36 protein-coding genes (2 of these 36 cut by a window edge) are annotated in these 57,671 nt (G+C 53.6%); 19 read left to right on the top strand and 17 right to left on the bottom strand.

Annotated features, from left to right (window positions below; all coding sequences use genetic code 11):
* Positions 1-636: the 3' portion of a hypothetical protein gene (locus BW956_RS18670; protein ID WP_076465225.1), read on the top strand. It extends 663 nt beyond the left edge of the window; only the last 636 of its 1,299 coding nucleotides appear in the window; its start codon lies beyond the left edge, outside the window; it ends in the stop codon at positions 634-636.
* Here the strand turns inward: BW956_RS18670 and BW956_RS18675 are convergent.
* A complete protein-coding gene (locus BW956_RS18675) occupies positions 633-1,472 on the bottom strand; it encodes a LysR family transcriptional regulator (protein WP_076465228.1) in 840 nt (279 codons plus the stop codon). The genes BW956_RS18670 and BW956_RS18675 overlap by 4 nt on opposite strands.
* Before the next feature lie 118 nt (positions 1,473-1,590).
* On the opposite strand from BW956_RS18675, the gene BW956_RS18680 reads away from it, so the two are divergent.
* Positions 1,591-2,637 (top strand): YeiH family protein, encoded by a 1,047-nt coding sequence (locus BW956_RS18680; protein ID WP_076465230.1) that lies wholly within the window; start codon positions 1,591-1,593, stop codon positions 2,635-2,637.
* Positions 2,638-2,715: 78 nt separating this feature from the next.
* Here the strand turns inward: BW956_RS18680 and can are convergent, their stop codons facing one another.
* Positions 2,716-3,378: a carbonate dehydratase gene (can, locus tag BW956_RS18685; RefSeq protein ID WP_010323478.1), complete on the bottom strand. Its 663-nt coding sequence runs from the start codon at positions 3,376-3,378 to the stop codon at positions 2,716-2,718.
* A gap of 233 nt (positions 3,379-3,611) precedes the next feature.
* Positions 3,612-4,676: a uroporphyrinogen decarboxylase gene (gene hemE / locus BW956_RS18690; protein ID WP_010323479.1), complete on the bottom strand. Its 1,065-nt coding sequence runs from the start codon at positions 4,674-4,676 to the stop codon at positions 3,612-3,614.
* Between the two features lie 155 nt (positions 4,677-4,831).
* On the opposite strand from hemE, the gene BW956_RS18695 reads away from it, so the two are divergent.
* The 3 genes from BW956_RS18695 (at position 4,832) to BW956_RS18705 (ending at position 9,920) form a co-directional block, all read left to right on the top strand.
* A complete protein-coding gene (locus BW956_RS18695) occupies positions 4,832-5,626 on the top strand; it encodes a helix-turn-helix domain-containing protein (protein ID WP_076465233.1) in 795 nt (264 codons plus the stop codon).
* 326 nt (positions 5,627-5,952) lie between these two features.
* A complete protein-coding gene (gene putP / locus BW956_RS18700) occupies positions 5,953-7,443 on the top strand; it encodes a sodium/proline symporter PutP (RefSeq protein WP_076465235.1) in 1,491 nt (496 codons plus the stop codon).
* A 125-nt stretch (positions 7,444-7,568) separates the two neighbouring features.
* The gene (locus BW956_RS18705) at positions 7,569-9,920 is read left to right on the top strand and encodes a DUF4214 domain-containing protein (protein ID WP_076465237.1); all 2,352 of its coding nucleotides are present in this window, start codon (positions 7,569-7,571) and stop codon (positions 9,918-9,920) included.
* Between the two features lie 66 nt (positions 9,921-9,986).
* On the opposite strand, the gene BW956_RS18710 is transcribed toward BW956_RS18705, so the two are convergent.
* The 7 genes from BW956_RS18710 to BW956_RS18740 form a co-directional block, all read right to left on the bottom strand.
* Positions 9,987-11,057, bottom strand: a complete 1,071-nt coding sequence (locus tag BW956_RS18710) for a DUF4214 domain-containing protein (protein ID WP_076465239.1) — start codon at positions 11,055-11,057, stop codon at positions 9,987-9,989.
* 183 nt (positions 11,058-11,240) lie between these two features.
* Entirely contained in the window at positions 11,241-12,311 is a 1,071-nt protein-coding gene (locus tag BW956_RS18715; RefSeq protein ID WP_076465242.1) for a DUF4214 domain-containing protein, read from the bottom strand.
* A gap of 116 nt (positions 12,312-12,427) precedes the next feature.
* Entirely contained in the window at positions 12,428-12,703 is a 276-nt protein-coding gene (locus tag BW956_RS18720) for a hypothetical protein (RefSeq protein ID WP_076465244.1), read from the bottom strand.
* Positions 12,703-13,773, bottom strand: a complete 1,071-nt coding sequence (locus BW956_RS18725) for a glycosyltransferase (protein WP_175612041.1) — start codon at positions 13,771-13,773, stop codon at positions 12,703-12,705. Before BW956_RS18725 ends, BW956_RS18720 begins: the two co-directional genes overlap by 1 nt.
* 56 nt (positions 13,774-13,829) lie before the next feature.
* Complete coding sequence (locus BW956_RS18730; protein ID WP_175612042.1) at positions 13,830-15,173, bottom strand: TolC family outer membrane protein; 1,344 nt, start codon at positions 15,171-15,173, stop codon at positions 13,830-13,832.
* Positions 15,174-15,214: 41 nt separating this feature from the next.
* Positions 15,215-16,540: an HlyD family type I secretion periplasmic adaptor subunit gene (locus BW956_RS18735; RefSeq protein ID WP_076465252.1), complete on the bottom strand. Its 1,326-nt coding sequence runs from the start codon at positions 16,538-16,540 to the stop codon at positions 15,215-15,217.
* A gap of 11 nt (positions 16,541-16,551) precedes the next feature.
* Positions 16,552-18,261, bottom strand: a complete 1,710-nt coding sequence (locus tag BW956_RS18740; protein ID WP_076465255.1) for a type I secretion system permease/ATPase — start codon at positions 18,259-18,261, stop codon at positions 16,552-16,554.
* Between the two features lie 230 nt (positions 18,262-18,491).
* On the opposite strand from BW956_RS18740, the gene BW956_RS18745 reads away from it, so the two are divergent.
* The 14 genes from BW956_RS18745 to BW956_RS18810 all read left to right on the top strand — a co-directional run bounded on the left by BW956_RS18745 (position 18,492) and on the right by BW956_RS18810 (position 46,858).
* Positions 18,492-19,913: a mannose-1-phosphate guanylyltransferase/mannose-6-phosphate isomerase gene (locus BW956_RS18745; protein WP_076465258.1), complete on the top strand. Its 1,422-nt coding sequence runs from the start codon at positions 18,492-18,494 to the stop codon at positions 19,911-19,913.
* Complete coding sequence (locus tag BW956_RS18750) at positions 19,910-21,073, top strand: glycosyltransferase family 4 protein (protein WP_076465261.1); 1,164 nt, start codon at positions 19,910-19,912, stop codon at positions 21,071-21,073. Before BW956_RS18745 ends, BW956_RS18750 begins: the two co-directional genes overlap by 4 nt.
* Complete coding sequence (locus tag BW956_RS18755; protein ID WP_076465264.1) at positions 21,070-21,846, top strand: ABC transporter permease; 777 nt, start codon at positions 21,070-21,072, stop codon at positions 21,844-21,846. The genes BW956_RS18750 and BW956_RS18755 overlap by 4 nt, the downstream gene beginning before the upstream one ends.
* 9 nt (positions 21,847-21,855) lie before the next feature.
* Positions 21,856-23,082 (top strand): ABC transporter ATP-binding protein, encoded by a 1,227-nt coding sequence (locus BW956_RS18760; RefSeq protein WP_076465267.1) that lies wholly within the window; start codon positions 21,856-21,858, stop codon positions 23,080-23,082.
* Positions 23,079-24,527: a methyltransferase domain-containing protein gene (locus tag BW956_RS18765; protein WP_076465269.1), complete on the top strand. Its 1,449-nt coding sequence runs from the start codon at positions 23,079-23,081 to the stop codon at positions 24,525-24,527. Before BW956_RS18760 ends, BW956_RS18765 begins: the two co-directional genes overlap by 4 nt.
* Positions 24,524-25,555, top strand: a complete 1,032-nt coding sequence (locus BW956_RS18770; protein WP_076465272.1) for a glycosyltransferase family 4 protein — start codon at positions 24,524-24,526, stop codon at positions 25,553-25,555. The genes BW956_RS18765 and BW956_RS18770 overlap by 4 nt, the downstream gene beginning before the upstream one ends.
* 11 nt (positions 25,556-25,566) lie before the next feature.
* Positions 25,567-27,948 (top strand): glycosyltransferase family 4 protein, encoded by a 2,382-nt coding sequence (locus tag BW956_RS18775; protein ID WP_076465275.1) that lies wholly within the window; start codon positions 25,567-25,569, stop codon positions 27,946-27,948.
* Positions 27,949-27,959: 11 nt separating this feature from the next.
* Positions 27,960-29,597: a DUF4214 domain-containing protein gene (locus BW956_RS18780; RefSeq protein WP_083703145.1), complete on the top strand. Its 1,638-nt coding sequence runs from the start codon at positions 27,960-27,962 to the stop codon at positions 29,595-29,597.
* 14 nt (positions 29,598-29,611) lie between these two features.
* On the top strand, positions 29,612-31,819 hold the full coding sequence (locus tag BW956_RS18785) for a FecR family protein (protein ID WP_076465281.1): 2,208 nt from the start codon (positions 29,612-29,614) through the stop codon (positions 31,817-31,819).
* On the top strand, positions 31,819-33,666 hold the full coding sequence (locus tag BW956_RS18790; protein ID WP_076465284.1) for a CHASE2 domain-containing protein: 1,848 nt from the start codon (positions 31,819-31,821) through the stop codon (positions 33,664-33,666). Before BW956_RS18785 ends, BW956_RS18790 begins: the two co-directional genes overlap by 1 nt.
* The gene (locus BW956_RS18795) at positions 33,663-34,841 is read left to right on the top strand and encodes a hypothetical protein (protein ID WP_076465287.1); all 1,179 of its coding nucleotides are present in this window, start codon (positions 33,663-33,665) and stop codon (positions 34,839-34,841) included. Before BW956_RS18790 ends, BW956_RS18795 begins: the two co-directional genes overlap by 4 nt.
* Before the next feature lie 318 nt (positions 34,842-35,159).
* Complete coding sequence (locus BW956_RS18800) at positions 35,160-38,792, top strand: DUF4214 domain-containing protein (protein WP_076465290.1); 3,633 nt, start codon at positions 35,160-35,162, stop codon at positions 38,790-38,792.
* A gap of 156 nt (positions 38,793-38,948) precedes the next feature.
* The gene (locus BW956_RS18805) at positions 38,949-39,761 is read left to right on the top strand and encodes a SapC family protein (protein ID WP_076465293.1); all 813 of its coding nucleotides are present in this window, start codon (positions 38,949-38,951) and stop codon (positions 39,759-39,761) included.
* A gap of 185 nt (positions 39,762-39,946) precedes the next feature.
* Entirely contained in the window at positions 39,947-46,858 is a 6,912-nt protein-coding gene (locus BW956_RS18810) for a DUF4347 domain-containing protein (protein WP_076465296.1), read from the top strand.
* Between the two features lie 207 nt (positions 46,859-47,065).
* Here the strand turns inward: BW956_RS18810 and BW956_RS18815 are convergent, their stop codons facing one another.
* The 7 genes from BW956_RS18815 to BW956_RS22320 form a co-directional block, all read right to left on the bottom strand.
* Positions 47,066-48,145, bottom strand: coding sequence for an acyltransferase family protein (locus BW956_RS18815; RefSeq protein ID WP_076465299.1), 1,080 nt, complete (start codon positions 48,143-48,145; stop codon positions 47,066-47,068).
* A gap of 59 nt (positions 48,146-48,204) precedes the next feature.
* Entirely contained in the window at positions 48,205-48,906 is a 702-nt protein-coding gene (locus BW956_RS18820; protein WP_076465301.1) for a Crp/Fnr family transcriptional regulator, read from the bottom strand.
* Between the two features lie 11 nt (positions 48,907-48,917).
* Complete coding sequence (locus tag BW956_RS18825) at positions 48,918-49,490, bottom strand: hypothetical protein (protein WP_076465302.1); 573 nt, start codon at positions 49,488-49,490, stop codon at positions 48,918-48,920.
* Positions 49,491-49,509: 19 nt separating this feature from the next.
* Positions 49,510-50,487 (bottom strand): SapC family protein, encoded by a 978-nt coding sequence (locus tag BW956_RS18830; protein ID WP_083703149.1) that lies wholly within the window; start codon positions 50,485-50,487, stop codon positions 49,510-49,512.
* A gap of 205 nt (positions 50,488-50,692) precedes the next feature.
* A complete protein-coding gene (locus tag BW956_RS18835) occupies positions 50,693-56,602 on the bottom strand; it encodes a retention module-containing protein (protein WP_076465306.1) in 5,910 nt (1,969 codons plus the stop codon).
* A gap of 213 nt (positions 56,603-56,815) precedes the next feature.
* Complete coding sequence (locus tag BW956_RS18840; protein WP_175612044.1) at positions 56,816-57,439, bottom strand: prolyl hydroxylase family protein; 624 nt, start codon at positions 57,437-57,439, stop codon at positions 56,816-56,818.
* Between the two features lie 181 nt (positions 57,440-57,620).
* Positions 57,621-57,671 carry the 3' end of a retention module-containing protein gene (locus BW956_RS22320; protein WP_076465311.1) on the bottom strand. 2,955 nt of this gene lie beyond the right edge of the window, so the window shows 51 of its 3,006 coding nt (coding positions 2,956-3,006); its start codon lies beyond the right edge, outside the window; the stop codon is at positions 57,621-57,623.

A 57,671-nucleotide genomic window follows, 5' to 3' on the forward strand; every position in this document is an offset into this window, starting at 1 on the left:
CAGATAGACGTCTTAAATGCTCTGCAACAGCGGTTTGAGCTCCCTCCTGCCCCCCCAATTTTACCGCTCACAGTACCTGAAAAAAGTCTCAGGCTTCCCTTGGCAAGAGAGCTGACGATGATTACAAACCTTTACCAGGAAATGGACTCCGAACCGGAATTATTTGACCCGGATTTACCCATTCCTCCTTGGCTTGCACGGCTGCTATTCAAACCTGCAATCAGCACCAACGCCATGCTCCCCATATATGAATATGTCATCACGGGTTCTGAAATAGATCCTGTGGATTTTATTTCACATGTCCAGCCACACAACATGCCTGTGATCAAAACCAACTGGATTCGTAACCCCGTAGGTACCATCCTTAACCGTGTTGCACTCCCTGATTTACACGTTTATGCCATCGACATGCAGGACTTGGATGTCAAAATTGGCCTTTTTAACGCTTTCAATCAATCCCCATCACATTCAACGCAAAGCGTGTTAAACACGTTCACCAACCCCTACTATCCCGATGGCTCCCCCATGAAGGCCTCGATCGAATCGCACAGAATTTGCGTTCCAGGCCCTGCGAAACGAAATGAGCTCCGTTGCCTTCATGGCTTTTTCAACGATACGAGTGGTAGCCCGAATTAGTCTTGCGCCGGACAGCATTCAAGAAAACGCGCTACTGCGTCGGTATCAGGCCGCTGGCGGTGGCGCAGCAGATACAGTTGGCGTCGGATACTGAGTTCCGGCGCCAGCACCTGTAACTCGCCGCTCTGCAGTGACTGTTGGACTACATGTCGTGACAGACAGCTGACGCCTACCCCCGCCCTGACAGCATTGTGAATCGCTTCAGAGCTACCCAGTTCCAACACTGGCTGTAACGCACCTAATGCCTCGAACAATTCCTGCTCCACCACACTGCGCGTACCCGACCCTCGCTCACGCATGATCCAGGGCAGCTCTTCCAGTCGGGAGTTTTCATAACCGGAAGCCGCAACGATCACCATCTCATCCTGACGCCAGGGTGTCATGACCAGGTCAGGGTGCAACGCCCGCCCCTCGATCAAGCCAAGGTCCAACTCGAACCGGAGCATTCGTTCGGCGATCTCATCGGTGTTGGCGATTTCTACACGCTCACACGGCAGAGCATGACCTGATGCTCCCAACAGACGCGGTAACAGGTAGTTGCCAATTGTGGTGCTGGCTCCAACCTTCAACTGACTGCTTCCCGTGGTGAATAGTGCTTCGGCATCCCGTGCCTGTACCAATAGTGCACGCGCCCTCGGCTGCAAGGCTCTGCCACTGGCGTTTAACACCAATCGCTTGCCGACACGATCAAACAGCTTTTGCCCCAGCCTTGATTCAAGCTCGCTCAATGCATTACTGGCAGCAGACTGGGATAGCGCAACGGCGTCTGCTGCACGGGTCGTGGAGCCGGTTTCAATCACCGCCAGAAAAACTTCCAATTGACGCAGGGACAGCATACGCACCTCGAACCGATTCAAACCTACCTGAAAAACTGGTCAATAATACCAAATCAATCCGTTTTAAACTTATAACCAATCGATTTAAAGTGCACACCTGTTCACGAGGAGGTGCACCATGCCATTACAGCAACGTCTACAAACAGCCAACAGGCTTGCCCAGCTGCTGCCCGGCCTGCTGCTGACATTGAGCCTTAGTCTTGGCGCCTTGCTGCTGGTCCAGCTCCCCCTTCCCTTTGTGGGCATGGTCGGCCCCCTGACACTGGCGATGCTGCTGGCTATTCTGGCAGGTCATCTGGTCGGTGCACGCATCGAAAAACGCAGTGAGGCCGGGCTCCAGTTCAGCCGGCATTTCTTGTTACGTGCCGGCATTATTCTCTACGGCCTGCGTATCAGTTTTGCAGACCTGCAAAGTGCCGGCCTGAATGCGCTTTTGATCGACATGGTGGTTGTAATCGGTATTCTGGCCACTGCTGCTTGGGTCGGTATTCGCTGGCTCAAGCTGGATGCACGCACCGCCGTGTTAATTGGTGCCGGCAGTGCGATTTGTGGTGCGGCGGCAGTGCTGGCAAGCGCGCCGACCATTCGTGCGCGTCAACAGGCGGTTCCTGTCGCCATCGCCACGGTTGTGCTTTTTGGCAGTGCAGCCATGCTACTTTACCCCTGGTTGTTCGCACAGGAGTGGGTTCAGGCCCTGTTTCACAACGGAGATACGGCTTTCGGACGCCTGGTTGGCGCTACCACTCATGAAGTCGCTCAGGTCACCGCAGTTGCCGCCGCTCTGCCCACAGAAGCCGCTCACACCGCAGTTGTTACCAAACTGATGCGCGTCATGCTCCTGGTACCGGTTTTACTGGTCCTGAGCCACCTGTTCAACAAGGGACAAAGCGATAGCAATACACCGGCAAAACTGCCAGCTCCCTGGTTTGCATTGGTGTTTATGCTGCTGCCACTGGTCAACAGTCTGGACCTGTTACCGGAACAACTACTGGCGCTGCTGCATCAGCTGGATCAGCTGTTTCTGGCCATGGCGATGGCAGCACTGGGGTTCGCCACACGACTGAGCGCTATCCGAGCGGCTGGCTGGAAGCCCATGATATTGGGTGCTTTGCTGTTTGCTCTGCTGCTGGTCGGCGGAACAGGCATGACGCTTTTGCTCAGCTAAACGCTCTGCCAAGGCACAAAAAAGCCCCTCTCCTTGCGGATGGGGCTTCTTCAGTGCCAAACCATGGCTCAACTTTTGTTAAGCGTTGTTACGCGTAGACTCCACCCGGGCTATCGCCTGGTTCAGTTCACTTTCGGCGGAGGTGCCTGAATCCGCGCAGAACTCCAGATCAGTCAGGCGACCATTCTCCAAGCTGTACACCCAGCCATGCACACTCAGGTCCTGTCCACGCTTCCAGGCATCCTGCACAATGGTGGTATTACAGACATTGTAAGCCTGCTGCACCGCATTCAGTTCGCACATCATATCTACCTGGGCCGGCGTATCCTGCCAGGGGCCAACCAGCTCACGGTGCTGGAAATAGACATCACGAATATTACGCAGCCAGTTGTCGATGAGACCGTGAGGCTGCTCCTGCAAAGCGGCACGGACACCGCCACAACCGTAGTGTCCAACTACCATCACATGCTTCACTTTGAGCACTTCCACTGCGTACTGCAGTACCGACAGACAGTTCATATCGGTATGCACAACAATGTTGGAGACATTGCGGTGGACAAACAGCTCACCGGGCAGCAAGTCGACAATCTCATTGGCTGGTACACGGCTATCGGAACAGCCGATCCACAGATATTCCGGAGCCTGCTGGGACGCCAGGGTGGGGAAAAATTCCGGGTCCTGCTCATGGATTCGGTCAGACCAGCTACGGTTGTTGTCAAAAAGGTTCGACAGTTTCTTCATGGTTATTCATTCCCCAAATACAACTCAGGCAGCGATGGATCACACCGCTGCCTGGTAGACACTTTCAATCGATGCACTGATGTCGTTGTGTATGGTTTTATGCGGGGCGGTCTTTCGCGCACGGAGTGCGCTCCCACAGTGAGCACCACAACGCGACGACAGGTTTGGAACCTGTAACATCTGTGGGAGCTCGCTCCGCGAGCGAATACTCCTCACAGCAGCTCTGCCCCTAATTACCGGTGGTACTGAGCACTCAGCTCGTGCACCGCATCTACAAATACTTTAGCACTTTCCGGATCGACAAACTGATGGATACCATGGCCCAGGTTGAACACATGACCGTTGCCGGTACCGAACCGGGCCAGAATATCGGCCACTTCGGCACGGATACGTTCCGCCGGTGCGTAGAGCACGCTCGGGTCCATATTACCCTGCAGGGCTACTCGATCACCGACACGACGGCGAGCATCATCAATATTGGTCGTCCAGTCCAGGCCCAGTGCATCAGCACCTGCCTCAGCCATGACTTCCAGCCACTGACCACCATTCTTGGTGAACATGATCACCGGCACACGACGGCCGTCATATTCACGAATCAGTCCTGACACGATTTGCTGCATGTATTTGAGCGAGAACTCCTGATACATCGGGCCGCTCAGCGCACCGCCCCAGGTATCAAAGATCTGCACCGCCTGAGCGCCGCTACGGATCTGCTCGTTCAGGTAATGCGTGACTGACTGCGCCAGCTTGTCCAGCAGTGCGTGCATCACCTCAGGCGTGGCGTACATCATCTTCTTGATGTGGCGGAAATCCTTGCTGGAGCCACCTTCAACCATGTAGGTCGCCAGGGTCCAGGGGCTGCCGGAGAAACCAATCAAGGGTACACGACCAGACAGGGCACCACGGATTTCACTGACCGCCGCCATGACGTAGTCCAGATCACTGGCCGCATCAGGCACCGGCAGCTCGTCTACATCCTTCTCGGTACGCACTACTTTTTCGAATTTCGGGCCTTCGCCCTGTTCGAAATACAGCCCCAAGCCCATGGCATCAGGGATGGTCAGAATATCGGAGAACAGGATGGCGGCATCCAGATCGTAGCGTTCCAGCGGCTGCAAGGTCACTTCGCAGGCCAGTTCACGGTTTTTGCACAGACTCAGAAAGTCACCCGCCTGGGCACGAGTTGCGCGGTATTCCGGCAGGTAGCGTCCTGCCTGACGCATCATCCAGACCGGGGTTACATCCACCGGTTCACGCAGCAGCGCACGCAGAAAGCGATCGTTTTTCAGTTCAGCCATGTCGCCATCTTATCCTGTAGCTAAGTTTGAGATGGCGACATTGTAACCGCTAACGCATTCAATTGCTTTCTACAGGAGTACAGTCTGCACCTTGAACTGTATAATTACTGGGCTAAGGTTAACCCTAACAATGTTTAGCCGGTGATTTGTTCATCATGACACGCAGTACCAAAGTCCTCAGCCTGCCGACCCGCTCCGATAAGCACGATCATGCACATCATCAGCTGGTGTTTGGTCTGGAAGGTGATACCGCATTCGAGCTGGTCGGTCGCAGCCGCGAGGTCCGCATCGGGCATGGCTGTCTGGTGCCTTGCGCCACCGACCATATTTTCAGCGGCCTGGGCGACAACCGTATCGTCGTGATGGACCTGCCCACCGAAAGTCATGACCGTCTGCAGCAGGAAAAAATCGACCGGCTCTTCGATCAGGCCAGCTACTTTCAATGCCCGCCCGATCTTCAGCTGCTGCTGCGCTCGCTCAGCCGGGAGCTTAGACACAATCCTGCCGATACCCTGTTACAGGAAGCCTGCAGCAATACATTGCTCTGCGCCCTGCAACGCCAATTTGACCAGAGCCCGATGGCGCGCCCACAAGGTCGTCTGAATCTGGAATTGCTCGACGACTACATTGACCTCCACATTGACCGTCGTCTGCCAGTGGAAGAGTTGGCAGGCCTTTTCTGCCTCGCCAGCAGCCAGTTCTATGCCCGCTTCCGTGACCAGACCGGTATGACACCCAACCAGTATGTCAGCGAACGTCGACTTCAGGCTGTACGTCAGGCGCTAATGCACGCCCCTGACCCTATTGCTCAGCTGGCATCTCGTTTCGGTTTTTGCAATCAAAGCGCCCTGACTCGGGCCTTCCGTCAACGTTTCGATCTCTCTCCGGCGCAGTTCCGTCGCCAGCGCAACGGTTACGCACCGGAAGATACTGCAAAAGATTCGGAGTAACTGACAAGACCGCTCCACAGTCGCTGTTATTAAATGCTGTTTCTGTGGGCAATTCAGCTCTGTGAATCGGCCATTACCAGCGCCAGGCATGAAAAACGGGTCCCTTTTTTCTGCCGCCGGTAATGGAGAAAACGCGCTCGCTTACTAAAACTGCAGTCGGCGGTATTGGCGCCCGGCTTGAGCTGGGCAGTTCTACCGTCTAACGTAAACATGGGGCGGAAGGGATTCTTCCGCGTCGTTGTCGACCTGTCTCAGCTTCTCTGATTCCACGCATGAGACAGGCGCACAATAAACACCCTTATAAGGGATTGCAGAGAGGCTTTTGCATGATTGAAAATAACTACGCGGTGTACGGCACCTTCATCGTATATCTGATAATGATGCTTGCCATCGGCGTCATTGCCTACCAACGCACATCCAGCTCCTCCGACTACTTCCTGGGCGGCCGCTCCCTTGGCCCCTGGCCCGCTGCTCTGTCAGCCGGTGCTTCCGATATGAGTGGCTGGTTGCTGCTCGGTCTTCCCGGTTATGCGTACGGTTCCGGCATGGAAGCGATCTGGCTGGCCGGCGGCCTGTTGCTGGGTACCTGGGCCAACTGGCGTTTCACTGCCAAACGCCTGCGCACCTACAGCATTGAAGCCGGTGACGCCCTGACACTGCCCGAATATTTTGCCAACCGCTTCCGTGACAATTCGCGCATGCTGCAGGTAATCTCGGCCTTCTTCATTCTGCTGTTCTTCCTGTTCTACACCAGCTCCGGTCTGGTTGCAGGCGGCAAGCTGTTTGAGACCGTATTCGGCCTTGAGTACACCACTGCACTGATTGTCGGCACCATCTGCATCGTCTCTTATACCCTCTTCGGTGGCTTCCTGGCAGTATCCTGGACCGACCTGGTACAGGGCTTGCTGATGGCCGCAGCACTGCTGATCGTTCCGATCGCAGCGATTCAGGCTGACGGCGGCTTCGGCGCCATGTGGAGCGCGATTGAAGCCAAGAACCCTGAACTGCTGACCATCTTCAATGACACCTCTGGTGAGCCGCTGACGTTCATCGCCATCGTGTCTTTGGCGGCCTGGGGTCTGGGTTACTTCGGTCAGCCGCACATCCTGGCGCGTTTTGCTGCTTGCCGCAGCAACGAAGAGATCGGCACCGCACGCCGTATCGCTGTTGGCTGGAGCGGCCTGTCCATGGCCGGCGCCATGCTGGTCGGCCTGGCTGGTATGCTGTTTGTGGAAAACCAGATGGGCGGCGAACTGGGCGATGGTGAAACCATCTTCATGCTGCTGGTTAATGCCATCTTCCACCCGATCATTGCCGGTATCCTGCTGGCCGCGATCCTGGCCGCCATCATGAGTACGGCTGACTCCCAGCTGCTGGTTTCCTCCTCTGCTCTGGCAGAAGACTTCTACAAGCAGCTGTTCCGCAAAGATGCGTCTCAGAAAGAGATCGTCATGGTTGGCCGTCTGGCAGTTATTGGCCTGTCACTCGTCGCCATGTTCCTGGCCTTTGACCCTGACAGCACCGTACTGGGGCTGGTGTCTTATGCCTGGGCCGGTTTCGGCGCAGCCTTCGGTCCGGCACTGCTGATCAGCCTGTACTGGAAGCAGATGACACGTAATGGCGCGCTGGCTGGCATCATTGTCGGTGCAGTGACCGTGGTTATCTGGAAGCAGCTGTCCGGCGGTCTGTTCGACATGTACGAAATCGTACCGGGCATCATCTTCGCGACCATCGCTATTCTGGTTGTGTCCAAAATGGGTGGTGAGCCTGACGCTGAAGTTCAGGCCCAGCATGACCGTATGCTGAGCAAGCTCTAAACTTCCCTCCAAGACCCGGCCCTGCGCCGGGTCTTCATTTTGTCTTCAAGCTGTAACCCCGCTTTAAAATCTCCATCGGATTATGGATGGCTATCCCAAGCCCCCAAACCCGAGGAGTGGTTACAATGGCAAACTACACGCTTCAGATTCTGCATGCAGCCGACATGGAAGGTGGTGGCGGCGATCTGCTCAACGCCCCCGCATTTGTCTCCATCGTTGACTACCTCGAAGATCAGGCCGAAAACTCCCTGTTTCTTTCCAGTGGCGACCTGATCCTGCCCGGACCCTATATGTCCGCCGCCGGTGACAGCAGCCTGCGCACCGCGATTCAACAAGCCAACGAAGCCATGCTGGGCCTGGAAGCTGGCACGCTGAGCAATCTGCGTGAAGGTGCTGGCCGTGTTGACCTGACGCTGGCCAACCTCCTGGAAGCCAGCGCAATCACGCTCGGTAATCATGAGTTCGACCAGGGCACCAACGCACTGGCCGACCTGATCGGTACCGATATCCGCTCCTCTGAACTGGATGGCGTTCGCTGGCTGGGTGCCCAGTTCCCCTACCTGAGTGCTAATCTGGATTTCTCCGGCGACGACAGCCTGTCCGGCCTGTTTACCGACCAGATTCTGAGCAACACCGCTTTCACGTCCACCATTGATGATCTCGACACTGCCGCAGCTGCACCCAAAATCGCTCCGGCCACCATCATCGAGGAAGGTGGCGAGCAGATCGGTATCGTTGCCGCCACCACCCAGATTCTGGAAAGCATCTCCAGCACCGGCGGTGTCCAGGTTGAAGGTACTGACAGCAATGACATGGCACTGCTGGCTCAGCAGCTGCAGGTCCACATTGATGAACTGCGCGACCAGGGCATCAACAAGATCGTACTCATGTCTCACCTGCAGCAGATCGCACTGGAAGAAGAACTGGCTGGCCTTCTGGACGGTGTGGATATCATCATGGCCGGTGGTTCCAACGCCCTGCTGGCCGATGCAGATGAAGCACTCTTCCCGGGGACCGGCCAGGAGCCTTACGACGCCTATCCGATCCTGACCAAGGATGCGTCCGACAATGATGTGGTCCTGATCAACACCGATGGCGGTTGGCGCTATGTCGGCCAGCTGACGGTTGAGTTTGATAAAGACGGCAATATCCTGACCGACTCCATCAACGATGACACCTCAACCATTTACACGTCCACAGATGCCACTGCAGCCGAGCTGTGGGGCAGCGAAGAAGCCGCCTATGCTGAAGGCAGCAAGGGTGAGATTGCCCAGGACCTGGTCGACGCCGTTGCCGGCCTGGTCACTGAAAAAGATGGCATCACCTTCGGCAGCACCGATGTATACCTGCAGGGTGAACGTGCCTTTGTCCGTACCGAAGAGACTAACCTGGGCAACCTGACTGCCGATGCCAACCTCTGGTATGCACGCCAGGTCGATGATGCCGTCATGGTATCGATCAAGAACGGTGGCGGTATTCGTGAACCTATCGGCACAACCTACGCGGTCGGCTCCGAAGGTGATTATGAACTGCGTCCGCCCCAGGCCAATGAAGACGCTGGCAAGGCAGAAGGTGAAGTTTCCCAGCTGGATATCGAATCTTCTTTGCGCTTCAACAACGACCTGAGCATTCTTACCCTGACCCGCGCCCAGTTGCTGGCCGTCATCGAACACGCAGTCTCTGCTTCTGACGAAAGCTCAACTCCGGGCCAGTTTGCTCAGGTGGCCGGCATCCAGTACAGCTTCGACTGGACACAGGAAGCCGGTGATCGTATCCAGAGCGCCGCCATTGTGGACAACAACGGTGACGTACAGGATGTACTGGTGGTAAATGGTGAGCTGGTGGGCGATATGAATGCCAGCGTTAAGATCGTCACGCTCGGTTTCATGGCTGACGGTGGCGATGGCTACCCGTTCGGTGACTTCCTGGAACTGGATGAAGCCGCCGTCGACCGTATCGACCTCATGGATGCCGGTATGGATGCCGGTGCTGCCACCGAAGCTGATGCCGGTACCGAACAGGATGCGTTTGCCGAGTACATGCTGAGCCAGTTCGCCGATTCAGCCTTTGCCGAAGTGGATACGGACAAGAGTGAAGATCTGCGCATTCAGAACCTGGCTTTCAAGGAAGATGAAGTCCTGGCAAACAACACTGATGGTGTCGTGCGTCTATATGACACCCTGTTTGACCGTGGACCGGACCAGGCAGGCCTCAGCTTCTGGCATGGCCAACTGCAGCAGGGCGGCAGCCTGGAGCAGATCGCAGCGTCATTCATGGCCTCTGACGAATATCAGCAGACACTGGGCGGTGACACCAGCAACGAAGAGCTGATTGAGCAGCTTTACCAGAATGCTTTGGGTCGTGAGGCTGAAGCTGCTGGCGTTGAGTACTGGACCGAGCAGCTTGAACAGGGCCCAGCCGTAAACGTCATTCTGGGTATCTCTGAATCCCAGGAGCATATGAACATACTGCTTTAAGCTTTTCAGGGCACAAAAAAACCGGTCAGTTCAGCTGGCCGGTTTTCACTTTTCCCTACATACCGCTTACAAAAACAGCATATCGGCTACAGCCACATAGGTTTTTTGAACGTACTCATCTGACTGCGTCATCGCAACGAGCGCTTCTGACTGGGAATAACGCCCAGAGTCGAGTTCACCTACCCAGTAGTCAAAACCGGCCTGATCTGGTGCACGTTCGAAAACACCTTCGTACATGTGTGTAACGAACTCGGCATTGCTCACTACACCGTCATCATTAGCATCTGAAAGCCCTTTAAACTCATCAGAGCCAACAAAGCCCGCAGCCATGGAGTTCAGATCCCGACGGCCGGCCTCAATTTCGCCCAGCCACCAGTTATAGCCATCTTCATCCGGCAGGCGGCCCATGGCACCAGAATAGGCCCGATACAGCTGTGCCTCTTCCGCTTCAATAACGTCACCGTCCGCACGTTTGATCTGTGCATCCCAGAGTGCGCCATCATCGTCCCACAACTGCACATCATCGCTGTCCAGGTAGTCGGCAAAGATAAAGTCATTGTAGCCGATGGAACCCTCTGCCAGACCTTTGTCATACACGGCTTTCCACTTATCGAACCAGCTGGTGCTTTCCATGCTGTCGATAAAGCTCTGAATATTGCTCGGGCTGGAGAAGTGGCTTTCCAGCGTGTATATCTCGGACTCATCAACCCCATCCAGGATATTCACACCGGTGGTCTGCAGGTAATCTGCCACCCAGTTGTATAGCTGATCGGCCAGCGCCCCGGTCACAGGTACATTGGCATCATCGATGTAGGACTGAATCAGGTTATCCGAGCCCAGCAGGTCGTCATCCCAATCATCGTCCCAGTCATCCCAGTTATCGAACAGCTCCATATATTCGGCATACCAGTCGGATGCCAAAACGGCATTCCAGTAGGTATCGAAATTGGCTGGGTCTGAGAAATAGCTGTTCAAACGCGCGTCTTCAGCGGCAGTCATATCATCTGCCAGCTCAACGCCCACATGGTCGCGCGCATAATTCACAAACCAATTATGCACCCGTTCTGCGAGCTCCCAGGAAATTCCATCGTACTCACCCACGAAGTCATTCCAAAAGGAATCATCATATCCAGACATATTTACAAAACTCCCTTGTACTAGATGGCTGAAATTTCGATACCGTCCTCGATATCAAGCGCATTATTCTAGTGCAGGGTGGAGGGCACGCAAGAGATTTGAGCAGATTTTAAACAGAGTTTTAGAAGGAGATGGCCGGCCAGCAAAGCCGGCCGATTTGTGTAACTAATTTCAGACGAGACGTTATATAAACAGCATATCCGCAACCGTTAGATAGGTTTTCTGTACATATTCATCAGACTGGGTCATATCGATAAAGACCTGCGACTGTGACCGCTGACCACTGTCCAATTCACCTACCCAGTAGTCAAAGCCGGCCTGGTCAGGCGCACGTTCGAAAACCCCTTCATACATGTGCGTTACAAACTCGGCATTATCTATAATGTCATTTCCATTGGTATCAGCCAGCCCCTTGAACTCACTGGAATGGATAAAACCGCCCGCCATTGAGTTCAAGTCGTGACGGCCTGCCTCAATTTCACCTAGCCACCACAGATATCCAGCCTCATCAGGTGTACGCCCCATAGCGCCCGCATAGGCGCGATACAACTGGGCTTCTTCTGCTGCAACTACTTCACCATCAGCACGTTTAATCTGCGAATCCCACAGGTTGCCATCGTCATCCAGAATTTCTACGTCATCGTCATCCAGGTAGTCACCGAAGATAAAAGCATCACTATCAACACTACCCTCGGCAGCCGCTTTGTTATACACAGCTTCCCACTTAACAAACCAGTCGGTCGCCATCAACGCGTCAGCGAAGGTCTGAATATTGGCACCATTACTGAAGTAATTACTTAGCTCAACCGCTTCAGTGTTATCCACACCATCGAATACATTCACACCGGCATTGGCTTGTAAATAATCACCGACCCAGGCATATATTTGCTCAGCCAGCGCCGTCGAAACCGGCAAGTCATCGCCGATGATAGACGGAAAAGTATCACTATCGTCCTCAATACCGCTGTCTTCGTCATCCACATTGCCATCCCAGTCAGCCAACCAGGCTTCATATTCTGCATACCAGTCAGACGCCATCATGGCTGCTACATACGCCTGAACATTTGAATAATCACTGAAATAGCTGTTTAGGAGGCCATCATCCACTTCACTGGTATCACTGCCCAGGTCGACACCGACATACTGGTTGATATAACTGACAAACCAGGCATGAATCCGATCAGCCAGCTCATAGGGGATCCCTTCGTAACCACCCAAGTATCCACTCAGGTAACTATCATCTACATCAGACATATCAAGCACCCTCACACTTGATTACCGAATGCTCACATGCATGAGCACAAACAAATCAAGTGTAGGACGCAGAGACGAAATCGTAAAAGGAAGTGGGCTGATGGCGCGATGAGGAATTAAAGAATGGCAGCAAAGAGCCATACGCACGGCAGAGCGACCAGAATTCCCAGTACATTGGCCGCCATGTCGACCCAGCAGAAGCCACTGCCCCAGTAATGATCCCAGATCTCTTTGACCAGGCCTATCAGTAGCACCAGGGACGCGGCACTCCAGAGGTTCAGCCATAGCGCTGCCAGCAACAAGAGTACAAAGCTGTAGCCGAAATGCTGACGCTTGTCCTCTTCGTGGTAGTGCTGAAGAAGACGTTCCGAGATTTGGCTAAGAGACTGCATCAGACTGCGCCAGAGACCAGATGGCGATAGATGCCAAGATAGCTTTCCGACATACGCTCAGCAGTAAACAGCGCCTGGAAGCGGGCATAGGACGCCTCTGCCATTTGCTCTCGACGTGCCGGATTTTCGTATAGTTTCAACATCGCACTCGCCAAGGCATCTGCACTGGCTGGAGGGATCACCAATCCTGTCTCATCCGCTTTATTCACATAGCTGGTGCCTGTGCCTATTTCACAAGTAATCAATGGCAAGCGCATCATCTGCGCTTCCAGCAAACTGATTCCAAAAGCTTCTGAGCGCAAGTGTGAGGGGAATACAAAAGCACTGGCCAATGACAGCAGGGCAATCTTGTCCTCTTCACTGACTTCGCCGGCAAAGTGTATATTTTCAGCACCGGCAGCCTGAGTTTTCAGCTCATCTGCCAATTGCCCACCACCGGCAATCACCACTGGCAAACCGGTTTTAATCGCCGCTTCAACAAGCCAGTGCAGACCTTTGTAGTAACGCAAAGCCCCCAAAAACAGGAAAAAACCTTCACCAAAGCGATCGCGGAAGTGCGCTTGTCTCACAGTGGACAGTGACGGATATAGCGTCTCTGAAATACCTAATGGCACCATACCGGGGTCATTCAGTTGACGCAGGGTCGCGCTGCTTTCCAGGTAACCTGGAGACGTGGCCACAACCTTATCCACCGAGCGCAGGAAGCGCAGTGCCAGCGGTGAATAAAGCTTGCCGAACAGCTTCTGTCGAACCACATCGCTATGATAGGTCACCAGTGCAGGCGGCATTTTGCGCAGGCATTTGCCGGCCAAGTAAAGCAGATCCTGAATCGGGAAAGGATAGTGAAAGTGCAGCAGGTCAGCCCAGTCAAGCAGCTGCTTGAACTGCTTTACATATGCAGGCCCAATCGGCATGGAAGCGAAATGAAACCACATCGGACAGAAATATATTTCTGCCCCACAGTCCCAGCGTTCAACCCTGAACTCTGACTCTCGAGTAAAGACCAGCACCCTGTGCATTGCACCTGCTGGTGACGTACCGCGTGCGATGTTTTCAATAAAAACACCCACCCCCCCGATTTCCTCGGAGGGGGCGGATTTGTACAAATGAAGAATGTTCAAGCAAGTTAACCGGCAGTTCCTACAGCAGCGTACTTCACTGTGTGATTATCCAAAAGGGTATTGATCTGCTGCAGGTCGCCATCTTCCAGCGATCCGCTCCAGCGCTTAAGCACCACGTAGCTCAACAGAAAACTGTACTGAGCCTCCAGCAAGTCCCGTTCGGCACTGTACTGTTCACTGGCACGATCCAGTACATCAACAGCATTATTAATGCCGTAGGTAAAGCTTTTTTCTGCCGCTTCGCGCGCCTTGGTGGCTGACTGCAGAGCTACTTGGCTAGCTTGTACCTTTGCCAGCGCGGAGGAGGCATTCATGTAGGCCGTACGGACTTCCTTAAAGACTTGTCGGCGCGCCGACTCCAGTTCATGACGGGCTATCATCATACTTTCATAGGCAGCATCACTGCGCGCACTGGTAGAGCCGCCTGAGTAGATGGGAATACGGATATTCAAGGCTGCCACACTGGATTCATTCGGCGTTGAAGGCGCGTTTTCACTGCCAATATTGGTTTTCTGACTGGATAGCTGAAGATTGACAGACGGCATATGGCCGCCAAACGCTTCTTTGCGTGCAGCCCTTTGGGCGTCAACCGAAGCCTGCTTGGACAAAATCAGCGGATTTGCTCCCAGTGCCAGATCACGCCAATACTCGTAGCTTTTCAGATCAAAGGTATCTTTCAGCTTTGGCTGAGCGACAAGACGCTCAAGCTTTTCATAGACAGGCCTGCCAATCACCTCCGCCAGCGCTTCTCGACTCACCCAGATATTGTTTTGCGCCTCAATTTCGTCAGAACGCAACCGATCCAGACGCGCTTCAACCTCCAACTTATCCGTAATAGGTGCCAACTGCCGCTCATAAAGCGAATTGATACGTTCCAGATTCCGCTCCACGGAGCGCTTCTCTGCCTGAATAAGCTCCAGATTATCCTGGGCTCCAAGAACAGCAAAATAGCGCTGAATCAAATCAGCAACAGCCCCCTGAATATCATGCTCCCCCTGCTCAGTATATTGGTCACTCAGAGCACGGGAGCGTTGATATGCTTGCCAGGTAGGCGAATCATAAATCACCTGAGACATGGACACGGAGTAACGCTCACCGTTGTAATACGTCTCGTAAGCCCCGGAAACGTAGTTGGTACGAGTAAGCCGGCTATCGGCACTAAGCTGTGGTAACAACCTGCCCAGTGCTTCACGCTCCTGGTGCTCAGCCCTTTTCGCAGCAGCCTGAGCAGACAGGATCCGAGGATCCTGCTTTTGCGCCTGTTCGTACAGTGTCCAGAGATCAGACGGGTTTGCTTCATCCGATGACACTTCCTCTGCCGCAACCTGGCCTGCCAATAACAGTGCCAAGGAGCAGCATCCGATTACTCGGGGGATCCTTCGCATTGGAATCAGTCCTCTATTAGTGAACGTGCGAATGCGTTGGTAGCGGGCTGAACAAGATACTCAAACAGGGTACGCTCACCAGTATTAACCAACACTTCGGCCGGCATACCAGGCACTAGAACCAGGTCGCCAAGTAGTTCACGGCCAGTTTCCGTTAATTCAACCCGAGCCAAATAATATGGCGCTCCGGTCTCCTCATTGGTTAAACGGTCAGCTGACACATGCTCAACACGCCCTTCAATAACCGGCGTTGTGGCCGATTTAAATGCACTGAAACGAATATCTGCCAACTTACCGGCACTGACTCGATCAATATCGATAGGAGATACCTGAGCTTCCACAACCAGATCAGATGCAGCAGGCACTATGTCCAGAATAGGTTCACCTGATCGAACCACGCCGCCAACAGTATGCACCTTCATACCTAAAACCATGCCGGCTTCGGGGGCGCGAATCACTGTTCGCTCTACACGGTCAATCAAAGCACGCTCACGTTCACGCAAATCGAACAGGGTAGACTGCACCTCAGACAGTTGGTTCACCACTTCTGTATGAAAGTCTTTTTTCAACTGAAGGATGCTCAAACGAGTCTCCCCTTGTTTCATTTTCGCCTGAGCAATAGAGGAGCGGTGATCAGCCATATCGCCCTTCAACTCTGAGACTCGGCGCTCAAAATCACGTAAGCGTTGCTTATCGACAAAGCCGTCACTGAGAAGCTCACTCAGATCCTGGATTTCATCGTTGTAGGACGCCATCAATTGCCTTTTACTGCTAATGATGGCCTGCAGTCCCCGAATTTGCTCATCGATCTGAGTCATTCGCTGTTCCAGGACTTCAATTTCGCCCAAGTGAGAATTCATCCGAGCTTCGAATACCTGACGTTCACTTAATACAGCTTCTTTGACACGCTGATCTTTCTCATCAAACCCATCTGGAAATGCAATATCATCCAGTTGATCACGCTCCGCCTTCAAACGAGACTCCAAAGCCTGAGCGGCAATCATCTGTCCACGCACAATTCCCATTTCCGCCCGGGCTTGTGTGTCATCCATTACCAGCAGAACATCACCAGCATCTACCTGGTCGCCATCACGCACATTAATTTGTTCAACAATACCGCCCTCAAGGTGCTGAATTGTTTTTCGGTAGGTTTTGACTGTTACTACACCCGGAGCAAGCGCAGCGCTATCCAGGGGAGCAACAAAAGCCCAAGTTCCGAACATCCCGAAGGTTACAAACAGGATAAGGAGACCGACTAAACGAGGCACCTTGTCAGACACATCCAGTTCAAAGGTGCCTTCGCGAATCGCTTTAAGTGTTTCTGCGCTCATCGTTTACGTCCTCAAGCCGGTTTAGCAGCAGGAGCTGCAGCACGAGATGCCTTATTCAGCTCTGCCAAGACCTGGTCTCGAGGACCAAACATGGCCAGAGCACCTTCTCGCATTACCATCAACTTCTGTACCTGCGATAAAACACTGGCTCGATGAGTAATGATAAAGACAGTGGCACCAGTCTCTTTCAAGTTCTGTAGCGCTATTGCCAAAGCAGCTTCACCCTGGTCATCCAGGTTTGAATTGGGCTCATCCAAGACCACCAGACGAGGGTTTCCATAAATAGCTCGCGCCAAGCCAATACGTTGACGCTGGCCACCTGACAAGGCACCGCCGGTAGCCCCAATGACGGTGTCATACCCTTCGGGTAAACGTAGAATCATGTCATGAACCCCGGCCATCTGAGCCGCTTTGACAACGGCCTGGGAGTCCACTTCGCCGAATCGGGCAATATTCTCGCTAATAGTGCCTTCAAACAGCTCAATGTCTTGGGGCAAATAGCCAATATGCGGACCTAACTCATCGCGTTTCCAATTGAAAATATCTGCCCCATCCAGGCGCATTTTGCCCCCCATGGTGGGCCAAATACCCAAAATTGCACGAGCCAATGTGGACTTACCTGCTGCACTGGGGCCAATAACACCAACCATTTCTCCCGGCTCAACCTTGAACGAGACACCCTTTACAACAGGCGATTTTGTGCCTGGAGGTGCAACCATAACGTTCTCGGCAAGCAGGCTACCCTTTGGTTCCGGGAGGGACATGCGCTCCGGATCCTCAGAGACATGCGTCAGCATTTCATTTAACCGCTGATATTGTGAACGGGCGCTGACAAACTGCTTCCACACCCCGATCATTTGATCAATTGGGCCCAGTGCTCGCCCAAGCAAAATAGAGCCAGCAATCATGAGCCCGGGGGATATTTCCTGCTGAATAGCCAAGTAGGCACCAAGGCCCAACACCAGCGACTGAACAATCAGACGGGTCGTTTTGGAGATAGACGTAAGAATGCCAGCCCTATCGCTGGCAATGCCCTGCATCGCAAGCACCTTCCGGTTTTTTTCTTGCCAACGATCACGGATGCGGCTCAGCATGCCCATTGATTCAACAACCTCTGCATTACGCAGATTCTTGTTGGTAAATTGGTTTGCAGCCATATTTTCTTTATTGGCTTCAGCCAGCATCTTACTGGTGACCTTTTCATTGATGACTGCCAAAGTAGACAAAATGATCACACTGATGATGGCCATAATGCCGAACCAGGGATGGAACATGAACATAATGGCTATGTAAATCGGCACCCAAGGCGCATCGAAGAAAGCAAACAGGCCGTTTCCCGTCAAGAACTGCCGCAGCCCGGTCAAATCACTCAAGGGCTGAGCATTTGCATTCATACCGCCAGAATACAATGCCTGCTTGAAGCTCGCGTCATACAAGCGACTGCCTAACAGAGTATCCATGCGGGTGCTAACACGAACCATAATGCGCGACCGTACCCACTCAAGCGCCCCCATCGTCACCATAAGCAACAGCATCACCAATGTGAGCATGACTAGTGTCGGCACACTGCCACTGGTCACTACGCGGTCATAAACCTGAAGCATGTAGAAGGCAGGCACCAGCATGAGCAAATTAATAAACATGCTGAATAGACCGACACTGAAAAAGCTGGAACGACAGGCGTGCAACACCGCTTCCAGGTCAGTGCGTTTTTTTTCCATGGGGCACTCCACAAACTTTAAGACGGGAAACCAACGCCGCAATATATGAGGCCACGCCAGCGTTTTTCAACGCTCAGGTCCCGTTCATGCCGACGGCAGGTAAAATAGGCTCGGATACTAACACAGGACACTTAGCCCAAACAGCCCGCCAGCGCCCCGCTGAGGTAGACTCTAAAGGGTTCATGGCGGATAATGCGCGGTTAAGCCTCCACTCAGATTCTGGATAAAATATGTTCACACCGGTCATCATGGCTGGCGGCAGCGGCAGTCGTCTCTGGCCCCTGTCACGCCAAAGTTCGCCCAAGCAGTTTCTTGATCTCAACGGTTCTGGCACTACTCTTTTGCAAGAAACGTTAGCTCGTCTGCAGGGGCTCGAGCACGCAGCCCCGGTTATTGTGAGCAACGACAAATACCGGTTCCTGGTTGCCGAGCAATTACGCCAGGCTGAAATCGAATCCCTGGCAACCATTCTTGAGCCCTGTTCGCGCAACACAGCCCCCGCTATTGCATTGGCGGCTCTGGGGCTGCTGCAACATGGTGATGACACTATTATGCTGGTGCTGGCGGCGGACCATCACTTCACACGCCCACAAGAGCTGCATCAGGCGATCGAAAAGGGCTTACCCCTCGCAGAGCAGGGAAAACTGGTCACCTTCGGCATTACGCCAACCCGACCAGAGACCGGCTATGGCTATATCAAAACCGGCCCCACCCTGGCCGAAGATGCTTTCAGCATTGCCGAATTTGCAGAAAAACCGGACTTGGCGACAGCTGAACACTATCTTGAAGGCGGCCAACACCTATGGAACAGCGGCATGTTCATGTTCCGTGCCTCCGCATATCTCCACGAACTGGAGCGGCACGACCCTGAACTGCTGACCCACTGCAAAGCCGCCATGACCTCGTGCACTCAGGACCCCGACTTCGTCCGCCCAAATGCTGACCTGTTCAGCCTGTGCCCGGACGATTCCATTGACTACGCCGTAATGGAAAAAACCGATAATGCCTGTGTTGTTGCCATGGATGCTGGCTGGAGCGATATCGGCAGCTGGCAATCGCTCTGGGAAGTGAGTGACCAGGACTCAAGCGGAAATGTTGCCTTGGGCGATGCCTACCTGCACGACACTCATAATTCACTGGTACATGCACACCACCGCCACGTTGCCACCATCGGCCTGGATAATCATATCGTGGTAGAAACCAAGGATGCGGTGCTGGTTGCGCACAAAGAGCAGTCTCAGAAGGTCAAGGACATTGTTCAGCGCCTGAAGGCAGACCGCCGCTCCGAGTACTCGGACCATACCCACGTTATTCGCCCCTGGGGTGACTTCGATACTATTGATGAAGGCCGTCACTATCAGGTCAAGCGCATCACGGTTCAGCCTGGTCAACAGCTTTCCTTGCAGCTGCACTACCACCGCGCCGAACATTGGATCGTGGTATCAGGCACAGCACATGTGGTTTGCGGCGACGAAGAGAAGGTACTGACCGAAAACCAGTCCACCTATATTCCGGTTGGCGTCAAGCATCGCCTCAGTAACCCGGGCAAAATCCCGCTGGAAGTTATTGAGGTCCAGTCTGGCCACTACCTCGGCGAAGACGACATTGTACGTTTCACGGATATCTACGGTCGTTGCCCGGACGAGGCATGAGGATCGCGGTTAACACCTATTCCCTGCAGCCCCAACCAACAGGCATAGGCCGCTATACCAGCGGCCTCTTGCGGGAATTGCTTAAACGCTCTGATATCGATGACGTTTGCGGCCTCAGCGCAGGCGGCCTGATTCCTCGTGCACAACTATTGCCATTGCTAGACGCGATCGAGCAGCCTGCGAAACCTCAGCAACGCTCATGGCGCAGTCGACTGGCTAAACTGCCGGGCGCACATCGTGCCTGGCAAATGGTTAAAGACCATCAGGCGCGTCGTGCAAGTCGCAGCCTGGAGGGCTACTGCTACTGGGAGCCCAGCTTTGTCCTGATGCCTTTTAACGGCCCCAGTGTCGCCACCATTCACGATCTGTCACATGTGCATCATCCTGAGTTTCATCCTGCATACCGGGTCAAGGCACTGAACCAGCAGCTACCGCACACTTACGCAAAGGCCACACGCTTGAATGCGGTTTCAGCATTCACACGCGAGATGCTTCAGCAGCAAGGCGTATCCGCACCTGTTGATATCGTATCCCCAGGTGTCGATGACAGCTTTTTTTCCGTTACAGAAGCACAGCGCCAGAACTGCCGCCAGCAACTCAACCTGCCTGAGCAGTACCTGCTCTCGGTTGCAACCCTGGAGCCTCGCAAAAATCTGGAACGCGTTATAGCTGCATTCACCGCTCTGCCAGAGACTTTACGCCAACAATTTCCTTTGGTGTTGGCCGGCGCTCGCGGTTGGCACAGCGAAACGATTGAGGCAGCCATTAATCGGTTAACTGAAAAAGCACAGGCATTTCGGTTGGGCTACGTAGATCAGTCCCATATCCCGGCACTCTATGCCAACGCCAGCCTGAGTATCTACGTATCCCACTATGAGGGCTTTGGCATGCCGATCGCGGAATCCATGGCTGCAGGCACTGCTGTACTGACCGCAGACCGCACCTCCATGCCGGAAGTGGCAGGCGGACACGCTTTGCTCGCAAACCCGGAGTCTGTTGAATCCATCCGCCAGCAACTGGAGCGTCTACTCAGTGACGCCGACCTGCGAGATAGCCTTGCCAATGCCGGAAATACCCACGCCGACCGCTTTCGCTGGCAACTTTCCGCGCAACACCTTGTCGACAGCCTGACTTTGGCACAACAGGAGTATCGGCCATGACACCGGCCCTCATCATCAATTTCGCCCGCCAGGACCTCAAAGATCGCTACGCCGGCTCAATGCTGGGAGGCCTCTGGTCGTTCATCATGCCGTTGATCAACATCCTGATCTTCGCTCTGATCTTCTCGCAGATCATGGGGGCACGACTGGAGTCTTTTGGTGCCGAGTTTTCCAAGTACGGATACAGTATTTATCTGATTTCCGGCATCCTGGCCTGGAACGCCTTTTCCGCCACGGTTGCGCGCGTCACCCACGTTTTTCACGATAAGCGCAATCTGATCGGCAAGGTGAGCATTCGTCTGGACTTGCTGCCCTTGTACATCCTGCTGTCCGAGACCTTTATATTTGCGGTTTCCTTTGCGTTTTTCACCGGATTCCTGTTGCTGATCGGCTTTCCGCTGTCCTCCTGGTGGCTGGCACTACCCGTGCTGTATCTGCTGCAGCAGCTGTTTGCCTACAGCCTTGGATTCCTGCTGGCGGTATTCAGTGTTTTCATTCAGGACGTTAAGGAACTGACCAATGTCATTCTGCAACTCTGGTTCTGGCTGACGCCGATTGTCTATGTGGTTAACATCGTGCCCCCCGGCATTCATCAGCTGCTGATGCTGAACCCCATGTACCACTTTATCGACGCCTGGCGCAGCATCATCATTGACCACCAGATGCCTGATCTGCTGCCACTGGGCGTGCTTTCAGCCTCTGGAGTGGCCATGCTGATCGCCGGGCTCTGGCTGATTCGAAAACTTGAACGCGACATCCGCGACTTTATCTAAGGCACCGCAATGATCGAAGTTCGCCAACTGAGCAAAAGCTTCCGCCTCTACCGCAAGCCGTCCGACCGGCTTAAGGAAGTCCTGCTGCGCCGCCAGTATCATCACCGCCACCAGGCACTGGACGCCATCAGCTTCAGCCTTCGCAACGGCGAAACCCTGGGAGTACTGGGGCAAAACGGCGCCGGCAAATCCACCCTGCTTAAGCTGCTGACCGGCGTTTTGATTCCTGACAGCGGCGAGATCGGTATCGAAGGCCGTATCACCGGCCTGCTGGAACTGGGCACCGGTTTTGATCACGCCCTGACAGGCCTCGATAACATCATGGCTAACGGTCTCCTCATCGGCATGACCCGTGAGGAAATTCTGGCCGCCCGTGATGAAATCATCAATTTTTCCGAGCTTGGCGAGTATATCCACGAGCCGGTTCGTACCTACTCGTCCGGGATGGTAATGCGCCTGGCCTTTTCCATCGCAATTCACGCCAACCCGGCCTGTTTTGTGGTCGATGAAGCCCTTTCCGTGGGCGATGGCCACTTCCAGCAGAAATGCATGCGCAAGATCCGGGCATTCAGGGACGCAGGCGGCAGTATCGTATTCGTGTCGCACGACCTCAATGCCGTGAAAATGCTATGCGACCGCGCACTGGTTCTGGATGGCGGCAAGATCGCCTATGAAGGCGACTCCGAAGAAGCCGTGAACTATTACAACCGCATCATGGCGCGCCTGGATGAGCAGGAAGCCGACCTGCAGGAAACCTCTCGCAGCAGCAACAGCTACGGCACCGGTGAAGCCCAAATCCAGTCTGCCGAGTTGATTGGCCATCGCTCCGGTTGCGACACCGTTGCAGCCGGCGAAGATGTGGACATCAAACTCGATATTCGCGCCTCCGAAGCCATTCCATCCCTGTCGGTCGGCTTTATGATCCGCGACCGCTTTGGTCAGGATATCTTTGGCACCAACAGCCACTTGCTTGGGCAAGACATTCAACTGAACGCAGGCGAAGACTGTGACCTTCAGTTCTCTCTGCCCATCAACCTGGCTCCCGGAAAGTACACCATTACCCTGGCTCTGCACTCGGAAGACAACCATCTGGAGCACTGCTATCACTGGTGTGATAACTTCATTCGCTTTGAAGTTGCGGGCAGCCATCTGCCCCTGTTCTCCGGTATCGTTGCGCTGCCGACTCGTTTACAACATGCTACCCGGCCCTCGCAAGGGACGCAGGAGGCCTCATGAACAACCAAACCACCGAGCAACTGCTCGACGCTATCCGCCGCGAAGCGGCCCAACTGGACATAAAAACTCAGCCCGAGCCCCAGCCTTTACCGGCGGAAGAATCGCCCGGCCAGATGAGCTTTGAGCAACGCCTGCGCCTGCCGTCAAAGCCGGCATACCATTACCGCGAGTTCCTGCAGTTTGATGACGAAGCCTTCGTGCGCAACGCCTTCCTGTGCATTCTCCAGCGCGAGCCAGACCCCGCCGGACTGCAAAGCTATCTCAACAAGCTAAACGACGGTATTGAAAAACAGGGCATTCTGGCCGAACTCTCAGGCTCTGAAGAAGCGAAGCGTTACGGCGTGCGTATTCGTGGTCTCAAAGGCTACCGCATGATTGCGCGTCTGCGCCGCATCCGCACCTTGCGCCCTGTTGCCCAGCGCCTGTTGGGCCTGTACCGCCGTATCTGCGAGCTGCCCAACACCGAAGAGATGAACCAGTACCGGGCCAATATTTTGCAGCAACTGTCCTGGATGAGTCGGCAATTGCAGGCGGCCGAGCACCTTACCGAACTTAGCCGACAGCAGGTTGAACAACTTAAGCAGCAAACTGGCAAACAGGGCGAAGACAACGCTCTGCTGCGCGAAGAAAACCAGACACTTTCAAAGCAGCTTGCCAACTTGAGCCATAAAATCGCTTATCAGCATCAAGCCCTGGCGACCCGGCCCTCAATTCCGGCTGAGCCAAACAGCGCTAAAGCACCGGCCGTTGCCCCCGCCATTGATGACAGCGACGTATCGGCTTTCTATGTTGCATTCGAAGATGCCTGTCGAGGAACCCGTGAAGAAATTCGCGAGAAGATGTCCAAATGGCTCAGCTACCTGACAGCGGCCAACACCGGCAGTAACCGGGTTCTGGATATCGGCTGTGGCCGCGGTGAGTGGCTGCAACTGCTTGGCGAAAATGGCTATGCCGCCACAGGGCTGGATATCAACCCGGTCATGGTTAACAGCTGCACCGAGCAAGGTCTTACAGCATCACTCGATGATGCGTTGACCTGGCTGCAGCGCCAGCCGGATGCCAGTCTGGCAGCCATTACTGCCTTCCATGTCATTGAGCACGTCCCCTTCGAGCTTCTACTGCGTTGGACCACCGAAGCTCGCCGCGTACTCCAGCCCGGTGGTGTTCTCATTATGGAAACTCCGAACCCGGAGAACATCCTGGTCGGCAGCCACACCTTCTACCACGACCCGACACACCGCAACCCGATTACGCCCACACTGCTGGAGTTTCTCGCAGAGTATTGTGGCTATGCCGATAGCGAACTGGTGCGCCTGCACCCCTACCCGGAAGAGGCCAAAGTGAGTGGTAACGACCCACTCACCGAGCGTGTAAACGGCCATCTATGCGGACCTCAGGATATCGCACTGGTCGCTCGCGTGCCGGAAGCGGAGGCGGCTGAATGAAGTTACTGGTCACCGCCTGCCAGGTGCCGTTCATGCATGGCGGTGCCGACTACCATATTGATGGCGTGACGGACGCCCTGCGCCGTGCCGGTCACCAGGTCGAGCAGGTACGCTTCCCGTTCAAGTTCAACCCGACCCGATCAATTGAAGAGCTGATGGCCCATTGCGAACAGCAGGACTTCAGCGAATTCAATGGCCTGCAGATAGACAAGGTTATCAGCCTGCAGTTTCCCGGCTACGGTGTCCGCCACCCAGACCATCGCGTGTGGGTGATGCATCAGCACCGTGCTGTTTACGAACTCTTCGATCAGCAGCCGGATAAGCGCCAACTGGAAGCCTTCAAGCAACAGGTCACTGACTACGATACCCGGGTGCTTGCACGCGCTTCACGTTTATTCGCCAACTCTGCCAATGTGGCCAGCCGCTTGCGCCAGTTCAATGGCCTTAACGCCCTGCCGCTGTACCATCCGCCGCACGGCGCCGAGCACTTTTATTGCGCCGACGATTGGGAATACATTTTCTATCCCAGCCGACTGGAAACACTCAAACGCCAGTCTCTGTTGATTGAAGCCGCACAATACCTGCGTTCTCCTGTACGAATTTTGCTTGGCGGCAGCGGGGGGCAGGAAGCCCAGTACCGCGCCCTGATCGAAAAACTCGGCGTACAGGACCGGGTCCACCTGATCGGACGCTTCAGTGAAGCGGAAAAATATACGCTCTATGCCCGTTCACTGGGCGTATTTTTCGGCCCCTATGACGAGGATTATGGCTACATCACACTGGAGGCCATGCTATCCGGTAAGCCCGTGATCACGTGCACCGATTCCGGCGGCCCGCTGGAGTTCGTACGCGAGGGTGAAACCGGCTATGTCCGCGAGCCAGAGCCCGAACAGATCGCCGAGGCTATTGAGCGCCTCTATGCCGACAAGCAGGCCGCCGCCGCCATGGGCGCGGCCGGACGCGAAAGTTATTCACAGCACAACATCAGCTGGCAGCAGGTTGTTAACAGCCTGCTGACCGACAACTGAGCAGGACCAGGATGAAGATTGCACTGATTGCCCCCAGCCCCGTTCCCTTCACCATTGGCGGCGCCGAAAAGCTCTGGTGGGGGATGCTGGAGCACATCAATCAGCACACCGGACACGAAGCGGAGTTGATCAAAATCCCGTCGCCGGAGCGTAGCTTTCCGGAACTGATCCGTAGCTATGAAGCTTTTAGCCAACTGGACCTGAGCCATTTCGACCGTGTTATCAGCACCAAATATCCCGCGTGGATGGTCGACCACCCGGAGCACTACTGCTACCTGCAGCACAAACTGCGGGGGCTCTATGATACCTATCATTTCTGTGGCCAACCCGAGCAACTTGAACCCAAGCGCTACCCGGCACACTACCAGGCGCTGATCCAGCTGTTGCAGCAAACACCCGAGCGTACACAACTGCCAGAGCTCTTTTCACAGCTGAAAGCGCTTGAGCAACAGGACGACTATGGCCGCCACTGCGCTTTCCCCGGACCGCTCACGCGAGCGGTAGTTCATCACCTGGATGCAATTGCACAGCGCCCCGGTGCCATTCGTCATTACGGCGCCATCTCGTATAATGTGGCCAACCGCCGAGACTACTTCCCGCAAGGTGCCGATGTTCAGGTTGTCCATCACCCCTCCGACCTCAAGGGAATTCGTGGCGGTGAATACAACTACATCTTTACTGTCAGCCGCCTGGATGGCCCCAAGCGCCTGGATTTACTGATTCAGGCATTCCGCCAGCTACCGGATCAGATCGAGCTGCGCATCGCGGGCAGCGGCCCTGAAGAGCAGAAACTCAAGGCACTTGCAGAAGGCGACGAACGTATCCGCTTCCTGGGTCGTATCACCGACAAGGAAATCGCCGATCAGTATGCCGACGCCCTCTTTGTGCCTTTTATGCCCTATGACGAGGACTTTGGCCTGATCACTATCGAGGCCATGAGCGCAGGCAAGGCCGTACTGACCACCACCGATGCCGGCGGCGTGAACGAATTTGTCGAAAATGGTATTAGCGGTTTCAGCGTTGCTCCCGAGGTAGACGCCCTGAAACAGGCCATGGGCCAGTTGCTGGCCGATCACGAAGCCACCGCTCGCATGGGCGAACAGGCGCGTGACAAGGTTTCCCATATCAGCTGGGAAGCCACATTGGCCCCTCTGTTGGCTCCTACGACCGAAACCGCTGAAACCGCCGAAACCGTTCACCAAACACCTGAGAAAACACGCAAGAAAGTCGTCGTCACCTCTACCTTCCCGGCCTGGCCACCCCAGGGTGGAGGACAGAGCCGTCTCTACAATCTCTATGCCCAGCTGTCAGAGCACATGGATGTCAGCTTGGTCTGCACTGGTCCGGAGAAACGCCACCTGCGCTTACTTCCCGGTCTGGTTGAGCATGTAGTGCCCGAGTCCTTGAGCCAGAAGGTGCATGCCAAAACCCTTCAGCACGGGCGCAAGGTCCCTCTGGGCGATATCGCCGCCATTGAAGGCATCCTCAAAAACAGTTCTTACATGAGCCTGCTGGAAGATCAGGTGCGTGATGCCGACCTGGTCATCGCTTCACACCCCTATCTGTACCAGGCAATCCGGGCAGTCTGGCAAGGGCCTATCGCTTACGATGCGCATAATGTTGAGGCGGACATGAAGGCAGCCGTTCTGGAAGGCCAAAAAGACCCTGCCCCACTGCTGCAGAAAGTGCGCGATACCGAAGCCGCCTGCATCCGCGAAAGTGAATGGCTGGTCGCCTGCAGCCAGGAAGACCTGGATCGTTTCGCTGCGCTGTATGGAACGATCGACTGCCCTGCAGCCGTCGCTGGCAATGGTGTCGACCTGAAGCTGACCCGCTACCATAGCGTTGAAGAACGGCGCGACAACCGTATCAAGCTGGGATTACCAACGGACCAGGAAGCACTGCTGTTCATGGGCAGCTGGCACGGCCCCAACCTGGAAGCGGCTCAGGTTATCATTGAGCTTGCAAAAGAGCGGCCTCAATACCAGTTCTGGCTACTGGGCAGCTTGTGCAACCACCAGGATTTCCAGAAACTGCCCGATAATGTCACGCCTTTGGGCATGTTGCCGGAAGCCGAAAAGCAGGTCGTGATGTCGGCAGCATCCGCAGCGCTTAACCCCATGTCATCAGGCTCAGGCACCAACCTGAAAATGCTCGACTACGCAGCCTGGGGTCTGGATATTATCAGCACACCATTCGGAAACCGAGGTATCGATTTTATTGATGGCAGCGAAATCACGCTTGCAGAACCGAACACCTTTGCACGGGCAATTGACGATTTGATCGCCCTGCCGGATGATCGACGTAACACAATGACTGAAGCAGCCCGCAAACGTGTCGAAGAGACCTTCGACTGGTCAGCCTGTGCCGCTGCCTTGATCGAGATGGCTTGAGGTACTTAAACATGCTTGTCGCGCCAGTTGACTACACTGCCAGATGGTATGCCGGACTACTGAGTGATTATCGCTGGGATACCGGCACCGTCACTTACAGCTTCCCCTCAGGCACCGCCTATTTCCCCCCGGACTACAGTGAGGATAATGAGTGGAACAGTTGGTTTCCGCTCACTTTCCTTCAAATGAATGAGTTCAGGGGCGTCGCTCAACAGGTCAGTCAATTAACTAACCTTAATTTACTGGAGGTCAATGACAGCACTACTTACGGCGACATTCGCCTGGCCTTCAATGACCAAATTGATTATGAAACAGCGGCCTACGCCTATTATCCCTGGCCGATGTATGAAAATGGCACCACCCCCAGTGCTGCCGCTGGGGATATTTGGCTGAATTACGACACCCGAAATGACAACAGCAACCCTGGCAGCTGGTTCTACATGACGTTGATTCATGAACTGGGACATGCGCTAGGGCTTTCACACTCATTCGAGGCCGAAAGCGATTTCCCCGCAGTTCCGAGTTCTCAGGACAGTTTCCAATACACGGTGATGTCTTACACTGACCACCCGGACATGCCAGAAACTGCACCTGTAACCTTTCAGTTAATGGATGTAGCTGCACTTCAGTACCTGTACGGCGCCAACACTGACTATAACAGCAGCGACACCCTCTATACTTTCACCGACAGCATTCCAATGCAGACTCTTTGGGATGGTGGCGGCTATGACACCTTGGATTTCAGCGCACTGGGCAGTGCGATAGCGTCGGATATTGGAGAGGGCGGTTTCAGCAGTGCAGGTGAAGTATCAACTTATTCGAATGTAAAAGTCCCGGGAACAAATAACCTGGCTATTGCCTTTGGCGCCATTGTAGAAAAACTCATCGCAACTGATTATAACGATCAGGTTACTGGTGCCCAACACGACAATACTATCGAGCTGGGCCTGGGCAATGACACCTTTTACTGGGAAGGAGGCCATGACAGGGTTTGGGGCGGTGATGGTGAAGACAGTATTCAGCTGAGCAACCACTCCAGCCGCTGGTCACTGGACACCAGCAATGGCCTGACACTGGACAAACTCACACTTTATCGGGACAGCTCAACCGATAACGCAGTAACTTTTTCAGGTATCGAAACTGTGTCCTTCAGTGACACAGAATATACACCCCACCAGTTGATGTTTAAGCTGGAGGGCGATGCAGTGCTTGCCGATGCAACCACTCCTTGGGCAAGCGATGTACTGACAGGCTCGTCCATTGTTTCCGCAGAAGAAGCCCAACTTTACCGCGCCTACCTTGGCATAATGGGACGCACTCCTGACCAGCCCGGGTTCGAGTGGTGGCAAGACGAACTGCAGAAAGGTTCAAGTCTGGAGCAGATGACGACCGGGTTCTACAACTCAGTTGAATTTAGAGGTCGTGCTGATATAGACGGTGATAACAGCATAAGTCACGAAGAACTCCTCGACGAGCTCTACACCAACACTCTCGGCCGCCTGCCGGACGATGGCGGATACAACTGGTGGTTAAATGAGCTATACTACGGGTTTCGCACACCTGCACAGGCCATGCTGGAATTTACTCAGTCCGACGAATATGTTGATGCCAGCCTGCAAGTTGTCGGTATGCAGCTCTGGCTAACCTGAACATGAGGTTATACATGCGCCCAAGATTTCGTCATTTTTACTTGTTGCTCACTTTAGTTACGGCGATTTTGGGCCTGAACGCTCATGCCAGCAGCACACTTGTCGGCACCGTTGTTTTGGCTACCGGTGACAGCTGGCGACTCAAAACTGACGGCCGCGAGCCCCTCACCCGTCAGGATAAAGTATTTGTAGGCGACCACCTGGTTACCGTGAATGGCAGTATGACCCTGCGCATGCAGGATAACGCCATCGTAAACCTTCAGCCGCACTCAGAAATGATCATCCATGCTTATAGGGCTGCCGAAGCGGGTAGGGAAGCCGCAATCCGCTTTGAACTCAAACAGGGCAAATTGCGGACTCGCACCGGTGCAATTGGTGAGGGTGCTCATCACCGTTATCGCCTGGATACACCCTTTGCGGCTCTGGGTATTCGTGGCACAGACTACACAGCAAGCCTGCAAAATAACGAATTGGGAGTTTTTGTTCACTCTGGTGCTATTCGGTTGTCTCCATTTTCACAGGCCCTGGGGTGCATCCCAGGTAGCCTCGGAGCCTGTAACACTCCTGAATCAGCCGACCTCAGTGAGCATGACAGTGCTTGGCTACGCCTGCGCCCGGGCGATGGCATTGAACGCATAAGCGGCATTCCTGACTTTGTAAGCACCAAGGCCAACTCTCCATTTTTTAGCGGCGGCATGTATGACGCTAACGGCAAACTGTTAACGCCGACCATGACGCACGAGCAGGTGATTGAATTTGTTGAACAAGACAATAACCTTCCGGAGAAATCACCCCAGCCCGACGATCCATCTGAGCCGCCACTGGCTGATCTGGAAGGGCTTCGGGATGCACTCCTGCTTGATGCCGATGGAGACACGGATAACGATGGGGTATCGGATCAGGAAGAACTTGCCAACAATCTAAACCCTTGGCTGGCCGACACTGATGGGGATGGATTGAACGACGCCGAAGACCCGGATCCACGGAAAGGCGGAAGCCACCTTTTTTCCGTCGACAACCGGTCTGGTACCTACAGTGCTGAGCAAATGCGAGAATACTTGCGTTATACCAGCATGCGTGTTGACGCCTACGACCCTGTTGCAAGCCATGCTATTTACAATGTTCAGCTCACTCTCCGTGACAGTCTGAAACTGAATGGCTGGCTCGACCTTCAGCAAAAGCGTTTATGGGGTAAAACCGGCTCAATTGAAACCCTTTTGGCAGCACGCTATTGGCCCGAAGGCCTTCTCTGGGAAGCTCTTCCGGACAGTCTTACCGCACTGGGTGCCGAAGAATACGACTGGCTGCTTGCACTTCGGCAGGACAATATTGATTTGTGGCAACTCCCTCTCGACCGTCACAGCATTTGGTTCACGCCTGGTGAAACGCTTGACTTCGCGGGCACACAGACTTTTGATACCAGCTGGGTGCAACCTCTGGGAAATCCGGCAGGACACGGCAAACAAGCCAGCATCAGTGGATTCAAAGCTGATGCCAACGGCCGTTTTCAGATGCTGATTAATACCGGCGGCAGCAACTATACGCTGCGAGGCGCGGTGGGAGAGTCAGGTGTACTTTTTGCTGAAAACGATTATCTGAGTCTCAAAGGCCATTGGCAGGGTAATACCCTCATCATTCTTATCAGCGAAAACAAATCATCCCAGCAATGGATGTTTGGCCTTCAGCATAGTGGAGTCGATGATCGCCCGCTATTGGCACAATGGCAGTCCCGTGAGACAAGTGAAGGTGTTAGCTGGGGGCATTGGGCTGACTTTGCAGAGCTGGACAGTGATAAGATCTCATTCTTGTCATCTGACAATCCGAATATTGCTTTCAACCGCCACTATGCGCTGGAAACACCGGGAGCACAGGATTTGCCTACCAGTGGACGGGTGCAATTTAATCTCAATGATTCCTCCGCGGTCTATTCCAGCAAAGACGGCCTGCGCCCCGCCGAAGTCATCAACCCCATGCTCCTTGTTGACTTTGATCAGAAGAAGTTTGTGTCCAAGTTTGATGTCAGCGCCCCAGGCCTTGATGATGCTGTCTCGATTCAGGGGGCTGGCCAATTTGACGAAAATGGCCTGATGCAGAGTGACGACGCACTATCCAACGCTCAACTGGAAGGTGGTTTTGGCCCTAACGGTGACAGCGCTTCACTGCTCTTTGAGCGTGAACTCGGCGATGACTCACATGTTAGCGGTATCACTCACTGGAATTAATGCGACGCTCTGCTATAACCAAGTGGCTGGCCCTTTTTGTTCTTCAGGGCCTGCTGCTATGCATTGTCATGCTTTTCCCTCACCAGGCACGCGAGCTTGAGGCAGCCCTGGAAGACAGGCGCATTCAGCTACTGCAACCTGCAAGCTTACCAACAGACCCTCGAATTGCACTTATCGATATTGATGATTCGACTCTGGAACAAGAGGGGCGCTGGCCCTGGTCGAGAGATCGCATTGCAGTATTGATCGAACGAATTCTGGATCAACAGCCAGCATTGGTCGGGATTGATATTCTGTTTCCGGACCATTCCAGCAGCTCAGAAAACCTTGCTACTGTTTTAAATGACCACCGCATTACAACAAGCCTGGTTTGGGCTCCTTCATCTGTGCCGCCTCGTGGACGCCTGCCGCACCAAGTGACCTGTACCCAGGGCTGCGGTGCTCTGCCGCGTATCGGCAGCTGGATAAATAATTTCAGTAGCCTGGAAGGGCTGGAGCAAGCCCACATCACGCCCATCACAGACCCGGATGGAAAGGTTAGACGCTTGTTTCCCCTGGTATGTCATTCTGACGTCTGTATCGAAGCACTGGCTCTGAGCTTGATGCGCCAGCTAATGGGCAGCCCTCCAGAATACCGGCTGAGCAAATCAGGGAAGTTAATTAGCAGTGATAACGTAATCCAGATCCCACTAGAGACCGATGCCAGCGCCCGAATCCCCTGGTATAGCAGCAGCGGGGCCGTCCCCTGGATCAGCGCCAAGGCTGTTCTAAACGATACAGTTCCTGAGGGCTTCCTTCAGGGGCGTGTATTGATTCTAGGATCCAGCGCTGTCGGGCTCCACGACCGCATAAGTACCCCGGTTGCCGCAGATTTTCCCGCCATGGAAGCCCACGCTCTGCTGCTACAAGGCATGCTCGATCAGCAAGTCTGGATTACGGCAAAGGCCAGCTGGCCAATCAGCGCGTTAGCCGCTCTTCTGGCAGCCATTCTGACCACCGGCTTGTTGCTCCGCCAACAACCCTTGCTGGCGACCCTGTTTGCCTGCGCGGTCAACACCCTATGGTTTGGTTTCGCCCTCTGGCAACAGCAACAGGGGCTATTCTGGCCACTGCTTCCCATGCTAGCGGCCTCACTGAGCACCCTGGCCCTGTTGATTCCCTGGACCGCACTTGACGCGCTTCATGCGCGTGACATACTGCAGCACCAATTCAGCCACTATGTAGCACCACAGGTAATGGCGCGCATTCAACGCCAGCCCAACCAGATTATCGGTGCCGAGCCCGAGCGTCGGCTGATGACAGTAATGTTTGCCGACTTGCGCAATTTCTCTGCTTATGCAGCAAACATTGAACCCGAGGCTTTGGCCGAGATTCTGCAAGTCATCATGGACAGATTGACCCGCACCATTCACCAACATGGAGGCACGGTGGATAAATATATCGGCGACGCAGTCATGGCTTTCTGGGGGGCGCCACTGGCCGACGCGGATCATGCCCGCCATGCAATCATGGCGGGCCAGGCATTGTGCCGAGAAATGAACGACATCAGTCAGGAGTATGGGCTGCCACTGGAGTTAAGCGTTGGAATCAACTCCGGCGAGGTGGTGGTAGGCGAACTCGGCTCAACACACCGCCGCAGCTACACGCTGATCGGCGCACCGGTTAACCTGGCCGCACACCTGGAAGCCGCCACTCGACAAACACCAACACCCATTCTCATCGGCGAGGGTACCCAGGCCCTTCTGCCGACTGCTCACTGGCCACAGGCTCTCCAACTGTCGCTTTCAAGTCATTCAGCTCCTGTACGTGCATGGGGCATTTCACCTGAAGCACAAGTACTGACATGATCATACGGCTTTTGGCATGCCTCACATTACTTATAGCCAGTAGTGCCCAAGCGATTGAATGCAGCCCGGCCAAAACGGACTTCTGGCTGCAGGAAGCCCGTCACGCCAATACCAATGGCAACTGGTCTTCGGCACGAGAGGCACTTGGCAAGTTGAGTCAGTGCCACCCACTGCGCGGCGACCTGCGAATAGAAAGCCTGAGGCTTGCCTTACTTGATGGTGATCGACAAGCCGCACTGGAACACCGTCAATGGCTGCGGGAAAACAATATTCCGCCAGCACTGGCACGTCTTGTTGATACTTGGCTGGCCGCATCAGGTCCCGCTCCCCTCGTGGCCGCAGGATCACGCCAGGAACTGGGCTTTTTATTAACACGCGGCTACGACAGCAACGCGAATGATGGCAGCCGCCACGATAGCATCCTGGTTAACTTCAATGGCCTGCCTCTGGACTGGAACCTGGACACTGCCAGTCAGGCGCGTTCCAGCAGTTATTCCGCGTTGAACCTGAACTGGCAATATCAGGGCGAACGAAACTGGCACCTCGGTGGCAGCGCTCGTCATTATGATAACCTTCAGGAAACGGAGTTCAGACTGTACGCACTTTTGGGTCAGCCCCTCCCCTGCCCTAGTGGCCTTAGATGCAGGCTGGACGCATCTGTGAATGGGCACCGTCAGGAAGAGCAGCAGCGCATTCAAACCCAGCTGGGTATCACGGTCAGCAGCCAAAAGCAGCGCGTATCCCTGTACACCCGGTATAACTACGAGCGCACCAGTGCAGACAGCCATAGTATCGGTATTCAGTGGCTCAGGAGCCTTGCGCCTGGCGTAGTAGCCTATTCAGGCCTTGAATATGACCAGCCACAGGAACCGCGAGCCGGTGATGACCGTTACAGCATTCATGTGGGTACCCGCGCACGCCCTTGGCAAAACCTGCCTTTGGAGCTGCAGTTAATGTATCTGAGGGAATATGAGCAAAGCGCCTACTCGCCTGCGTTTTGGGGCAACAAGCGTCGCGACCGCCGCCTGACTCGTCTCAACAGCCAGTATACATGGCGCCTTAATCCGTACATTTCACTCAAGGCCAGCGCCGGCTGGCGCCACACGGACAGCCCCATTGAGCTTTATCAACAGGATGGCTGGTCCACCGAGCTCACTCTTATTGGCACGCTTTAACCCTTGCACCTAGCCCGTTGTTTTATAGTAAGATTACGGGTTCGGTGCGGATGGCCCTGACACGCATTATTTTAACCTCCGCAATCAATCAATTGGTAAAGGTGTGATGGCGGTCACATTCAATGGCCAAAAGGTTTGTTTGAATGCACTCTGTTGCATTTGAGCAGACAGCCGCTGTCACTCCACTGTAACGCTTTGCAGGCACATTGCCCGCAAACAGCAGTGTGTATTGGCCACGCACTGTTGCACTAAACAAAGCAGAGACGCTTTGTCATATATATGACCAAGTGGTTAACATCACTAACGGAGTAATACTACATGGCTACACAAGCAAGCCTGGATCAGATCCAGAATCTGTACATCGCTTTCTACGGCCGTCCGGCTGACGCAGCTGGTCAGGAATACTGGGCTGACGAACTGGAAGCCGCTAACGGTGACCTGTCTGCCATCATCAACGCTTTCGCTTCTTCTGAAGAGTATCAGCGTAACTACGGCGATCTGGAAGCTGCTGACCTGGTAAACGCTCTGTACCAGCAGATCCTGGGCCGTGACGCTGAGCAGGCTGGTCTGGACTTCTACGTTGAAGAACTGGCTGAAGGCAACATCACCGAAGGTGAAATTGCACTGGCTATCCTGAACGGCGCACAGGGCGAAGACGCTGCTGTACTGGAAAGCCGTAAGGACGTAGCTGACGCGTTCACCGCATCTGTTGCTGCTAACAACAAAGAGTACGGCGAAGAGCAGGAAGCTGCTGCCAAAGCCATGCTGGCTGGCGTAGACGCTGACACTGAAGTAGCTGACGTTGACATCGACGGCATCGTTCTGGGCTTCCCGGATGCTGAAGACAACGGCAATGGCGGCGGCGAAGTTGGCGAAACTTTCCGTCTGGCTGCTGACCAGGACGTTCTGACCGGTACTGAAAACGACGATACTTTCGTTGGTTACATCCTGGACAACCAGAACACCCTGCAGTCTGGTGACATCATCGACGGTGGCGCTGGCACTGACAAGCTGGTCGCTGAAATCGGCGATTCTCAGGCTTTCGCTATTGCTGCGAAAACCAAAAATGTTGAAGAAGTCTTCATCCGCGCGCAGGACACTGCAATCGAAGACGCTTCTGACAACCCGACTCCGGACTTCGTAGACAGCGAAGTTCAGATCGACGCTCAGGACATGGTTGGCGTTAAAGAATGGTGGTCTGTAGACAGCCGTGCTGACCTGGTCATCGAAGACATCCGTCTGAGCGGTTCCGAAATCACTGACTTCGACCAGTTGCTGGGCGAAGGCGCTGCTGAAAACAGCCTGCCGTCTGACGTTACCTTCGGCATGAAGTCTACCGACGCTGCTGTATCTTTCGGTGCTTACTTCGACAGCCAGTCTCTGATCGCTGCTCCTGACGAAGCTACCAACTCTCAGCTGCGCGTTAACCTGATGGACCTGGGTACTGAAGAGATCCCGCACGATCCCAATCAGCCGCTGGGCCAGCTGAACATCGAAGGTTTCAACTTCATCCTGAACGGCGTTCAGTACACTCTGAAGTCTGACGGCATCTACAACGCCAAGACTTACGAAGAGCTGGAAACTGCTGTACGTGCAGCTCTGAACGAAGCTAAAGCTGACAACCCGGAACTGGCTGGTCTGAGCATCAACCGCGTTGAAGACGGTTTCGAAACCAACGCCTACGTTAACGGCACATCCCAGGGTCTGGTTCAGGGTGACTCCATCCTGCTGAACGACGCTAACGGCGGCACTTTCGAAGGTGCTGGCTTCGTTGCTCGTGAAGACGGTGTAACCGACTTTACCCTGTACGGTCGTCAGCGTCCGGAAGATCCGAGCATCGCTTCCAACATGATCGAAACCAACATCGCGCTGGACAACGTTGGTCGTGGCAGCATGGGTGGTGATCTGCAGGTTGGCGGCATGTCCAACACTCCGGATTCCGGTATCGAAGTATTCAACGTTTTTGTTGACCGTGACAGCAAACTGTCTTCCATGTCCAGCACCAACAACCAGCTGAAAGTGGTTAATGTTGAGTCTGTTGGCGCTGAAGGCGACCTGGTTATCGCTCAGCTGGACAACGTTCAGGACGTGAACGCTGCTTCCTTCAAAGGCGACCTGTCTATCACTGGCGAAATCGAAGAACTGGTTATCGACCGTGACCTGAACCTGGTTGACGAGCAGGACAACCCTGCTGCTGACAACAGCAACTTCGACTACACCTTCGGTGCTGGCAACGACAGCCTGAACCTGCTGCTGGACGGCAATGTTGCTGCGCACGAAGATTTCGCGCTGAACATCAACATGGGTAACGGTAACAACTCTGTTGTAACCGAGATCAACTTTGCTGGTAACGACTACCAGGATCAGAGCGATCTGGACAACATCAGCGTTACTACCGGTACTGGTAACGACACCGTTAACACTTACGGTGAAGGCGACGTTACTATCAGCACTGGCGCTGGTAACGACACTGTTTACGCTGACAACAGCGGTTCCAGCGATGATGCTTACTTCCTGGGCTTCGCTGACACTGTTACAACTATCGACACTACTGTTGCCGGTGGTCCGGAAGCTCTGGAAGCGTTCATCGCTGACCAGACCGCTCTGCTGGAACAGTTGGGCCTGACCAACGTTGTAATCTCCGTTGATGACTCAGCTCCTGCTGCAGTTGTAATCGACGGCGTAACTGCTGACGGCGGCGTGCACGGTACTTGGGCATTCAACTCCCAGAACCTGGAAGTATCCGACCTGCTGGGCGGTGACGGCTCCCTGAACTCTGGTGGTCTGGACTCCAGCACCAACCCGGCGTTCCTGTGGGGTGCTTCCCTGACTGTCACTATCTCCGGTGCTACTCTGGCCGGTGCCGGCCTGACTGAAGAAGCTGCTGCCGCTTTCGACAACGGTTGGGAATCTACCGTTGAAGTACCGACTGGCGACAACTACGTTGCTGACGAGCGTCACATCAACCAGGCGATCAAAGAAGCGATCAACAGCGACGAAGTCCTGAACAAGCTGCTGCGCGTGGTTGACGGTGAAAACAACACCCTGATCGTTCAGTCTCTGGTAGACGGTACTTTCTCTGCTGACGACCTGATCGTTGAACTGAACGTTGGTGATCTGGCCGGCCTGAGCGCTACCGAACTGGCGGGCGTACAGGATGCATGGGAAGCCTTCAACGGTAACTCTGCTGCCGCTGCCATCGCCGCAGGTGACCTGGATGCTGGTGTTGCTGCGCTGGTTGGCAACCACGAAGGTCTGTCCAACGGTAGTGTTGTTGCCAACAACTCCCAGCTGGCTCAGAACGGCGGTGTTGACATCACCGGTACTGACAGCGCTGTAGAAAGCGACAACATCATCAACGCCGGTTCCGGCAACGATGTTGTAGTTCTGGGCACTGGCACTGACAGCAACGACACTGTTGTCTTCACCAACTACAACAACGGTGAAAACACCATCGTTAACTTTGTAGCTGGCGACTCTCTGGGCGAAGACTACCTGGACTTCAGCGCTTACCTGAACAACATGACCAGCGCTTCTGGTTCTGTTGAATCTCAGCAGCTGATCGCTCAGACCCTGAACGCTGACGCTACTCTGGAAGCGAACAGTGTAACCATCTTCGAAGCCTTCAACTCTGCGGCTGTTGCCAACGAGACTTGGGAAGCGCTGACTGCGTCTGACCTGCTGGCAGCCATCGTTGATGGTAACGGCCAGGGTTACGGTAACATCCTGGATGCTACCTTCGATGCTGAAGGCACCATCGCTAACTACGTTGGTTCCGAGCGCAGCCACATCGTTATGATCGAAAACGATGCGAACGATGGCGAGTACAAGGTGTTCGAACTGTCTTCCGACAACACCAGCGCCGAGTTCACCAGCGTTCAGCTGATCGGTACTTACGACTTCGGTGACAGCTTGGGTGGCGTTCTGACCCTGGCTGACAACCTGGCCTAAGTTAGTCTAATTTGGCAGCTATCACCTCCGGGTGATAGCTCTACGCCAACAAAACCCCGCTCCGGCAACGGCGCGGGGTTTTTTGTAACTACATGCCCGAACCTGAATGAATACAGATGGTCAGAGACACATCCCTGATCCAAGGAGGCCCTGAAGATGGACCGATACATTGCCCTCAACGCCGAGCAGCACCAGCAACTGGGCTGGCACGGCATTGACTCCCTCAAGTTTGCCGCCAAAACCGATACCGCCCCGGTATTACTGGAAGAACTGCCCCACCTGATTCCAACCATGCCGGTCGCCTTTCTGGAACTGCCGTCAACCGACACCGCACCTGCCCGGTTTGAAGCCGTAGCACTGCTGTCATTGATTCCGGAACACAACCTCTTTGTTGCCCCCAACGGTCGCTGGATGGGCGGTTACCTGCCGGCAGCCCTGCGCGCCTACCCCTTCCGCCTCCTGCCACGCAAAGACAAGGAAGGCCTGGCCCTGTGCTTCGATCAGACCAGCGGTCTGCTGACCGACCAGCCCACTGAAGAGCAGCGTTTCTTCAAGCCGGATGGTGAGCCCAGTGACAAGCTCAACGCGCTTCTGGGTTTCATGCAACAATGCGAGGCAGGCCGTGCCCGTACCCGCCAGGCCGTCAGCCTGCTGGCCAAGCACAACCTGATCAAACCCTGGTCTCTGAAGCTGGCGACCGAAAAGGGACAGAATGCTCAGATCAAAGGCATCTATCGGGTCGATGAAGCAGCACTCAACAGCCTCTCTGCTGAGGCGCTAAAAGAATTGCAAGAAGGGCAGGCACTGGCATTGGCCTACGGACAAATGCTGTCCCAGCAGCGTATCAAAGGCTTCCAGAAGCTTTATCAGCTGCACACCAAGTTGGAAGAACATGCCCAGTCTGTTTCCGAAGAGGATGTAGCAGAGTACTTCGAGGGTAAGGATGACACCCTCAGCTTTAATTTCTGATCGACACAGACCCCGCCCTTAAACCCACAGGGCGGGTCTCCGTCCCCCTGGTTGGCAGCACCACACTCATCCTGTAACCCTCCCTCCCTTGCGTCCAAACACTTGTTAGTGCACAAAAAATGTGCAATCTTGTTGATTCAAAGGATTATCCCCCCTATCCAAGGAATCAGCCTCCAGGTGCGACCATGACGACTTCAGATACTCTCGGGATTAAATACCCACACCTTATCCGCGAAGCAGCAGCTTCCAGCACAAAAAGCCGTAAAGAAATTGTCTTCATTGATGCCAGTGTAAATGACATATCCGGCCTGCTGGCGGGTATATCCCAGGATGTTGAAGTACGTATTCTGGACCAACACCAGGACGGTGTTGCACAGCTGGCACTATGGGCCTCAGATAACGCGGACTATGACGCTATTCATCTGCTTAGCCATGGTCAGGATGGTGAGCTTCAGCTCGGTAGCAGCCGACTGAACAACTCAACGCTCGGCGAGTACAGCGAACAGCTTTCTCTTTTGGGGAATGCCCTTAAAGAAGACGGTGATCTGCTGCTCTATGGATGTAACCTGGCGGCCGATACCACAGGTGTTGAGTTTGTCGGAAAACTCGCCGCTCAGACAGGTGCCGATATCGCGGCTTCAGATGACACCAGCGGCTCACTTGCCCTGGGGGGGGACTGGCAGCTGGAGTATGCTACCGGGGAAGTCACACCCTCCAGCGCTCTCGATACCGCACAGCTGAGCCAAACATACGAACACGCCCTCGCAATAACTGATACTACTGTCCACACTTACTCCGCCAACACTTGGGCTTTTGCCCAGTTGGCGACCGACAGTAACGGTGTTGAGTACCTGGTGCATAAGGTATCCGGCACTGAAATATCCGTTAAGACCTGGGATGGCAGCAGTTGGTCAACGCACTCGACTATCACGACAACGGATACGGGCAATACGTACTTCTCAGATGATCTGGGTATCGCCATTGACAGCAATGACAATATCCACTTGGTCTACCGACCTTCTGACGGCTCCGGTGTGGATAACACACGTGGTGTTGGCTATGCCGAGTACGATGGCAACCAATGGACCTATGGATGGGTAGAAAATGCCAGTGATAGCGGCGGTGGCAAAAACTTTGATGACCCGGCCATCACCGTTGATAGCAGCGGGAATGCTCACTTGCTATACAACTACTCCGACTCAACCGGAGACTACATTCGCTATGCTACCAATGCATCCGGCAGCTGGGTCGTAGAAGATATTGCATCCGGTGCCGGCGGCCAGGACGAGGTGTTCGCAAAAAGCCTCGCCATCGCGTCAAATGGTGATGTATATGCGTTTTACGAACATGAAGACAATCAGAACAGCTACGGAGCCAACCTTTACTACGAGGTAAAATCCGGCGGCACCTGGTCTTCCGCCACCAAAATTGTCGATAACACTGGCGACCAACAGTACTATTACACATCCAACGCGATTCTGGATTCAAACGACAAGATCCACGTATTTTATGCAGACGAAATTTACGATGTAAACGACAATTTCGTCAGTAGCACTGTCAGATATAAAACCAACAGCTCTGGCAGCTGGAGCACCTCCGACTTTTCAACCAGCACTACCCGCTCTGACTGGGTCCCTCTTATTCAGGAACAAGCTGGCGATATTTTTGCACTCTTTGACTCCTATACATCCGATTACAGCAGCAACTACCAAAAGTTTTATGTACTGAAGAACGGAGATAGCAGCTGGACGGAAGGCAATCAGTTCAACCTTCCAATAGACGGCGGCACTTTGTACGACTTCAGCGTCGATGCCAGCCAAAACATCACGCTGGTGCAGGAAGACAGCGGGCTAAGAAACATATACTCCCAGACCGGAGCCTATAATGATTACTTTCCTGCCGGAAACCCCACAGCCACGATCACAATCGACGGTACTCCGGCACAAAACGCATCTTCAGTGACATTTAACATTGAGTTCAGTGCCTCCGTAACCAATGTAAGCCTGGATGATTTTACACTGACCAAAACCGGAACAGCCGATGGCTCGCTTTCCACACTGTCAGGCTCCGGCACAAGCTATACCATTTCTGCGACAGGCCTGTCAGGCGAAGGTACACTTCGCCTTGATTTGAACGCCAACACTAATATCCAGGACGGTTCAGGAAACATCGCCGAAGCCTATAATAGCGGCACTGCTCACACGCTGGACCTGGTAGGGCCGGTATTCCAGGCCGCCAGCTCTTCACCTGCAGATGACAGTTTTTTCGGATCAGACCTGTCAGCTGACATTTCATTGTCTTTCTCGGAAAACATCCTGCTTGATACAGGCTCCATCCTGCTGAAGGACCTGACTACCGGACAAACTGTTGAAACCTTCTCATCACAAACAGGCACAGGGGATAATGGCGGTAGCATCAGTGCCTCCGGCGCCACCCTGACCCTGAATCCGGGTGCAAACCTGCTTGCAGGCACAGAGTACGCAATCAATATTGCCTCAGGCGCGATAACTGACAGTCTGGGCAATAGTTTCAGCGGTTTTGGTGATGACACCACCTATAACTTTTCTACCCTTCCGCTTGTTGAATTAAGCGCAGACCAGACGTCAATAACCGAGTTGGGTGATGAGGCGGTGTATACACTGGTTCTCAAGGACGCCCTTGGAAATACAGTAACCGCAAGTCAGGACGTTCAGATCAACCTGGCAATTTCCGGTAGTGCCACCGGGGGCGGTACAGACTACAACTTAAGCGGTGATATCAGTGGCAACACCGTCACTATTACCAGTGGAAGCAGCTCAGCCAGCTTCACACTCACGTCAATTGACGACGCCCCACTCGATGATGATGCCGAAAATGTCATTATCAATATCGACACGGTTACGAACGGCCATGAATCAGGGACTCAAACCCACACCCTGACGATTGAGCAGAACGAACGGCCTACGCTGACATCCTTGAGCACCCTGACAGGTGCAACCGAGGATACTAGCTTTGAAGTGACCATGGCCCAGCTGCTGACTGCTGGTGATGAAGCAGACTCCGATGGATCCGTTGAGGCCTTTACGGTGACGGCCGTCACCAGTGGCACACTGAAAATTGGCGCGGACGAAGCATCTGCAACTGCCTGGGATGGAACCACTAATGCCGTTATTGACGCCACTCACAACGCCTACTGGACACCTGCTGCAAATAGCAATGGAGAGCTGAATGCTTTTTCAGTGGTTGCCACCGACAACCAGGGAACAGACTCGCTTTCCCCTGTTCAGCTCGTAGTGGATGTATCGGCTGTCAATGATGATCCTTCCATAGTCAGCCTGCCAACCGATATTACGGTAATAGAAGACACCAGTAGCGACCTCAACTTGTCCGCCGTCACTTTTTCGGATATTGACGCCCAGGGCAGTAATATCAGTCTTACATTAAACGTAGATGCGGGTAGCTTGAGTGCAGGCGATGCTGGCAATGTCACAGTATCCGGCTCCGGTACCAGCGAGCTAAGCCTGACGGGCACGGCAGCCGATATTGATGCCTATTTAAATACCTCAACCAATATCACTTACCTCTCCGCACTCAATGCATCCGGGAATAATGCAGCCTTACTGACCCTGAGCGCGAATGACGGGGGGAATACCGGTAGCGGTGGCGGAACCGACGTGCCCTTGGGTACGGTCAATCTGGACATAACCGCGGTTAATGACGCTCCCACAGGCACCGGTAACGCGGCTCTGCCCAATACCGATGAAAACACCAACAGTACGATTGTTACGATAGATGACCTTATCGCCAACTATCTTACCGATGCTGCTGACGTTGATGGCAATACTCTGGGCATTGCCATTACCGACATAACAGGGAATGGCACCTGGAAGTACTGGCACTGGGATGGTGCGCACAACTATATAGATATTGGTACTGTCAGCGAAACAAACGCTTTGATACTGGCGGGCGACGCAGCAAGTGGCCTCTATTTTGATCCTGATAATGAGAATGGTGAGACCCCAAGCCTCACCTTCAGACTATGGGACGGAAGTGCTTACTCCGCGTCCACAGCAGTGGCCAGCTTCGGAGACACCTCTACAAACGGTGGCAGCTCAGCCTTTTCATCATCCACCCATACTGCCTCATTGGTTGTTACGGATGTGAATGACTCCCCCGTGATCAACCTGGACAGTGATGACTCCTCGGGGGCAGGCGGGACAAGCTTTACAACCCTGTTTGTCGCCGAAGGCCCTGCCGTTGCTGTTGCCGATACAGACGCTGTCATCACGGACGTGGATCTTGGCGATCAAATCGAATCACTTACAGCAACTATCCTGAACCGCCCTGATGGCGATTTGGCAGAAGCACTGAGCCTCAATGCTGCTGCGCTTCAAGCCGCTTCTGATGCAGGATTGAGCGTAAGTTATACATCTTCTTCAGGGCTTTTATCCATTACCGGCACTGCCAACTCAACCGTATATGAAGCCATCTTGCACGGCGTTCAATACCAAAACACAAGCTCACCTGCCGATATAGACCCAGCAGGACGCCTTATCAGTTTTGCTGTAAGTGATGGCGACTCGACCGGTAGTGCCCTGACTCAGCTGAGTGTCGTGACAGCACCTGTTATTGACCTGGGTGGCGATGGTAATGAAACAGGCCTCACCACTGGTTACCTTGAAGGCTCAGGACAGACGGCCCTCGCAACTCAAGCAACCGTCACGGAGGCCAGCGGTGATAATATTTCGAGCCTGACGATTACCCTGGACAACCCACTGGACGGCATAGCCGAGGGGATACAGCTATCAGGTTATACCAACGGTGAGTTGGTTGGTGCTGTAACCATTGACTATGTCAGTAGCAGTAGCATTGTATTGAGCGGTACTGCGAGCAGTTCAGACTACCAGTCCCTTGTACGCGCACTGGTGTATTCAAACACTCTCGATGCACCCAACACCAGCGATAGAACAATCACGGTACAAGCAACAGATGAGAACGGACATACCGGCACTTCTTCAGTGCTTACAGTGGAAGTGACTGATGTAAACGATGCTCCAACTCTCACCATAGACAGTACTAACCCTGGCTTCGTTGAAGATGCAGGACCAGTGTCCGTTTTCAGCAATGCAGATGTTTCAACTATAGAGAGTGGGCAAAGCATTCAGGGGTTGTCCCTCAGCGCAACTAACGTGCTGGACACCACTGAACAGCTTATTGTGGACAACACATCTATCGATCTGATCGATGGTACTACCGGCACAACGACCAACCTCGGCTTGTCTTATTCTGTTAGCCTGTCTGGCGGTACGGCCGACATAACGTTTACCTCTGGCACTATGAGCGTTGTCGAAACAGAAACCTTGTTGAATGGCATCGCTTATGCCAACACAAGTAGTGCTCCTACAACCTCATCTGACCGCGTCATTACCTTAACCCAGCTGATTGATAACGGCGGGCAGGCAAATGCCGGCTCAGATTCTCTAACACTGAATCAGACTTCAACTGTTTCCTTACAGGCTGTAAACGATGCTCCCGGTATTGAAGCCAACTCCGGAGCAAGCGTTTATGTTTCTCGAGAGACCACAATCACCAACGCCATTCTTCGAGCCAGTGACCCGGACGATGCGCCTGCAGGACTGACCTACACCCTGGACAGTATTCCCGATACGGGTATTTTACTGCTGGATAATGTACAGCTTGGTGTAAACGATACCTTTACTCAGCAGGATATAGATGATGGCAAACTGGTCCTTCGAAGCAGCTCGACCACTGGCCAGAGCAGCTTCAACTTTACGCTGGCAGACGGTGGTGAGGATGGAGCACTCAGTGTATCCGATACATTTGCGATAACCGTATCGACCCTTCCACCTCCTCCAGCTCCCGAACCCGAACCCGAGATCCCGCCTGCAGATGAATGGGATGAGCTGAGTGATGTTGATGACGACGGTATTCCCGAGGATGTCGAAAGCTTTGTCCCATCTCTGGGCTCCGACACCTTAGGCGATGGTAATGGCGACGGGCTGGCTGATGAGAGTCAGCAAGATGTAGCATCAGTGCCATTTCTGGCAACACCAACACCGTCAAACGACCCGGATGCGAACCAGATTTTTGTTTCTTTGGTTGGCGGCAGCCAGTCAGGCAAGGTCACACCTGGAAACTCGACAACCCTGCGAGATGTCCAGCAGGTGGATAAGCCAGAAAATGCTCCTGATAACCTGAATATGCCGCTGGGCATGATTTCGTTTAATGCTCTCGTTGATCAACCAGGTAAAACTGAATCATTTAGCCTATACGTGGATGGTACTGTTCCGGTCAGTGGTTACTGGAAACAAGACCGGTCTGGAGAATGGGTAAACCTGGTAGCCGAAGAGGGTGGAGCCATTGCCCTGGAAGGAGGCAAGATACGTTTTGACTTCCAGCTTACTGATGGTGGCGAGTTTGACGCGGATGGCGAAGTTAACGGCGTTATCAGTGACCCTGGTGCACTGTCTTTCAGCAGCGACTGGCAAACTGACCTGATACAAACCCTTTACATCGCCTATTACCAGCGCCCCGCCGATGTAGACGGACTCGCCTACTGGAAAGGTATGCTAGCGGACAATGACGGCGATCTAGGTGCAATGCTGGACAACTTCGCAAGCTCATCAGAGTCTCAAAGGCTATACGGTCCGATTGATGATGATAACGTAGGCTATTTTATTAATTCCGTATATAAGGGTTTGTTCAATCGAATGGCTGATTCAGAAGGCGTCGATTTTTATCGAGAAGCCTTCCTGGCCGGTCAATATGAGGATGGGCGGCCGGCAACCGCTGCGAATCTTATGTTTGATATCCTTAATGGTGCCCAGGGCCAGGATTTCAGTGCCGTCACTAATAAAACAGACATGGCACATTTGTTTACTTGGCTTTTGGATCCAGGCAATGATGGAGAAACCCTGGCATCTTATGATGTAGATGATGAGCAGTTGGTGCGCGACTGGCTGAGCCAGGTCACCTCTAATGAAGACAGCCGAATGACAATTGCAGAAGTATTTGAACTACTGGCCGATACAATCGCTGATAGTGGTGACGCCATCAAGCTGGCCGGCGAGGGAGGCGTAGCCGATTTAATCTTTTAATTAAAAACAACTTGGCTGCCTGACTTTACAGGTAGCCAAGTTTTACAGGCCGAAGCGAATCCTTGTTTCTCAGGGCCTTTTAGTACTTTGACCTTTTATGTGCCGTCACAGACGACAAGTAATTACCCTCAGTTCTTTAGTCCTATGCATACTAATAACCGCTGCAAATAAAGACACAGATCATCAGTCTTGCTTTATACAGTATTCCTATTCTGTGTAGCGTCTACGCATGCCCAGAAACGGCTCTTCCAGTGTGTGATAAGACAGTTTGGCGAAAGCCAGGCTCAGGCTTCCTACCACAAGCATATTCAAGGGCAGATCAATCCAGAAACTGCCCAGGCTCAACGGCCCCAGCAACTGGCTCCAGAGCCAAAGGACCAACGCATGCAGCAGGTACCAGGAGTAACTAACCTGACCCATTAGCTCTAATACCCAATTCAAAAATTTAGGCAGTTGCACACTGGTACACAGGTAGGCCAGACACACACCTGCCCACAGCAGAGCCTCAAGTGTTGGCCAGATCACCCACCAGGGTTCATGCTGCTCCTGGGCCTGATAGCTGAAGAAATGGGCCATGGCTCCTACACCCGCCCACACAGCCAACAGCGATAGTGGCAGCCAGTACCACTGCTGCAGCCATCTCTTTTCCTGCGCCCGCTGATAGACCATTGCCGCCATCATGCCGATCAGGAACTGATCCAGCCGTCCCAGGAGGGTGGAATAGAGCATGTGCTTGGGCGCTTCATTAATAAAGTAGGCCCCCAGCTTAAACAGCAGCAAAATCAAGACCAGCCGAGACAGATAGGTTGCCCCCTTGTCTGCCACAGCCATCGCCAGAAACGGGAAAATGGCATAGAAGGTAAATTCAACCGAAATGGTCCAGGCCGCCCCTGTAATAAAGCTGCCCGACGTGGGGGCCTGACCCAGGTTGGAGAAAAACAGGTACAACACATCAGCGGCACCAAAGTTGTTGCGACCGATGGAAATGGCGACAAAAAACACAAACAGAAACAGCGGGAAAATACGCAGGAAGCGGTTACGCATGAAATCGCCGTAACGGATCTCACCATTTTTCAGGCTGATCAGCATGAAAATAAAACCGGACAACACGAAAAAGAGACCAACACCGGTATGCCCTTCAACCATCAACCCCAGGTACCAGGCATCCGGATTGGGTTGCCAGCTGTGGTAAAAGTGGTGGTACAGGTGGTAGGTAAAAACAATCATGGCCGCCAGGCCACGCAGATGATCCAGCCTGGGCAAATATTGAATGTTGGATGATTGCATGAGGAGTCCGAAGGCGTGTTACAGATTAAGGTGGTGGAGTGTGAAAGGAGTGTACAGGTCTACTCACGCCCCTCCAACATCCGCTTCTCCAGGCGAGGCTGGTCGCAAATCCAGAGCTGACGGCCTTTCTTCATGACAATACCCGCTTCCTGTAACTGCCCGATGACACGCGAGACGGTTTCACGGCTGGTATTGGTCAGGCTTGCCACCTCCCGCTGAGACGGAAAATCAAGCACCTTGAGTCCTTCTTCGGACTCCTCTGTTCGACAGCGAAGCAACAGCGAGCAGACACGGCTATGCGCGTGCTGATACCCAAGCAGCATGATTTGCTGATTACAGCGACGCACCAGTTGCGTCAACGCGACCATCATGCGCGCTGATACTCTGGGTTCGTTGATCATCAATTCAACAGCGGGTTTGCGGGGCAAAAAGGCGACCAGAGAGGATTCAACGGCCAGCACGGCAGCTGAGCGAGGCTGGCCATCGATCAACGACAGCTCGCCAAAGTGCTGAACGGGGTGAATCATGGAAAAGCCGATCTCGCGACCGCTATTGGAGTAGGCAACCGCTTTCAGCTGGCCACGAAACAACAGCCCCATCGCATCAGAAGGGTCCCCCATACCCAGCACGGTTTCTTCGCGCTGAACCTGGCGTAATTTGAGCTGGGGTACAATCCAAAGCAGCCGCTCTTCGCTGAGTTCCTGGAACAGCGGGCATTGGCGCAAGTATCCCAGTACGATGCGCTGCTCTTTTTCGGTCATTCCGCGACACTCTAGTGCATCAGCGTTGCAGGCGCCGTGGGGCGCATTCGCTGAGCCTGTTTCATCCATTCGGGCCAGATATCCGGCCATTGCGCCTGCTGCCAGTGTCGGTATAACACTCCCAGCCAGATACGCGCATGCTCTTCCTGTAACAGCAGAACTGCCTCATCATCCGGCAATTCAAACTGTATGCGAAGTATCTTATCACGCGGCTGAAATTTAAGCGTATGTACCAAACAGCTCATGACGGCTTTTTCAGCGTCAACACCCTGAACCGGCTTGCGGTACTGTGCCACCATTTGAGAAGCCGCTTGTTGATTACTGTCGTTACTTCCAGCATCAGGTTCGGTATCGCCAGCCTTGTCCTGTGGCGACTGTGCATTCTCAGTATGAGCTGATGACTGTGACTGTTCTGTAAGAACTGTTTCAGACGACCGCCCCACCCAATCAATCAGGTGGGGTAACAGCCGTTTCAGGAGTCGCTGTGTCAGCCAGAGTTTAACCACTCCCACTTCTGAATCAGCACTGATGAGGAAGCGGTCTTCATTTTCGACATACTGGGTCGTCAAACGTGTTAACTGCATTACAACAACTCAACCTGGGTCAGACCCACTTCTTGATGGTATCCACGGAACGCTCAAGCTGAATGGCCAGCTCCGGCAGACAATCACATGCACTGGCATCGGTTGCGAGCGCTTCACGGGCACGTTTAATTGCATCACTGCGCTTGCGGCTGCGCAGGTCATCGAGGCTGACACCAAAACGGTCGCAGGCGCTTTTGATCATGTCTTTAACATCAACGGCATCCGATGTTTTCGACTTGGCTGCAGACTTGTCAGCTGGCTTGTTTTTAACAGTGGCAGGCCTGGCTTCAGCTGACTGTTCAGGGGTATCTGCCGTTTTGATCTGTTTAAACAGGCTGCGGCAGGATTGCTGATGAATATAAAGCAACGTTCTCAAGTCAGACGAAAGTGATTTATTCTTGATCACACTAAAATCTGGACAAGCCAGCAGAGTAATTCTGGAGCGCTTACCGTCCCCCCTTCTTAGCGAAAATGTCATTGGCTGGAGTACTTTCAAGGCCAGCAATTCTTTCATGAGCGGCTGCGTCTGCTCAAACGCCTTCTCCACCGGCATCAACTGTTTGATAATACCGCGCATTCTCTGTGTCGGTTTACCTTTAGAGGTGATGATTTTTTCACCCTTACCGGAAAAGTGGGGGGCAGCTGGATACAGGGCTAAACTTGTAAGGCCGTTCTCCAGTTTGCTGAACCCAAATGGATAGAGACGCATCACATCAGGCAGGACACTCCCTTGCCAATTCATTTGCGCACTCAGTGCATATTTACCTTTTGTTTTCAACAGCATGCACGGCATGACGCCGCCAGAAGGCAACGGATAAAAAAGCACCGGAAACTGACGCGCCAGTCGGCCTGCTTCCTTATAATGCACCGGCACATAAAGCCATTCTGCCGCAAAAGCAAAATTATTGGCCTTGTGGAAGCGCAGTGACCCATGTCGTTCCGGTGACAAGACCTCTGAACGCCCGGTATTTCGCTGATTATTCTCCGGCGTACTCAATGCTGTTTCTCCGCAGTTTGCTTACCTTTTTTGACGCCAAAAGGATAACGGTTGGGTGTTGGTGAGTCCAGCAAAGTGAAAGCACCCCGGCTGAATATGAACTTAAAACGGTCCAATCACAGCAAAGACATACAGCTCAATCAGGCCCGTAACTTTGCAAAAAAAGAGCCGGCACTAAGGCCGGCTCTCACTTACCCAACAGGGTTTAAAGGTCTGACGAAGTATCCGGTGTGCTCACCAGGTTATCCATCAGTGCAGCATTGTCGACCAGGCCATCCACATTTTCCTGCTGCGGATTTTGTGGCTGTTCTTCTCCGCCGGACTCACCTTCGTCTTCTGAGGGTTCATCGCTGCCCAACAGATTATCAAGGTTGTCACCTTGCTCCTCTTCGAAAAGATCAGCTGCCTGCAGCACTTCACCTTCCTGCTGACCAGATTCAGACTCTGTTGAAGTTTCTACCTCATCCTCGCCAGCACCTTCAGACTCAGTCTCCTCGTCATCAGATGACGGCTCATCTTCAGCAACTACGCCAAAGATATCACCGCCATCATCCAACAGGCTGACTTCATCGTCATTCTGATCTTCAGAGTCGCTTACATTTTCTGGAGCGGAAGGTTCTATCTCTTCAGCTACAGGCTCCTCTTCCAGCTCATCTCCTGCAGCAACAGGTTCTTCAGACTCCTGTTCAGCATTACCTTCATCCGAACCTTCGGCTTCATCAGCGACAGGTTCCTCACCTTCAGTGTCAGAGCTCTCATCTTCAGAGCCTGAGGCTTCGGGTTCATCGCCTTCCTTCAGAACCTCTGAATTTTCACCGTCTGTTTCAGCGTCCGCTGCCGAGCCTGTTTCGTCCAGCTCATCAGCCGAACCGCCAGCCAGCAGCTCCTGAAGCTCATCCCATGTCAGGCTAAAGCCTGCTTCATCAAAGGTGATCACATCATCAGATCCGATCAGGGATGAATCGAACTCGGCTACCAGCTGATCATCGGCGTAGATGGATACAACATCACCTGCGTCATATTCGAACACGCCTGCATCAAGCTCACCTGCGATACCAGAGCTGGTCTGATAAGTCAGGCCGGTAACCGGCTCAGTAGCCAGCGTGCCGGTTTCAATGGAGTCATCTACGTGATCATCAAACTCGGTGATGCCGGCGTATTGCTCCAACATCTCACGCACATGCGCCATGGCCTCTTCTTCAGACACATAAGACTGACCCAACTGATCGATCAGCGCTTTCAGCTCAGCTTCAGAAGCCGCCTGCAAGTTCAGGTTGGCGTCTGACAACGCTGCGTGGGTTGCAGCACTGATGCTGATGCCGTTGGCAGCGTTGCCATCAGAGTCCAGCGACTGCAGGAAGACGGCCATGTTTTCGACGTATTCGTTGTTCAAATCCGAGCGGTCTACATTGGCCAGATCCTGCAGGAACACCTGGCCATTGGCGACATCAGCAGCAGAGGCGGTACCGACTACGACATTACCCACCAGGAAGGTCACGGAGTCACCTTCACGGTATTCGAAGCTGCCGTTCTCATCTGTCATGCCGCTGAGGCCGGAGGATGTGAGGTAAGCCACACCCGCCACTATGCCATCAACCAGGGTTGCGGTAACCGTGTTTTGATGACCTGTGCTGCTTTCAGTTGAGGTAACAGAGATCGTAATGCTTTCCAGCTCGGCATCTGTCAGCTGACGGTTGGATAGCAATTTGACATCATTTTCAGCTTCGCCACTGGCATTCAAGGCCACCGTATAGGTGCCATCAGCATTAGCGGTTACACCAGTGCCCGTAATTGAAGTGCCTGTGGGCAAGCCATCTACGGTAATGTCGCTAAGAGTTTCGGAGTTATCCAGGTCAGTCAGTGCAGCTGACATGTCCAGGTCATATTCAAGAACAGCAGGCGTGAGATCAACCTGCTCCACAAAGAAACCTCTGTCGTTATTCCCTGAAATCCAACTGACTTTCAAAGTATCGAAGTCAGGCAAGTTCGTACCGCTGTTTATACCGTTGGAAACACTAAAGGATTGAATCAGTTGCCCAGCCTTAAACAATTCAATCTTGCCCTGGTCCTGTCCGTTGAATGCGCTAACTTCTACACTGAAACTGTTCACGGCACCGCTGGCAGGCCCGTAGGTCATAGACTCTACACCGCCAAGAGGCCCTCCAGACAAGTAAGTCGAATCTTCATCATGAAGACCCGCCCCGGTTTCCAGCTGGATATCACCATCCAGCTCTGGAGTCGATGCAACCGGGTCCACGGCTGAAACTTCAATATTCACATCAAATGATGCTTCGTCTCCATCTTGATCCGATACTGTTACCGAGAACTGCTTGGTTGTAAGTCCTTCCCAGAACTCACCAGGCTGTACGCTGTAGGTGTACTGTCCAGTGTTGAAGTCAAAGCTCAGGGTTCCCTGACCGTCAAGCTCAACTCCTTCACTTGGGAATTGAACTGTTCCATTGCTGCCATCTGCGGTGTAAATAACGCCATACAAGGTGATGCTATCAATACTGATGTCCCCATCACCGCCTGTCACGTTATCGGATACATCACCACTTACAGATGCAGTCGCCGTATTGGTCAACGTATCAACCAGCTGGGTTTCATCGCTGACAATAATCGGTGACTCACCCTCCTGTACCTGAACTATGTCGAGGTACGTGCCTGATACATTGTTGCCGATACCCACAACAAACAACTTGTCCACATTGCCCTGGAGTTCAGCATCATTTCCTTCAATAAACTCTTTCCAGTCCTGGATCGTTGAGTCGTAGTCACTGTCAACATCATCTTGGTTTTGAGTCGGGTTGCCATCAGAAAGAAAGTAGGCAATTGTCTGGTCTGCAGTACGCCCCGAGAAACTGACCGTTTCTGTGGCATCTAGAGCATCTCGGTAGTCTGTGCTCGAGCCGATATTCAGAGGGCTGCCGTTATAATAGGCACCATTCCAGTAATTAACGTCAAGCCCATTGATGTACTCGATGGCATCAGCCGCATTCATCCAGCCAGGGCTGTAAGCGCTTGAGGCAAACAGTGTAAGGTTCACTTCTGTTTCGCCCATAGACTGATAAGCTTGAATGGTCGAAACCAGAGATTCCTGGGCAATTTCAAAGCGCGTTTTACCAGTACCGGATACGTTTTCATCCATGGACCCTGAAACATCAAGGGTGAGCAACAAGTTGGTAGTGGTTGCACCCACTTCCAAATCTACAGTTTCATCTTCACCTTCCGGCAGCAGGTCTGGTGCCTGCGGTGCAGCAATCGCATTAATGTTTATAGCAAGGGTAGATTCGACACTATCACCATCGGCATCCATTACCGTGTAGGTGAAGCTGTCAACTGGTTCGTCACCTGGACTCAGTGAGTCATAAGCATCCTGATCCAATTGGTAGCTGTAGTTACCTTCGTCATCAACGGTCAGTACACCGTAGTTACCCTGAATCATACCGTTGGCAATGCCGTCCCATTCGACAGAGTTCGCGTCAGCGGGGCCATCAGCACCAAAGCCAAAGTCAACTTGGCCTGTTACCTCTGGTGCATCCGAAGAGACAAGTTGTCCCATCAACTGGAAGCTATTGGATGCGTTTTCATCGGTGTAAACCGTGTCAACAACATTCCCGCTGCCATCCACAAAGCCTATGATTTCAAAGTTATAGGTCTCTTCACCTTCAGGTGTGGTGATAGTGACCGGCACAATTGTGCTTGCGTTGCTGATGGTAACGATGTCTCGAGGGTCAGAGCCACTGTTAGGAGTCTCATCATGTTCGAAACTGATTGTATGATTAACCGTGGCAACATATCCGTTAATCACAACATTAAACGACAAGTCCAGATCCACTGAGCTAATCGCATTACCTGTATCTGTCGGGTAATTATTGTGCGTAAACTCACCGATTTCGAACGTAGAATTCACCGCAACGTTCTGGTTGTTAATCAAACTATTATTGTCATCGAAGGTGTAGTTTGATGGGTCCCAACTAATGACATCATCCTGACCCGGAGCACCATTCTCAATGTCCTGAGCCCCCGAATCTCCGCCTTGAGGGTTGGACCAGGACGTCTGCAGCTCGCCAATTTCTACATCATTGATTTGAACTTCAAGTGTGTTCGAATCATTTTTCTCTGCGGGCATGTCGTCTTCGATAGTGACCGAAACAGTACCCGTATCAACAGATGTATTACTGCCATCAGAAATCGAGACATCAAAGTCAAAGCTGAGGGTATCTTCCAGGCTGTTCACACCATGGTCGACAGGCTGACTCAGCGAAACAGAGTAGCCAATGCTGCCTGGAGGCGTAGAGCCTGCTGTATTAACGCTCTCGTCACCACCATTCAGCTCAACCCTGATCACTTCAGTGCCTGCGGCAGTGGAGCCAATGGCAACCGCTTCATTACCTGGCTCGTACGCCCAGCTGATAGACTCACCACCAGACTCAAGCCCTGTTGGCAGGCTGCTCAAATCAATTGCGACAGTCAGCGCAGCTGTGCCATTGCCAGTAATTGTGAGCGATCCCGAGTCGCTGGCATCGTTTGTTTGATCCGTATATCCCGAACCGGCATCTGCATCTTCCAGACCTACTTTATCTTCAGCCGGAATATTCAGGCCTTCTTCGGACACTACAACTGAGCCATCGCCGATAGTCGGGATCGAGTCGTCATCCAGAATAGTGCCGGTTGCTTCATCCGTGGTGATCACCAAATCATCGTCACCACCGTTGGTGGTCGCGTTGCTAATCGTGGCAACCACGGTCTCGGCACCTTCATAGGTATCGTCCGGGGTGCTCTCGGCCGTGAACGTGGTGCTGGTATCACCCGCGTCAATAGTCACATAGTAACCATCCGCATCCTGGGACAGGCCCGAGGCGGTGTAGTCGGTGTTTTCGAGCGCCTGACCGCTCAGCTCAACATACACCTTGGTATCGGTCGCTGACGGGTTGCTCAGACTCACGGTGTAGGTCAGCGTGCCACCTTCCGGAGTGCCGTCTACATCACCTTCAGCCACTTCCAGCGGGTCAACGCTGATTGCGACTGTCGGCAGGTCGCTGTCCAGGTCGTCATTGTCATCCACGATGCTGCCGGTTGCTTCATCCGTGGTGATCACCAAATCATCGTCACCACCGTTGGTGGTCGCGTTGCTAATCGTGGCAACCACGGTCTCGGCACCTTCATAGGTATCGTCCGGGGTGCTCTCGGCCGTGAACGTGGTGCTGGTATCACCCGCGTCAATAGTCACATAGTAACCATCCGCATCCTGGGACAGGCCCGAGGCGGTGTAGTCGGTGTTTTCGAGCGCCTGACCGCTCAGCTCAACATACACCTTGGTATCGGTCGCTGACGGGTTGCTCAGACTCACGGTGTAGGTCAGCGTGCCACCTTCCGGAGTGCCGTCTACATCACCTTCAGCCACTTCCAGCGGGTCAACGCTGATTGCGACTGTCGGTAATTCTGGCTCGGGCTCGGGCTCGGGCTCGGGCTCGGGCTCGGGCTCGGGCTCGGGCTCGGGCTCGGGCTCAGGTTCGGGTTCGGGTTCGGGTTCGGGCTCGGGTTCCGGCTCAGGCTCGGGCTCAGGTTCCGGCTCAGGCTCAGGCTCAGGCTCAGGAGCCGGCTCTGGTGCTGGCTCACCTTCCAGCAGCTGGGGCTCTTCTTCACCCAAAGCCGAAGGAGCAAAGGAGAGACCTTCGGTTTCATAGCCGGCTTCCGGGGTCGTTTCATTACGGGTGGCTTCCAGCTGAACAAAGTCTGCACCTTCGTTCCCACCTGTGCCACCACCGGCAGCAGGAGCACCTGCAGCCGTAGGTTCAAGGATTTCGGTCGGGTCCTGCCCCGCCAACAGCGCAGCCTGAATCGCATCGACATCAGCTATTGCATTATCAACCTGGAATTGCCCAGTGGGGGTAAAAGTATCAGCGGTGGCCAACCAGCTCTGTCCACCATTCAATACGATGGCTTCAGCTGAATTGTCTAATGAGATCTCAACCTGAGCATCAGCGCTCGGTCGAATCACATCCTGTTCCATGATGACATCGCCAAGCGCCAGCACACGTTCGTTGCCTGACGCGTCGATGGCGATGACTCGACCCGATATCGCACTCACACTACCAATGACGGTACTCATCTTTTTACCCTCCGAGGCTTTTGTTCAGATTGCATTAAGCTAGAGAGTAAACGTTCGTTTGAATAGTGTACTCTGGTACATGTAGAAAAATTCCTAGTGCAGATTGTTAAAGCACATAGACATCATTGAAGGTGAGACTGGTACTCGGGGATCAGTAGAGTCTATGAGGGAGGAGGACAAGCATTAGCAAATTTTCAGGCTCCTCCCATGCCGCTAGGCATTTTCAAGCGCTTCAAATACCTGTTTCTCTCTCATGGGCCGTACATGAAACCAGATGTTGAAGGCCCATTTTTCTCCTTGGGTGACCGGCATCCCAGCGTGCAGACTGTCTCGATGAGGTTTGGTGACATCTTCATCCGTGTTTTGAAACAGCACCATACGGCCAGGGGCGGGGTTTACTTCCAAACCAAGACGGGGAAAAGAAGTCCCTCCACCTTCTTCAACTGCGTTTAGATAGACCAAAGCTGTAACGAGCCTTTGACCGCCATACCGGCAACACCGCTGACCACGAGCAGTGGACAAGTCATAGGCGTCATAGTGGGCGCGGTACTCCTGCTCAGGACCGTAATGCAGTACCTGCAACGATTCCGCATTTTCCAGTGGTATGCCAGCCAGCTTGGCAATACGGTTACCAATCTGTTTGGCAAGCGGATAATCAGCATAACGGAGCCAGCAGTTTTGGCCGGAGCGGCCATCGGTTACACCATAAGCGTTATCGAAGGATACCCTGGCCCGATCAAGCTTTTCTCTGGCCAACTCAATTAAACCAGAAGCTTCATCAGGAGTAAGGATGTTGTCCAAAGTCATCACAAGTGGATGGTGGTTCAGTATCTGCATTGCTGACCCCTTCTGTGATGCGATGTATTGTCGCTGATGTTGTAATGCATCCATTGCTCCTCCCTCCATGTCAGCCATTTACTCTACAAAGCAGTTATGTGAATGAGAAGTGTAGTGAGTTCGCGGGAAACAAAAGCCCGACATACAAGCCGGGCTTTTATGTTCACGGCACCAACGATAATCAGCTATCTACCTGATTCGGTGGTGTCGTTACCAGTGTATCCAGTGTCGG

The sequence above is a fragment of the Marinobacterium stanieri genome, from assembly GCF_900155945.1.
GTDB classification, from domain to species: domain Bacteria; phylum Pseudomonadota; class Gammaproteobacteria; order Pseudomonadales; family Balneatricaceae; genus Marinobacterium; species Marinobacterium stanieri.

What these genes read in the sequence shown, in the direction of transcription:
- BW956_RS18675 (WP_076465228.1), bottom strand. Translation starts at nt 1,472, where the DNA reads ATGCTGTCCCTGCGTCAATTGGAAGTTTTTCTGGCGGTGATTGAAACC.
- BW956_RS18680 (WP_076465230.1), top strand. Translation starts at nt 1,591, where the DNA reads ATGCCATTACAGCAACGTCTACAAACAGCCAACAGGCTTGCCCAGCTG.
- can (WP_010323478.1), bottom strand. Translation starts at nt 3,378, where the DNA reads ATGAAGAAACTGTCGAACCTTTTTGACAACAACCGTAGCTGGTCTGAC.
- hemE (WP_010323479.1), bottom strand. Translation starts at nt 4,676, where the DNA reads ATGGCTGAACTGAAAAACGATCGCTTTCTGCGTGCGCTGCTGCGTGAA.
- BW956_RS18695 (WP_076465233.1), top strand. Translation starts at nt 4,832, where the DNA reads ATGACACGCAGTACCAAAGTCCTCAGCCTGCCGACCCGCTCCGATAAG.
- putP (WP_076465235.1), top strand. Translation starts at nt 5,953, where the DNA reads ATGATTGAAAATAACTACGCGGTGTACGGCACCTTCATCGTATATCTG.
- BW956_RS18705 (WP_076465237.1), top strand. Translation starts at nt 7,569, where the DNA reads ATGGCAAACTACACGCTTCAGATTCTGCATGCAGCCGACATGGAAGGT.
- BW956_RS18710 (WP_076465239.1), bottom strand. Translation starts at nt 11,057, where the DNA reads ATGTCTGGATATGATGATTCCTTTTGGAATGACTTCGTGGGTGAGTAC.
- BW956_RS18715 (WP_076465242.1), bottom strand. Translation starts at nt 12,311, where the DNA reads ATGTCTGATGTAGATGATAGTTACCTGAGTGGATACTTGGGTGGTTAC.
- BW956_RS18720 (WP_076465244.1), bottom strand. Translation starts at nt 12,703, where the DNA reads ATGCAGTCTCTTAGCCAAATCTCGGAACGTCTTCTTCAGCACTACCAC.
- BW956_RS18735 (WP_076465252.1), bottom strand. Translation starts at nt 16,540, where the DNA reads ATGAGCGCAGAAACACTTAAAGCGATTCGCGAAGGCACCTTTGAACTG.
- BW956_RS18740 (WP_076465255.1), bottom strand. Translation starts at nt 18,261, where the DNA reads ATGGAAAAAAAACGCACTGACCTGGAAGCGGTGTTGCACGCCTGTCGT.
- BW956_RS18745 (WP_076465258.1), top strand. Translation starts at nt 18,492, where the DNA reads ATGTTCACACCGGTCATCATGGCTGGCGGCAGCGGCAGTCGTCTCTGG.
- BW956_RS18750 (WP_076465261.1), top strand. Translation starts at nt 19,910, where the DNA reads ATGAGGATCGCGGTTAACACCTATTCCCTGCAGCCCCAACCAACAGGC.
- BW956_RS18755 (WP_076465264.1), top strand. Translation starts at nt 21,070, where the DNA reads ATGACACCGGCCCTCATCATCAATTTCGCCCGCCAGGACCTCAAAGAT.
- BW956_RS18760 (WP_076465267.1), top strand. Translation starts at nt 21,856, where the DNA reads ATGATCGAAGTTCGCCAACTGAGCAAAAGCTTCCGCCTCTACCGCAAG.
- BW956_RS18765 (WP_076465269.1), top strand. Translation starts at nt 23,079, where the DNA reads ATGAACAACCAAACCACCGAGCAACTGCTCGACGCTATCCGCCGCGAA.
- BW956_RS18770 (WP_076465272.1), top strand. Translation starts at nt 24,524, where the DNA reads ATGAAGTTACTGGTCACCGCCTGCCAGGTGCCGTTCATGCATGGCGGT.
- BW956_RS18775 (WP_076465275.1), top strand. Translation starts at nt 25,567, where the DNA reads ATGAAGATTGCACTGATTGCCCCCAGCCCCGTTCCCTTCACCATTGGC.
- BW956_RS18780 (WP_083703145.1), top strand. Translation starts at nt 27,960, where the DNA reads ATGCTTGTCGCGCCAGTTGACTACACTGCCAGATGGTATGCCGGACTA.
- BW956_RS18785 (WP_076465281.1), top strand. Translation starts at nt 29,612, where the DNA reads ATGCGCCCAAGATTTCGTCATTTTTACTTGTTGCTCACTTTAGTTACG.
- BW956_RS18790 (WP_076465284.1), top strand. Translation starts at nt 31,819, where the DNA reads ATGCGACGCTCTGCTATAACCAAGTGGCTGGCCCTTTTTGTTCTTCAG.
- BW956_RS18795 (WP_076465287.1), top strand. Translation starts at nt 33,663, where the DNA reads ATGATCATACGGCTTTTGGCATGCCTCACATTACTTATAGCCAGTAGT.
- BW956_RS18800 (WP_076465290.1), top strand. Translation starts at nt 35,160, where the DNA reads ATGGCTACACAAGCAAGCCTGGATCAGATCCAGAATCTGTACATCGCT.
- BW956_RS18805 (WP_076465293.1), top strand. Translation starts at nt 38,949, where the DNA reads ATGGACCGATACATTGCCCTCAACGCCGAGCAGCACCAGCAACTGGGC.
- BW956_RS18810 (WP_076465296.1), top strand. Translation starts at nt 39,947, where the DNA reads ATGACGACTTCAGATACTCTCGGGATTAAATACCCACACCTTATCCGC.
- BW956_RS18815 (WP_076465299.1), bottom strand. Translation starts at nt 48,145, where the DNA reads ATGCAATCATCCAACATTCAATATTTGCCCAGGCTGGATCATCTGCGT.
- BW956_RS18820 (WP_076465301.1), bottom strand. Translation starts at nt 48,906, where the DNA reads ATGACCGAAAAAGAGCAGCGCATCGTACTGGGATACTTGCGCCAATGC.
- BW956_RS18825 (WP_076465302.1), bottom strand. Translation starts at nt 49,490, where the DNA reads ATGCAGTTAACACGTTTGACGACCCAGTATGTCGAAAATGAAGACCGC.
- BW956_RS18835 (WP_076465306.1), bottom strand. Translation starts at nt 56,602, where the DNA reads ATGAGTACCGTCATTGGTAGTGTGAGTGCGATATCGGGTCGAGTCATC.
- BW956_RS18840 (WP_175612044.1), bottom strand. Translation starts at nt 57,439, where the DNA reads ATGCAGATACTGAACCACCATCCACTTGTGATGACTTTGGACAACATC.